Source organism: Micromonospora sp. NPDC048999 (assembly GCF_040649295.1).
Classification (GTDB): domain Bacteria; phylum Actinomycetota; class Actinomycetes; order Mycobacteriales; family Micromonosporaceae; genus Micromonospora.
This window is the reverse complement of sequence record NZ_JBEZFI010000001.1, coordinates 523,516-579,242: the sequence shown is the minus strand read 5'-3', so window position 1 is coordinate 579,242 and position 55,727 is coordinate 523,516. Positions and strand designations below refer to the sequence as shown.

Annotated in this window: 53 protein-coding genes, 3 tRNA genes and 1 pseudogene (2 of these 57 only partly in view); 27 read left to right on the top strand and 30 right to left on the bottom strand. The window is 71.8% G+C overall.

What is annotated here, in order from left to right; genetic code table 11:
• Positions 1–901, top strand: partial view of a class II fructose-bisphosphate aldolase gene (fbaA, locus tag AB0C02_RS02805; protein ID WP_357540406.1) — the 3' portion only. Its footprint begins 122 nt before the window's first position; 901 of the gene's 1,023 nt are visible here — the last part of the coding sequence; its start codon lies off the left edge, out of view; it ends in the stop codon at positions 899–901.
• Between the two features lie 43 nt (positions 902–944).
• Here the strand turns inward: fbaA and AB0C02_RS02800 are convergent, their stop codons facing one another.
• Positions 945–2,159, bottom strand: a complete 1,215-nt coding sequence (locus tag AB0C02_RS02800) for a hypothetical protein (RefSeq protein WP_357540404.1) — start codon at positions 2,157–2,159, stop codon at positions 945–947.
• A 259-nt stretch (positions 2,160–2,418) separates the two neighbouring features.
• Between AB0C02_RS02800 and AB0C02_RS02795 the strand changes: the two genes are divergently transcribed.
• On the top strand, positions 2,419–2,847 hold the full coding sequence (locus AB0C02_RS02795) for a DUF3151 domain-containing protein (RefSeq protein ID WP_357540402.1): 429 nt from the start codon (positions 2,419–2,421) through the stop codon (positions 2,845–2,847).
• A gap of 52 nt (positions 2,848–2,899) precedes the next feature.
• On the opposite strand, the gene AB0C02_RS02790 is transcribed toward AB0C02_RS02795, so the two are convergent.
• Both AB0C02_RS02790 and AB0C02_RS02785 read right to left on the bottom strand, forming a co-directional pair.
• Positions 2,900–4,834, bottom strand: coding sequence for a chromosome partitioning protein (locus tag AB0C02_RS02790; protein ID WP_357540400.1), 1,935 nt, complete (start codon positions 4,832–4,834; stop codon positions 2,900–2,902).
• Between the two features lie 72 nt (positions 4,835–4,906).
• Complete coding sequence (locus AB0C02_RS02785) at positions 4,907–5,905, bottom strand: diacylglycerol kinase family protein (RefSeq protein ID WP_357540398.1); 999 nt, start codon at positions 5,903–5,905, stop codon at positions 4,907–4,909.
• A 122-nt stretch (positions 5,906–6,027) separates the two neighbouring features.
• Here AB0C02_RS02785 and AB0C02_RS02780 point away from each other — a divergent pair, with 122 nt between their 5' ends.
• From AB0C02_RS02780 to AB0C02_RS02760, 5 genes are all read left to right on the top strand, one after another.
• Positions 6,028–7,317 (top strand): adenylosuccinate synthase, encoded by a 1,290-nt coding sequence (locus AB0C02_RS02780; protein WP_357540396.1) that lies wholly within the window; start codon positions 6,028–6,030, stop codon positions 7,315–7,317.
• A gap of 231 nt (positions 7,318–7,548) precedes the next feature.
• Positions 7,549–8,439: a type IV toxin-antitoxin system AbiEi family antitoxin domain-containing protein gene (locus AB0C02_RS02775; protein WP_357540394.1), complete on the top strand. Its 891-nt coding sequence runs from the start codon at positions 7,549–7,551 to the stop codon at positions 8,437–8,439.
• A gap of 111 nt (positions 8,440–8,550) precedes the next feature.
• The gene (gene purD / locus AB0C02_RS02770; protein ID WP_357540392.1) at positions 8,551–9,798 is read left to right on the top strand and encodes a phosphoribosylamine--glycine ligase; all 1,248 of its coding nucleotides are present in this window, start codon (positions 8,551–8,553) and stop codon (positions 9,796–9,798) included.
• Positions 9,799–9,857: 59 nt separating this feature from the next.
• Positions 9,858–10,361, top strand: coding sequence for a SigE family RNA polymerase sigma factor (locus AB0C02_RS02765; RefSeq protein WP_357540390.1), 504 nt, complete (start codon positions 9,858–9,860; stop codon positions 10,359–10,361).
• Complete coding sequence (locus tag AB0C02_RS02760; protein WP_357540388.1) at positions 10,354–11,205, top strand: hypothetical protein; 852 nt, start codon at positions 10,354–10,356, stop codon at positions 11,203–11,205. Before AB0C02_RS02765 ends, AB0C02_RS02760 begins: the two co-directional genes overlap by 8 nt.
• Before the next feature lie 70 nt (positions 11,206–11,275).
• On the opposite strand, the gene AB0C02_RS02755 is transcribed toward AB0C02_RS02760, so the two are convergent.
• From AB0C02_RS02755 to AB0C02_RS02745, 3 genes are read right to left on the bottom strand one after another with little or no spacing between them, the layout of a single operon-like run.
• Complete coding sequence (locus AB0C02_RS02755; protein ID WP_357540386.1) at positions 11,276–12,841, bottom strand: AMP-binding protein; 1,566 nt, start codon at positions 12,839–12,841, stop codon at positions 11,276–11,278.
• A 21-nt stretch (positions 12,842–12,862) separates the two neighbouring features.
• Entirely contained in the window at positions 12,863–14,077 is a 1,215-nt protein-coding gene (locus AB0C02_RS02750) for an acyl-CoA dehydrogenase family protein (protein ID WP_357540384.1), read from the bottom strand.
• Between the two features lies 1 nt (position 14,078).
• On the bottom strand, positions 14,079–14,531 hold the full coding sequence (locus AB0C02_RS02745) for an SCP2 sterol-binding domain-containing protein (RefSeq protein ID WP_357540382.1): 453 nt from the start codon (positions 14,529–14,531) through the stop codon (positions 14,079–14,081).
• Between the two features lie 75 nt (positions 14,532–14,606).
• On the opposite strand from AB0C02_RS02745, the gene AB0C02_RS02740 reads away from it, so the two are divergent.
• The gene (locus tag AB0C02_RS02740; protein ID WP_357540380.1) at positions 14,607–15,200 is read left to right on the top strand and encodes a TetR/AcrR family transcriptional regulator; all 594 of its coding nucleotides are present in this window, start codon (positions 14,607–14,609) and stop codon (positions 15,198–15,200) included.
• Between the two features lie 26 nt (positions 15,201–15,226).
• Here the strand turns inward: AB0C02_RS02740 and AB0C02_RS02735 are convergent, their stop codons facing one another.
• The 5 genes from AB0C02_RS02735 to AB0C02_RS02715 all read right to left on the bottom strand — a co-directional run bounded on the left by AB0C02_RS02735 (position 15,227) and on the right by AB0C02_RS02715 (position 20,529).
• A complete protein-coding gene (locus AB0C02_RS02735; RefSeq protein WP_357540378.1) occupies positions 15,227–16,477 on the bottom strand; it encodes an adenylosuccinate synthetase in 1,251 nt (416 codons plus the stop codon).
• Entirely contained in the window at positions 16,474–17,427 is a 954-nt protein-coding gene (locus AB0C02_RS02730) for a hypothetical protein (RefSeq protein WP_357540376.1), read from the bottom strand. Before AB0C02_RS02730 ends, AB0C02_RS02735 begins: the two co-directional genes overlap by 4 nt.
• Before the next feature lie 43 nt (positions 17,428–17,470).
• On the bottom strand, positions 17,471–18,223 hold the full coding sequence (locus AB0C02_RS02725) for an NUDIX domain-containing protein (protein ID WP_357540374.1): 753 nt from the start codon (positions 18,221–18,223) through the stop codon (positions 17,471–17,473).
• An 81-nt stretch (positions 18,224–18,304) separates the two neighbouring features.
• The gene (locus tag AB0C02_RS02720; protein ID WP_357540373.1) at positions 18,305–19,171 is read right to left on the bottom strand and encodes a MaoC/PaaZ C-terminal domain-containing protein; all 867 of its coding nucleotides are present in this window, start codon (positions 19,169–19,171) and stop codon (positions 18,305–18,307) included.
• Positions 19,171–20,529 carry a 3-oxoacyl-ACP reductase gene (locus AB0C02_RS02715; RefSeq protein WP_357540371.1) on the bottom strand — a complete coding sequence of 453 codons (1,359 nt, stop codon included), beginning with the start codon at positions 20,527–20,529 and terminating at the stop codon, positions 19,171–19,173. The genes AB0C02_RS02720 and AB0C02_RS02715 overlap by 1 nt, the downstream gene beginning before the upstream one ends.
• A gap of 54 nt (positions 20,530–20,583) precedes the next feature.
• On the opposite strand from AB0C02_RS02715, the gene AB0C02_RS02710 reads away from it, so the two are divergent.
• On the top strand, positions 20,584–21,876 hold the full coding sequence (locus AB0C02_RS02710) for an acetyl-CoA C-acetyltransferase (protein WP_357540369.1): 1,293 nt from the start codon (positions 20,584–20,586) through the stop codon (positions 21,874–21,876).
• Between the two features lie 65 nt (positions 21,877–21,941).
• Here AB0C02_RS02710 and AB0C02_RS02705 read toward each other — a convergent pair whose 3' ends face one another.
• The gene (locus AB0C02_RS02705; RefSeq protein WP_357540367.1) at positions 21,942–24,284 is read right to left on the bottom strand and encodes a right-handed parallel beta-helix repeat-containing protein; all 2,343 of its coding nucleotides are present in this window, start codon (positions 24,282–24,284) and stop codon (positions 21,942–21,944) included.
• A 275-nt stretch (positions 24,285–24,559) separates the two neighbouring features.
• On the opposite strand from AB0C02_RS02705, the pseudogene AB0C02_RS02700 reads away from it, so the two are divergent.
• Positions 24,560–24,742 (top strand): annotated as a pseudogene (locus AB0C02_RS02700) (GntR family transcriptional regulator); the annotation flags it as partial.
• 486 nt (positions 24,743–25,228) lie between these two features.
• Here the strand turns inward: AB0C02_RS02700 and AB0C02_RS02695 are convergent.
• Positions 25,229–25,969, bottom strand: coding sequence for a 3-oxoacyl-ACP reductase family protein (locus AB0C02_RS02695; protein ID WP_357540365.1), 741 nt, complete (start codon positions 25,967–25,969; stop codon positions 25,229–25,231).
• A 136-nt stretch (positions 25,970–26,105) separates the two neighbouring features.
• Here AB0C02_RS02695 and AB0C02_RS02690 point away from each other — a divergent pair, with 136 nt between their 5' ends.
• Both AB0C02_RS02690 and purB read left to right on the top strand, forming a co-directional pair.
• A complete protein-coding gene (locus tag AB0C02_RS02690; protein WP_357540363.1) occupies positions 26,106–26,720 on the top strand; it encodes a hypothetical protein in 615 nt (204 codons plus the stop codon).
• Between the two features lie 70 nt (positions 26,721–26,790).
• Positions 26,791–28,215, top strand: a complete 1,425-nt coding sequence (purB, locus tag AB0C02_RS02685) for an adenylosuccinate lyase (RefSeq protein ID WP_357540361.1) — start codon at positions 26,791–26,793, stop codon at positions 28,213–28,215.
• Positions 28,216–28,226: 11 nt separating this feature from the next.
• Here purB and AB0C02_RS02680 read toward each other — a convergent pair whose 3' ends face one another.
• Both AB0C02_RS02680 and AB0C02_RS02675 read right to left on the bottom strand, forming a co-directional pair.
• A complete protein-coding gene (locus AB0C02_RS02680; RefSeq protein ID WP_357540359.1) occupies positions 28,227–28,793 on the bottom strand; it encodes a YbjQ family protein in 567 nt (188 codons plus the stop codon).
• A gap of 24 nt (positions 28,794–28,817) precedes the next feature.
• A complete protein-coding gene (locus AB0C02_RS02675; RefSeq protein WP_357540357.1) occupies positions 28,818–29,498 on the bottom strand; it encodes a DUF1986 domain-containing protein in 681 nt (226 codons plus the stop codon).
• 258 nt (positions 29,499–29,756) lie between these two features.
• On the opposite strand from AB0C02_RS02675, the gene purS reads away from it, so the two are divergent.
• From purS to AB0C02_RS02655, 4 genes are all read left to right on the top strand, one after another.
• Positions 29,757–30,020 carry a phosphoribosylformylglycinamidine synthase subunit PurS gene (gene purS / locus AB0C02_RS02670; RefSeq protein ID WP_350932016.1) on the top strand — a complete coding sequence of 88 codons (264 nt, stop codon included), beginning with the start codon at positions 29,757–29,759 and terminating at the stop codon, positions 30,018–30,020.
• The gene (gene purQ, locus AB0C02_RS02665) at positions 30,017–30,700 is read left to right on the top strand and encodes a phosphoribosylformylglycinamidine synthase subunit PurQ (protein WP_357540355.1); all 684 of its coding nucleotides are present in this window, start codon (positions 30,017–30,019) and stop codon (positions 30,698–30,700) included. Before purS ends, purQ begins: the two co-directional genes overlap by 4 nt.
• Before the next feature lie 67 nt (positions 30,701–30,767).
• Positions 30,768–33,236, top strand: a complete 2,469-nt coding sequence (gene purL, locus AB0C02_RS02660; RefSeq protein WP_357540353.1) for a phosphoribosylformylglycinamidine synthase subunit PurL — start codon at positions 30,768–30,770, stop codon at positions 33,234–33,236.
• Positions 33,237–33,246: 10 nt separating this feature from the next.
• Positions 33,247–33,996, top strand: coding sequence for a 2-phosphosulfolactate phosphatase (locus AB0C02_RS02655; protein ID WP_357540351.1), 750 nt, complete (start codon positions 33,247–33,249; stop codon positions 33,994–33,996).
• A 194-nt stretch (positions 33,997–34,190) separates the two neighbouring features.
• Here the strand turns inward: AB0C02_RS02655 and AB0C02_RS02650 are convergent, their stop codons facing one another.
• The gene (locus AB0C02_RS02650) at positions 34,191–36,239 is read right to left on the bottom strand and encodes a carboxypeptidase-like regulatory domain-containing protein (protein ID WP_357540349.1); all 2,049 of its coding nucleotides are present in this window, start codon (positions 36,237–36,239) and stop codon (positions 34,191–34,193) included.
• A 164-nt stretch (positions 36,240–36,403) separates the two neighbouring features.
• On the opposite strand from AB0C02_RS02650, the gene AB0C02_RS02645 reads away from it, so the two are divergent.
• The 5 genes from AB0C02_RS02645 to amcA all read left to right on the top strand — a co-directional run bounded on the left by AB0C02_RS02645 (position 36,404) and on the right by amcA (position 41,087).
• On the top strand, positions 36,404–36,757 hold the full coding sequence (locus AB0C02_RS02645) for a sterol carrier family protein (protein ID WP_357540347.1): 354 nt from the start codon (positions 36,404–36,406) through the stop codon (positions 36,755–36,757).
• A gap of 163 nt (positions 36,758–36,920) precedes the next feature.
• Positions 36,921–38,441, top strand: a complete 1,521-nt coding sequence (purF, locus tag AB0C02_RS02640; protein ID WP_357540345.1) for an amidophosphoribosyltransferase — start codon at positions 36,921–36,923, stop codon at positions 38,439–38,441.
• Between the two features lie 60 nt (positions 38,442–38,501).
• Positions 38,502–39,656 (top strand): phosphoribosylformylglycinamidine cyclo-ligase, encoded by a 1,155-nt coding sequence (purM, locus tag AB0C02_RS02635; protein ID WP_357540343.1) that lies wholly within the window; start codon positions 38,502–38,504, stop codon positions 39,654–39,656.
• A 122-nt stretch (positions 39,657–39,778) separates the two neighbouring features.
• A complete protein-coding gene (amcB, locus tag AB0C02_RS02630; protein ID WP_357541002.1) occupies positions 39,779–40,882 on the top strand; it encodes a cyclophane-forming radical SAM peptide maturase AmcB in 1,104 nt (367 codons plus the stop codon).
• Positions 40,851–41,087, top strand: a complete 237-nt coding sequence (gene amcA / locus AB0C02_RS02625; protein WP_357540341.1) for a multiple cyclophane-containing RiPP AmcA — start codon at positions 40,851–40,853, stop codon at positions 41,085–41,087. Before amcB ends, amcA begins: the two co-directional genes overlap by 32 nt.
• Positions 41,088–41,234: 147 nt before the next feature.
• Here the strand turns inward: amcA and AB0C02_RS02620 are convergent, their stop codons facing one another.
• Both AB0C02_RS02620 and AB0C02_RS02615 read right to left on the bottom strand, forming a co-directional pair.
• A complete protein-coding gene (locus AB0C02_RS02620; RefSeq protein ID WP_357540339.1) occupies positions 41,235–41,450 on the bottom strand; it encodes a DUF3073 domain-containing protein in 216 nt (71 codons plus the stop codon).
• 302 nt (positions 41,451–41,752) lie between these two features.
• Positions 41,753–42,835: a Glu/Leu/Phe/Val dehydrogenase dimerization domain-containing protein gene (locus AB0C02_RS02615; protein WP_357540337.1), complete on the bottom strand. Its 1,083-nt coding sequence runs from the start codon at positions 42,833–42,835 to the stop codon at positions 41,753–41,755.
• 172 nt (positions 42,836–43,007) lie between these two features.
• Between AB0C02_RS02615 and AB0C02_RS02610 the strand changes: the two genes are divergently transcribed.
• Both AB0C02_RS02610 and AB0C02_RS02605 read left to right on the top strand, forming a co-directional pair.
• Positions 43,008–43,847: a hypothetical protein gene (locus tag AB0C02_RS02610; protein ID WP_357540335.1), complete on the top strand. Its 840-nt coding sequence runs from the start codon at positions 43,008–43,010 to the stop codon at positions 43,845–43,847.
• A gap of 254 nt (positions 43,848–44,101) precedes the next feature.
• Entirely contained in the window at positions 44,102–44,311 is a 210-nt protein-coding gene (locus AB0C02_RS02605; RefSeq protein WP_007073996.1) for a BldC family transcriptional regulator, read from the top strand.
• A gap of 89 nt (positions 44,312–44,400) precedes the next feature.
• Here AB0C02_RS02605 and AB0C02_RS02600 read toward each other — a convergent pair whose 3' ends face one another.
• The gene (locus AB0C02_RS02600; RefSeq protein ID WP_357540333.1) at positions 44,401–44,781 is read right to left on the bottom strand and encodes a PPOX class F420-dependent oxidoreductase; all 381 of its coding nucleotides are present in this window, start codon (positions 44,779–44,781) and stop codon (positions 44,401–44,403) included.
• Between the two features lie 55 nt (positions 44,782–44,836).
• Between AB0C02_RS02600 and AB0C02_RS02595 the strand changes: the two genes are divergently transcribed.
• The 3 genes from AB0C02_RS02595 to AB0C02_RS02585 all read left to right on the top strand — a co-directional run bounded on the left by AB0C02_RS02595 (position 44,837) and on the right by AB0C02_RS02585 (position 47,347).
• The gene (locus AB0C02_RS02595; protein WP_357540331.1) at positions 44,837–45,613 is read left to right on the top strand and encodes a methyltransferase domain-containing protein; all 777 of its coding nucleotides are present in this window, start codon (positions 44,837–44,839) and stop codon (positions 45,611–45,613) included.
• A 136-nt stretch (positions 45,614–45,749) separates the two neighbouring features.
• Complete coding sequence (locus AB0C02_RS02590; protein WP_357540329.1) at positions 45,750–46,607, top strand: 3-hydroxyacyl-CoA dehydrogenase family protein; 858 nt, start codon at positions 45,750–45,752, stop codon at positions 46,605–46,607.
• Entirely contained in the window at positions 46,604–47,347 is a 744-nt protein-coding gene (locus AB0C02_RS02585) for an enoyl-CoA hydratase/isomerase family protein (RefSeq protein WP_357540327.1), read from the top strand. The genes AB0C02_RS02590 and AB0C02_RS02585 overlap by 4 nt, the downstream gene beginning before the upstream one ends.
• A gap of 60 nt (positions 47,348–47,407) precedes the next feature.
• Here the strand turns inward: AB0C02_RS02585 and AB0C02_RS02580 are convergent, their stop codons facing one another.
• Positions 47,408–48,754 (bottom strand): ABC transporter substrate-binding protein, encoded by a 1,347-nt coding sequence (locus AB0C02_RS02580; protein ID WP_357540325.1) that lies wholly within the window; start codon positions 48,752–48,754, stop codon positions 47,408–47,410.
• 165 nt (positions 48,755–48,919) lie between these two features.
• Here AB0C02_RS02580 and AB0C02_RS02575 point away from each other — a divergent pair, with 165 nt between their 5' ends.
• On the top strand, positions 48,920–49,309 hold the full coding sequence (locus tag AB0C02_RS02575; RefSeq protein WP_357540323.1) for a hypothetical protein: 390 nt from the start codon (positions 48,920–48,922) through the stop codon (positions 49,307–49,309).
• A gap of 33 nt (positions 49,310–49,342) precedes the next feature.
• Here the strand turns inward: AB0C02_RS02575 and AB0C02_RS02570 are convergent, their stop codons facing one another.
• The 10 genes from AB0C02_RS02570 to crtI all read right to left on the bottom strand — a co-directional run.
• Positions 49,343–49,858: an SRPBCC family protein gene (locus tag AB0C02_RS02570; RefSeq protein ID WP_357540321.1), complete on the bottom strand. Its 516-nt coding sequence runs from the start codon at positions 49,856–49,858 to the stop codon at positions 49,343–49,345.
• 346 nt (positions 49,859–50,204) lie between these two features.
• Positions 50,205–50,807, bottom strand: coding sequence for a hypothetical protein (locus AB0C02_RS02565; protein ID WP_357540319.1), 603 nt, complete (start codon positions 50,805–50,807; stop codon positions 50,205–50,207).
• A gap of 320 nt (positions 50,808–51,127) precedes the next feature.
• On the bottom strand, positions 51,128–51,466 hold the full coding sequence (locus tag AB0C02_RS02560; protein ID WP_357540317.1) for a hypothetical protein: 339 nt from the start codon (positions 51,464–51,466) through the stop codon (positions 51,128–51,130).
• A 338-nt stretch (positions 51,467–51,804) separates the two neighbouring features.
• Positions 51,805–51,878: transfer RNA gene (locus tag AB0C02_RS02555), tRNA-Phe, on the bottom strand.
• 75 nt (positions 51,879–51,953) lie between these two features.
• Positions 51,954–52,027 (bottom strand) — tRNA-Asp (locus tag AB0C02_RS02550).
• Between the two features lie 33 nt (positions 52,028–52,060).
• A tRNA-Glu gene (locus AB0C02_RS02545) sits at positions 52,061–52,133 on the bottom strand.
• Positions 52,134–52,286: 153 nt separating this feature from the next.
• Positions 52,287–53,072, bottom strand: coding sequence for a polysaccharide deacetylase family protein (locus tag AB0C02_RS02540; protein WP_357540316.1), 786 nt, complete (start codon positions 53,070–53,072; stop codon positions 52,287–52,289).
• 73 nt (positions 53,073–53,145) lie between these two features.
• Positions 53,146–54,129: a MerR family transcriptional regulator gene (locus AB0C02_RS02535; protein ID WP_357540314.1), complete on the bottom strand. Its 984-nt coding sequence runs from the start codon at positions 54,127–54,129 to the stop codon at positions 53,146–53,148.
• On the bottom strand, positions 54,119–54,748 hold the full coding sequence (idi, locus tag AB0C02_RS02530; RefSeq protein WP_357540312.1) for an isopentenyl-diphosphate Delta-isomerase: 630 nt from the start codon (positions 54,746–54,748) through the stop codon (positions 54,119–54,121). Before idi ends, AB0C02_RS02535 begins: the two co-directional genes overlap by 11 nt.
• 40 nt (positions 54,749–54,788) lie before the next feature.
• A protein-coding gene (gene crtI / locus AB0C02_RS02525; RefSeq protein WP_357540310.1) for a phytoene desaturase family protein crosses the window boundary here: on the bottom strand, positions 54,789–55,727 show its 3' portion. It continues 543 nt past the right edge of the window; only the last 939 of its 1,482 coding nucleotides appear in the window; the start codon falls outside the window, past its right edge — the gene reads right to left on this strand; it ends in the stop codon at positions 54,789–54,791.

Here is a 55,727-nt window from a genome sequence, read left to right as displayed (position 1 = left end):
CGCCGACGCGGAGAGCGACGGCATCATCCAGGTCTCCACCGGTGGCGCCGAGTACCTCTCCGGCCCGTCCGTTAAGGACATGGTCACCGGTTCGGTCGCGTTCGCCCAGTACGCCCACGAGGTGGCGAAGAACTACCCGGTGAACATCGCCCTGCACACCGACCACTGCCCGAAGGAGAAGCTGGACAAGTTCGTCCGGCCGCTCATGGGCATCTCCCAGGAGCGGGTGAAGCGCGGCGAGGAGCCGCTGTTCCAGTCGCACATGTGGGACGGCTCGGCCGTGCCGGTGGCGGAGAACCTGGAGATCGCCGAGCAGCTCCTCACCGAGGCCGCCAAGGGCAAGATCGTCCTTGAGATCGAGGTCGGCGTGGTTGGCGGCGAGGAGGACGGCGTCGAGAACGCCATCAACGAGAAGCTCTACACCACCGTCGAGGACGGCCTGGCCATGGTCGAGGCGCTCGGCCTCGGTGAGAAGGGCCGCTACATGGCGGCGCTGACCTTCGGCAACGTGCACGGCGTCTACAAGCCGGGCAACGTCAAGCTCCGCCCGGAGGTGCTCCACGACATCCAGGTGGCGGTCGGCGCCAAGTACGGCAAGGAGAAGCCGCTCAGCCTGGTCTTCCACGGCGGTTCCGGCTCGCTGCTGTCCGAGATCCGCGAGGCGCTGGACTACGGCGTGGTGAAGATGAACATCGACACCGACACCCAGTACTGCTTCAGCCGGCCGGTGGCGGACCACATGTTCCGCAACTACGACGGTGTGCTCAAGGTCGACGGCGAGGTCGGCAACAAGAAGATGTACGACCCCCGCGTCTGGGGCAAGGCCGCCGAGGCCGGCATGGCCGCCCGGGTCGTCGAGGCCTGCGAGGCCCTGCGCTCCACCGGCACCAAGATGAAGTAACCAGCTCCTGAAAGGAGGGGCCCTTGGCGAAGGGCCCCTCCTTTCACATGGCGGTGAGCAGCCGGACCGCCTCGCGCACGTCGTCGGTCAGGTGCACCGTGGCCGACAGGTCGCCGAACGGGGACGCGGCCAGCAGCGGGCGCAGCAGCGACTCGACCGGCAGCTCGGTGGTCCAGTAGGCCCGGTCCAGGAAGACGTACGCCCCGCTCGCGCCGTCGGTGCCGTAGTAGGTCTTGGTAGCCGCCTGGAACACCTCCTGCACCGTCCCGGCCCGGCCGGGCGCGAAGACGATCCCGCCCCGGGCCAGCCGCAGGATGGTGTCCTCCCGGATCGCGTTCGAGAAGTACTTGGCGATCCGCCCGGCGAACAGGTTCGCCGGCTCGTGTCCGTACAGCCAGGTGGGGATGGCCAGCCCGCCCGACCGGGCCCACTCCGTGCCGGCCGCCGCCGGGCGCGGCGCGGGCAGCCCCGGCCCGGCCGAATACCGTTCGCGGATCCGCAGCGCCACCTCCGTGTAGCGGTCGTGGTCGGTGAAGTCGGGCGCGGTCGCGAGCAGGTCGATCGCCGCAGTCAGCTCCTCCGCCGGCCAGGCCGCGAGGAACGCGCCCAGGTTGGCCGCCTCCATCACACCGGGGCCGCCGCCGGTCACCACCAGCCGGTCGGCCCGCGCCAGCTCCCAGCCGAGCACCGCCGCCATCCGGTACGCGGCGCTGCCGCGCGGCACCGCGTGCCCGCCCATCACGCCCACCACGGACTGCGGGCCGTGCACCGCCAGCCAGGTCCGGGTGGCATCGCCCAGCGCGTTGTCCACCCCGTGATCGTGCAGCCGCTGGCCGAGCGCCTCCCGGACGTCCGGCAACGCGCCGCCGTGCGCCCGGAAGTGCGCGTACACCCGGGTGTCGTACATCGCCGCGAAGCCGCCGTCGGCGAAGCCCGTAGCCAGGTCGTCGGCGGTGTAGAGGTGGGCCGGCTGGGTCGAATAGGGCAGCCCGGAGAAGGGCGGGACCACGTTCGCGCCGCGCCGGACCAGGTCCGCGCCGACTTCCCGATCGGCGAACCGGCAGCCGACGAAGAGGGTGCCGTGCACCTCGACATCCCGCAGGTCGGGGACCGGATCGAGGTCGAGGCGCAGCCCTTGGACGATCAGGCCGGCGAGGGTTCCCCCGGCCATCCGTCGATCGAAATCGGCCCGGCTCTGGACTTCGTCGGTGCTGGTGTCGCGCGGCTCGATGACGTCCGCGGGAGGTGGCGTCGGCACGCGCCCATGCTGCCCGAGTCAGGCAAGCCGGCAAACCTCCGGCACGGACAGGAGCCCGGCGGCCAGGCCACCGGGCTCCTGCGTAACCGGGTCCTGGGGAGGCTCCGGACCTGTAGTTGTAGTGGAAAACATCGCGGCGCGGCATGGGCCGCCGGTACGTGCGCCGACACCGCAGGCGTGACGAAAGCCTCAGCCGTTTAGCCGACCAGCTCGCCGGACCCCCTCGCGCGGGCGGCCACGAAGCGGGTTGAATGGGGCGATGCAGAACCTCTTGCCTGAGCCACCGGCCACCCTCCTGCCCGTGCACGAGGAGGCCGACGCCGCGCTGGCCGCCGCCGCAGAGCAGGACACCGACGAGGCGTACGCCGAGGCGGCGGCCGGCTTCCCGAGCCACAGCGCGGCCTGGGCTGCGCTCGGCGCCCGGGCGCTCGCCGAGGGCCAGGTCGTTTCGGCGTACGCCTACGCGCGTACCGGCTACCACCGGGGCCTGGACCAGCTGCGCCGCAGCGGCTGGAAGGGACACGGCCCGGTGCCCTGGTCGCACAAGCCCAACCGGGGCTTCCTCCGCTGCCTCTACGTGCTCTCCCGCGCCGCTGGCGAGATCGGCGAGGCGGACGAGGCGGCCCGCTGCGCCCAGTTCCTCCGCGACTGCGACCCGGCCGCCGCGGACGCCCTGGCCAGCCACTGATTCGCACCGACGGCCGGTCCGACCACCCGGGCCGGGTCGGCCGTCGCCTGAGCTACAGACCCTCGGCGACGGCAGCGGCGATCTTCAGCCAGGCGTCCCGGGTCGCCGCGGAGAGCTGGCCGTAGCGGAGCGGCTCGCCGGTGTCGATGAGTCGCTCGTACGGGGCCAGCAGCACCGCCCGGGTACGGGCCGCGAAGTGCGCCTGGATCGCCGGCAGGTCGATCTCCTTGCGCGACGGTGGCATCGACACCACCGTCACCGCCTGCCGGACCAGCCGCTGCCGGCCGCTCTGCTCCAGGTGGTCGAGCATCCGGGCGGCCGTCTCCGCCGAGTCGTTCCGGGCCGACATGGTGACCACGAGCTGGTCGGTGGCGTCCATCGCGGCCTGCCAGTTCTGGGCTCGGACGTTGTTCCCGGTGTCCACGAAAATCAGCTTGTAGAACCGGCTGACCACCTCGCGGATCTCGGCGAACGCGGCGGCGGTGAGCATCTCCCCACCGGTCGCCGACTCGTCCGAGGCGAGCACGTCGAACATCCCCTCGCCCTGTGAGCGGACGTACTGCGACAGGTCGCCGACCCGGCCGTGCGGGCCCTGGAACTGCCCCAGGTCGCGCAGCATGTCCCGGACCGTACGGGAGTGGAAGTCCTGCTGGGCCCGCATGCCCAGGGTGCCCTGGGTCTCGTTGTTGTCCCAGGCCAGCACGTACCCGCCGCGCTTCTGGCCGAAGGTCATCGCGAGCAGCAGGATGGCGACGGTCTTGCCGGCGCCGCCCTTCGGGTTGACCACGGTCACCTGCCGCAGCCCGCCGAAGTTGCGCCGGACCATCTCTATGTCCCGCTTCACCTCCTGCTCGTGCCGCCCGGGTGGGAGCCGGACCAGGCCGATCCGGTTCATCACCGCCCGGACCCCCATGGTGGCCACCGGATCGGCCGGCCTGGCCTGGCGGCGGCGGGCGAAGTCCTCGGCGGTCGGCGCGGCCCCGTGCTCCGGTGTCCAGACCGGCCCCGGGTACGCGGCGGGGGCCGGCTGCTGCGGCACCGGCGGGCCGGGTTGCTGCGGCGCGGGGCCACCCTGCTGCGGCCAGGCCGGTGGATACCAGCCCGGCGGCGGAACCGGCCCACCCACCTGCGGTGGATACGCCTGCGCCACCGGATACCCCGGTTGTCCGTACCCGACCGGTCCCGGTGGGCGCGCCGTGCCGTCACCGTACGACGGTGGCGGCAGCGGTACGCCCGGCGCGGGCGGGAACGGCCCGAGCCTCGGTGCCGGGCGCTCCGGCGATCCGCCACCGCCCGCTGTCCCGCCGGTCACCGACTCGGTCGAAGCCGCCCCGGCGGCGGGCTGCGCGGCCGGCTCGGCGGCGCTCGGCGGAGGCACCGGCCCGGCGGCGGGTTCGCTCGCCGAGCTGGTGAACCGCTGCGGCGGCTGGGCCCACGGCGACTCGGTCCGGCCGCCGGCGGTGACCGCAGCCTCACCACCCCGGTCGGAACCGTCCGCCGGCCTGCCGGCCGCACCACCGGTGGCCGTCTGCCCGAGCTTCGGTGGGATGATCTCCGCTTCCTCGGCAGCCGGCGGGACGGTACCTGCCTCGCCTCCTGGCCTCGCCGGGCCGCTCGGGGACGAGTGCGGGGCGGGGCCGTCAGGGCCGGGTGCCGGGTTGTCGAGAGTGAACGGCAGATCCAGGTTGACCGGAGGTGGTGCGGTGCGAGGCGCGGGTATCTCGTTGCCGGCGTCCGGCGGCAGCCGGTCCGGTGCGGGTCCGGCTGCCGGGTCTACCGGCGGCGGCGCCGGTGGACAGGCGGTCGTCGGGGGCGTGGTCGTCGCGGCGGGGGCGGGCCAGACCGGCGCGGCGGGCTGGGGCGCCGCCCAGGGCGGTCCGGCAGCGGCCGGGTCGGTCGGATCCGGCGGCCAGGGCGGTTCGATGTCCCGCTCGGGCACCTGCGGCTGGCCCGGCACGTGGGCCCGGTCGGCGTTCTCGTGCACCACGGTTCCTCCCCACTCCTCCCGCCGAGGATAGGCGGTCCGGTTTGCCGGGCGACCCGATCGGATCGAAGGAGGTCAGGCCGTCCAGACCGCCCAGGCGCCCGGCTCGGTCCACCAGGACCGCTTTCGGTTCAGCTCACCCTCGACGCCGTCGTCGAGGAAGGGCACCTTCTCGTCGCGCGGCACCACCGCCACCGCACGTCCCCGGGCCCGACGGACCTCGAGGCGTACCCGCCTGCGGCCCAGTACGGACCGGGTGACCACGGGCACGGCCACCGCCACTTCGACCTCGCCGTCGGTCGGGTCCGGGTCGGCCAGCAGCGTCACGTCGTCCAGGCGCGCGTACCCGCCGGCGTTGCCGATCACGCAGGCCATGATCGGGTCCTCGCCGTGGGAGAGGATCCTGCCGTCGACCTCGACCCGGGCTCGCCAGTGCAGCGGGCGGCCCGCGTCGTCGGCCGCGCCGAGCAGCGCGCCGTCCAGGGTCACCGAGCTGCCGTCGTTGCGCAGCAGGTCGAGCCGTCGGACCGTGCCGTCGAGCACGGCGTCGGCCACCGCCGTCGGGTCGCGGGGCAGCCCGAGCTGCGCGGCCAGATCCCGCGCCGTCCCGTTCCGAGCCGGGTCGAGCGGGAGTACGCCGATCGGCGGCAGGTCGGGGACGGTCCGGTTGTCGGGCAGGTCGGCTGGGCGGCGGCTGGGCGGCGGAGCGTACCGCCGAACCAGCCGGCGCAGCACGGCGCGCAACTGGCCGTCGGTGGCCGTGGCGACCACCAGCCGGGTCTTGCTGTCCGGATCCGGCCAGGTGAGGCCGTCGGGGCGCGTCGGCCCGTCTAGGCGGGCCAGCACCTCGTCGATCTCGGCGTCCGAGTGGGCGGTCACCGTCTCCACCCGGGCGTCGCGAGCGGTCAGAGCGTCCGCGCAGGCCAGCACCGGTACGCGCGGCGTCTCACAGCGCTCCGCGGGCTGAGCCGCGGCGGCCTCGTCGGTGCCACCGCAGCAGGCTCCACCGCTGCCACAGCCCCCACCGGGCGCGTCCCGCCCCGAGCCGAGGGTGAGCAGCACCACGTCGTACACGAAGGAGCCTCCTGCTTCTCGACGAACCCCTGCCGGTCCCGCCGTCGCTACTTGTTAGCCTGACACCCCGGGCTCGCTGACCGGTCGCCACCTGGCACCCGAGCCTCTTGGAGGCGGAGAAGATGCCAGCGATCGTGCTCCTCGGCGCCCAGTGGGGCGACGAGGGCAAGGGCAAGGTTACCGACCTGCTGGGCGAGCGGGTCGACTACGTCGTGCGCTATTCCGGCGGCAACAACGCCGGGCATACGGTGATCACGCCGGACGGCCAGAAGTACGCGCTGCACCTCATGCCGTCCGGTGCGCTGTCGCCGAGCGCGATGATCGTCATCGGCAACGGCGTGGTGGTCGACCCGAAGGTGCTGCTGGCGGAGATCGACGGGCTCGCCGAGCGGGGCGTGGACGTCTCCCGGCTGCGGATCTCCGGTGACGCGCACCTGATCATGCCGCACCACCGGGCGCTGGACCGGGTGGTCGAGCGCTACCTCGGCTCGTCCCGGATCGGCACCACCGGCCGGGGCATCGGCCCCGCGTACGGGGACAAGGTCGCCCGGATGGGGATCCGGCTCCAGGACCTGCTCGACCCCGGCATCCTGCGCAAGAAGCTGGAGCTGGCGCTCCGCGAGAAGAACCAGGTGCTGTTCAAGGTCTACAACCGCAAGGCGATCGACGTCGACGCGACGATCGAGGAATACCTGGGCTACGCCGAGCGGCTCAGGCCGTACATCGCGGAGACCCGGGCGATGCTCTGGGACGCCCTGGACCGCGGCGAGACCGTGCTGCTGGAGGGTGCCCAGGCCACCATGCTCGACATGGACCACGGCACGTACCCGTTCGTCACCTCGTCGAACCCGACTGCGGGTGGGGCGTGCGTGGGCACGGGCATCCCGCCGACCGCGATCACCAAGGTCATCGCGGTGAGCAAGGCGTATACCACCCGGGTGGGTTCGGGTCCGTTCCCCACTGAGCTGTTCGACGAGAACGGCCAGCACCTGCGCAAGATCGGCCACGAGTACGGCACGACCACCGGTCGGGAGCGCCGCTGCGGCTGGTTCGACGCGGTCGTCGCCCGGTACGCGTGCCGCCTCAACGGCGTCACCGACCTGGTCATCACCAAGCTGGACGTGCTCACCGGCCTGCCGAAGGTGCCGATCTGCGTCGGGTACGAGATCAACGGCGAGCGCTTCGACGACATGCCGATGACGCAGACCGACTTCCACCACGCGAAGCCGATCTATGAAGAGCTGGACGGCTGGTGGGAGGACATCACCGAGGCCAGGACGGAGGAAGAGCTCCCCGAGAACGCAAGGCGCTACATCGCGAGAATCGAGGAACTCACCCGCACCCGCGTCAGCGTCGTAGGCGTAGGCCCCGGCCGCGAAGAAAACGTCCTCCGCCACCCCCTCCTCCCCTAACCCCCCGGGACCTGTTCGCCTGGGACCTGTTCGCCTGGGACCTGTTCGCCTGGGACCTGTTCGCCTGGGACCTGTTCGTTGATCATGAGGTTGACGGCACATTCTGAGATCCATATTGCCGCTAACCTCATGATCGGCAGGGGTGCCCCGCGGGTTATCCACAGGGTTGTACACAGGGGGTGCGCGGGGTGGGGGCGGCCGGCAGTCTCGTGGGCTGTGGATCGCCGTCAGATGCTCATGGCCGTCGCCGCTTGTCAGGGCGGGATGGTGACTCGGAAGCAGGCGCTCGACGCGGGCTTCGGTCGCCACGAGATCGACAACCAGATCGCGGTCGGGCGGTGGCGCCGACTGGCCCGGGAGGTGTATCTCGTTGCCGCCTTGGACGAGGAGGCGGTGCGCCGGAGCCGGATCCGGGCCGCGGTGTTGTCGCTGGGGCCGGCGGCTCATGCGGTCCTGGGGACGGCTGCTGAGCTTCACGGGATAGCGGGCCTACGAAGGCTTGACGAGATTCATGTCTGCTTGCCGGGGCGGGCCGCCAGGCATGCTCGCATCCGAGACCCGGCCATCGTCCTGCATCAGCTTGAGCATCCGCCCGAAGTGGTGACGGCGGTCGACGGCATCGCCGTCACGACTCCGTTGCTGACCGTGGCCGAGCTCGTTCTCAGGCAACCCCGGTATCCCTCCGTTTCGGTGCTCGATTCGGCCTTGAATCGAGGGTTGATCAGTGACGACGACCTCGCTGCCATTCCTTCGATGATCAGGGGGCGCCGAGGCGCGGTCGCCGCCCGCGGTTATCTGGCCGAGGCCAACGGGCTGGCGCAGTCGCCATTGGAAACGCGGACCCGCCTGCGGTGCGTCGACGGACGGGTGCCACCCGACTGCCTCCAGTTGGAGATCAGGGATGACGATGGTTACCTGCTCGGCATCGGGGACATGGGCTGGCGGGCGTCGCGCGTGATAGCCGAGGCCGACGGCCGGGATGTCCATGCGACTCCAACGCCCTCTTCGCCGACCGACACCGACAGAACCGCCTGGTCAACGCCGGCTGGACCGTCCTCCGCTTCACCTGGTCCGACACCCTCCGCCCCGACTACATCCCCAGTGTCGTCCGTCGCGCCCTGACGACTCGTCAACGAGGCTGATCATGAGGTTGGCGGCGGAGTTGATCTCGCCACGTGCCGCTAGCGTCATGATCAACGGGGCGGGGTGGTGGGGGCAGTAGGATGCGGGGCTGTGCGGGTTCTTCTTGTGGGGGGTGGGGGGCGGGAGCATGCGCTCGCGCTCGGGTTGGTTGGCGATCCGGCCGTTGAGGCGGTGGTTGCGGCGCCGGGGAATCCGGGGATCGCGGGCGTGGCGGAACTGCGTGCGGTTGACGCCGCCGATCCGGCGGCCGTCGCTGCGCTCGCGGTCGAGGTTGGCGCCGACCTGGTGGTGATCGGGCCGGAGGCGCCGCTCGTCAACGGGGTCGCCGACGCGGTACGCGCCAAGGGCATCCCCGTGTTCGGCCCGTCGGCGGAGGCCGCCCGGCTGGAGGGCTCCAAGACGTTCGCCAAGGACGTGATGACCGCCGCCGGCGTGCCCACCGCCCGGGCGTACACCTGCACCGACGCGGAGAGCGTCGGCCGGGCGCTGGACGAGTTCGGGCCGCCGTACGTGGTGAAGAACGACGGGCTGGCCGCCGGCAAGGGCGTCGTGGTCACCAGCGACCGGACGGTCGCCGAGGAGCACGCGCAGGAGTGCGGCCAGGTGGTGATCGAGGAGTACCTGGCCGGGCCCGAGGTCTCCCTGTTCGTGGTCACCGACGGCGAGGCGGCAGTGCCGCTGCTGCCGGCACAGGACTTCAAGCGGGTCGGCGACGGCGACACCGGGCCGAACACCGGCGGCATGGGGGCGTACGCGCCGCTGCCCTGGGCGCCGGCCGGCCTGGTCGACGAGGTGATGCGCGACGTCGTGCACCCGACCCTGGCCGAGCTGCGCCACCGGGGCACGCCCTTCGCCGGCCTGCTCTACGTGGGCCTGGCGATCACCGCCGCCGGCCCCCGCGTGATCGAGTTCAACGCCCGCTTCGGCGATCCGGAGACCCAGGTCGTACTCGCTCTGCTGGAGACGCCCCTCGCCGGGCTGCTGCACGCCGCCGCCACCGGCACCCTCGCCGAGCACCCGCCGCTGCGCTGGCGGGACGGCGCCGCGGTCACCGTCGTGGTGGCGGCCCAGGGATACCCGGCGGCGCCGCGTACCGGCGACGTGATCACCGGTGCGGACCGTGCCGGGGTCATCCACGCCGGCACCCGCCGGGACGCCGACGGCACCCTGCGCTCCGCCGGGGGCCGGGTCCTGTGTGGTACGGCCACCGGCCCCAGTCTGGCCGCCGCGCGGGAGGCCGCCTACGACCTGGTACGCGGCATCGAGCTGGCCGGCTCGCACCACCGCACCGACATCGCCGCCGCCGCGGTGGACGGCCGGATCAGCATTCCCGACTGACCGGGCAACCCCGGCCACCGTCGCCTCCGTTTGAGCGGTGAGGCGAGGAGGTGACCGGGGTGCCGGTTGATGTCGAGGGTTACCGCGAGTACGTCACGGCGCGGCTGGAATCGTTGCGGCGGACCGCGTACCTGCTCTGTGGGGACTGGCACACCGCCGACGACCTGGTGTCGACGGCGCTGGTCAAACTGCTCCGGCACTGGCGGCGGGTGTCCACCATGGACAGCCCGGACGCGTACGTGCGGCGCACCCTGCTCCGGGTCTGGTTGGACGAGCGGCGGCGGCCGTGGCGGCGGGAGTCCGCTTGGGCGGAGGTGCCCGACCGGGCCGTCCGCCCTGCCGCTGACGCCAGCGTCGACCGGGTCACCCTCCTCGCCCTTCTGGCCGAGCTGCCGCCTCGGCGGCGGGCCGTCCTGGTGCTGCGCTACTTCTGCGACCTGTCGGTCGAAGAGACGGCCCGGGAACTCGGCTGCAGTCCAGGGACCGTGAAGAGCCAGGCCGCGCGCGCGATCGAGATGCTGCGGGGCCGCCTGGCCAGCGAGGAGGTGCGTACCGATGGATGACATCGCGGGCGAGCTGCGGGCGGCGGCGGGCAGTTCGCCCCCCACTCGGATCGACGTGGATCGGCTGATCGCCACCGACCGGCGGCATCGGCGGATGCGGGCTTGGACGCTGAGCGGCACGGGCGCGGCGGTCGCCGTCGCGGCGTTGCTGCTGGCACCGGCGGTGCTGCACGGCCCGGCGGCTCAGCCGGACCGGTTCGGCCTGGCGCCGGCCGCACCACAGACGCCGACGTCGGGCGGGACGGAAGAGCCGCCTTGTGCCCCGGTGACTCCCCGGCCCAGCGGGGATCCGGTGCCGCAGCAGACGTACCCGACGGTGCGCACGCGTCCTACGGAGGCGCCGGCCGCGGCGGTGGGCCGGTTGACGAGCGTGCTGCGCGGGGCGTTGCGGGACGTGGTGCCACCCGACGTCACCGTTCGGGCGGAGCTGCCCGGCTGCACCGACCCGCAGTTCCAGTACCAGCCGAGCTACCGCACGTACGTCGCGAGCGGCCGCCTGGCGCGCGGTGCGGAAGAGGGCTTCCTCGTGGTGGACCTGCGCCCGACCGCAGCGGACGAGGCTGCGGACTGCTTCAACCTGACCGGCGATTCGGAGCACTGTACGGAGACCGAGCTGGCCGGCGGCGACGTGCTCCTGACCAGCGCGGTGCCGTACGGGGTCGACGGGGTCACCCAGCTTTCGGCGGTCCTGGTACGGACGGACGGCAGCACGGTCAGGGCGATCACCGCCAACGTGGGCATCGGGCCGGACGGTGCCTCCCGGCGCAGCGCGGAGCGGCCGCTGCTCACCGCCGCGCAGCTGGAGGCGCTGGCCCGGACGGCCGGGCTGACCCTCTACCCCTGAGCGGTCGAGCGGTTCATGAGGGGGTGCGGCCGATGATCCGGTGGAGGATGTCGGCCGCCGCCCGCTCGATTCAGGCGTAGTAGCGGCGCAGTTCGCGGCCGAGCACTTTGCCGGTGGCGTTGCGGGGCAGGTACTTGACGAAGACCACGTCCCGGGGCACCGAGAAGCGGGCCAGGTAGTGCCGGACGTACTCGCGGATCGCCTCCGGGTCGAGGGCCTCGCCGGGTTGCAGGGCCAGGAACACGGCGAGCCGCTGGCCGTACTCCGGGTCGGGCACGCCGATCACCGCGACCTCGCGCACCTGGGGCAGCCGGGCGATCAGGTCCTCCACCTCGGCGGGGAAGACGTTCTCGCCACCGGAGACGATCATGTCGTCGGCCCGTCCGTCGACGTAGAGCAGGCCTTCGGCGTCGATCCGGCCCAGGTCACCGGTGTCCAGCAGGCCGTCGCGGCGCTCCCGGCCGGCCCCGGTGGTGTATCCGTCGAAGAGCATCTCGTTGCCCACGAAGATCCGCCCGACCTGGCCGCCGGGGACCGGCGTGCCGCGCTGGTCCAGGATCGCCAGCCGGGTGCCGGGCGGCGGCCGGCCGGCGGTTCCGGGCGCCCGGCGCAGGTCGGCCGGGTCGGCGATGGACGCCCAGGAGACCTCGGTCGAGCCGTAGAGGTTGTAGAGGACGTCGCCGTAGCGGTCCATGAACGCGGTGGACAGCCCGCCGGGCAGCGCGGAGCCGCTGACCGCGACCACCTTCAGCGGTGGCCGGGGGTCCGGCGGCGGCAGCTCCATCAGCCGTTGCAGCATCACCGGTACGGCGAAGAGCGCGTCGCAGGGCTGCCCGGCCAGGGCGGCCAGCGTGGCGGCCGGGTCGAACCGGCGGTGCAGCACGACGGTGGAACGCAGCGCGAAGGCCACCTGGAGGGCCGTGTACCCCCAGGTGTGGAAGAGGGGCGCGGCGATCATCAGGGTGTCCCGGGCGTGCAGCGGGATCCGGTCGATGATGGAGGCCAGCGGGCCGAAGCCGTTCGGCGCGGGCCGGCGGGCGCCCTTGGGTGCCCCGGTGGTGCCGGAGGTGAGGACGATCGTCCGGCCGTCCCGCTCCGGCGGCCGGAGCTGGGTTCCGGGCAGGGCACCGGCGATCAGCTCCTCCCGGCCGCGCTCGTCGACCCGGTGCACGTCGGCGGGGAGGCCGAGGACCTGCTCGGTGAACTCGGCGTCGTGCACCAGCACCCGCAGCGCCTGCTCCTCGGTCACGGTGGCGAGCTGCGTCGCGGAGAGCCCGGTGTTGACCAGTACGGCGTCCGCGCCGAGCAGCAGCGCCGCGACGATCGCCTCGATCAGCCCGTGGTGGTTGCGGCACAGCAGGCCGAGCCGGTCGCCGGCCCGGACGCCGAGGCCGGCCCGCATCGACCGGGCCAACCGCTCCGCCCGGACCAGCAGTTCCTGGTACGTCAGCGTGGCGCCGTGCTCGTCGACCACAGCGACCCGCCCCGGGTCGCGCGCGGCGGCCTGGCGCAGCTCGCCGGCGAGGCCGAAGCCCCACCTGCGCAGCGCGCCGAGCTGGGCGGCGACCCGGACCGGGTGACCCGGGTTGAGCAGTCCGCGTCGGGTCAGCGTGGTGACGATGAACGGCAGGTCCAAGCCGCAGCCCTCCTCGGTGGGTCAGCGGATCTGCATCCCGGAGATGGCTCGGGAGATGACCAGTCGCTGGATCTCGGAGGTGCCTTCGAAGATGGTGTAGATCTTGGCGTCCCGGTACCAGCGCTCCACCGGGTGGTCACGCAGGAAGCCGGCGCCGCCGAGCAACTGGACCGCCTTCCCGGTGACCGAGACGGCCACCTCGCCGGCCTTGAGCTTGGACATCGAGCCCTCGCCCGCAGTGAACGGCCGGTTGTTGCGACCCATCCAGGAGGCCCGCCAGACCAGCAGCCGGGCCGCGTCGATCTCCATCTTCATGTCGGCGAGCGCGAACGCGACCGCCTGATTCTCGATGATCGGACGGCCGAACTGGACTCGCTGTCCGGCGTAGTCCAGGGCGTACTCGTACGCGGCGCGGGCCACGCCGAGCGCCTGCGCGCCGACGGTCGGGCGGGTCAGCTCGAAGGTGCGCATCGCCGCCTGCCCGGAGGAGCGTTGCCCGGAGCGGGCCCGGTCGAGCCGGGCCAGCAGGGCTTCCCGCTCGCCGAGCAGGCAGCGCCCCGGCACCCGTACGTCGTCGAGGAAGACGTCGGCGGTGTGCGACGCGCGCAGGCCGAGCTTGCGCAGCTTGCGGGTGGCGGTCAGCCCCGGCGTGCCCGGCGGTACGACGAACGCCGCCTGGCCCCGCGAGCCCAACTCCGGCTCGACCGAGGCGGTGACCACGTGCACCCCGGCGATCCCGCCGTTGGTGGCGTACGCCTTCTGCCCGTTCAACACCCACTCGTCGGTGGCCTCGTCGTAGACCGCGCGGGTGCGCATGGCCCCGACGTCCGAGCCGGCCTCCGGCTCGGTGCTGCAGAAGGCGGCGACCGCCGGCTGGTCGATGTCGCCGAAGCACTGCGGCACCCACTCGACGAGCTGGTCGGGGGTGCCGGCGCCGTAGATGGCGGCGACGGCCAGCGAGGTGCCGAAGATGCTCAGCCCGATGCCGGCGTCGCCCCAGAACAGCTCCTCGCTGGCGATCGGCAGGGAGAGGCCGGTGGGGTCGGCCCAGCAGGTGGCGAGGAACTCGAAACCGTACAGCCCGACCTTCGCCGCCTCCTGGATGATCGGCCAGGGGGTCTCCTCGCGGGCGTCCCACTCGGCTGCGGCCGGGCGCACGACGTCGGTGGCGAAGCCGTGCACCCAGTCGCGGAGGTCCCGCTGCTCCTCGTTCAGGTCGAGCGAGAACTCGGCCATCTCACGCCTTGGGGAGGTCGAACAGGTTGGCGATGTTGGCGGCGAGGCCCAGGTCGCCCTTGGCCTTGAGCTTGCCGGTCATGAACATCATGACCGGGTTGGCGCTACCGGAGACGATCTTCAGGAAGTCGACCGGGCCCATGGTCAGGCTGAGCTTCGGGTCCCGCGCCGGGGTGTTCGTGACGGCGCAGGTGCCGTCCTCGATGACGATCTCGTAGGTGTCGGTGCCGCCGTCGGCGCGGCCGGCGATGTTCCAGTGGATGACGGCGTTGGTGGAGCCGGCGCGGTCGGCCCGGAACAGCGACGGCATGCGGTCGAAGACCGCGCTGAGGATCTTGCCGCGCAGGTCACCGGACATGACCTCGGCGATCTTGCCGTCGGGGGTGGACTTGACCAGCTGCGCGAACTCCTTCGGGCTGAGGTTCGCGAAGTTGGCCGGGTCGAAGTCCGTCATGGGGATGCACCTCTCGCGGCGAGCCGACATGGTTACTCGGGCGTAACCTTACGTCGGGGTAGGTATGCTCGCAAGGTGTCCGGCATGCCCCCCTTCAAGCGCCTGCCCCGGGCCGTACGCGAGCAGCAGATGCTCGACGCGGCGGTCAAAGTGTTCTCACGCAGGGGTTTTCACGCCGCCAGCATGGACGAGATCGCCGACGACGCCGGCATCTCCAAGCCGATGGTCTACGCGTATCTCGGCACGAAGGAAGAACTCTTCGTCGCCTGCCTGCACCGCGAAGGCGCCCGGATGATGGCGGCCATCGTCGACGCGGCGGCACCCGGCCTGCCCGCCGACGAGCGGCTCTGGCACGGGCTGCGCGCCTTCTTCAACTTCGTCGGCGCGCACCGGGACGGCTGGGCGGTGCTCTACCGGCAGGCCCGCGGCACCGAGCCGTTCGCCGCCGAACTGGCCGCCATGCGCAGCCGGCTGGTCGACCTGGTCGCCGGGATGCTCGACCACGCGTTCCGGGCCAGGGGCCGCGAGGTGAGCGCCACCGATCTGGAAGTCGTCGCGTACGCCCTGGTCGGCGCGAGCGAGTCGCTGGCCGACTGGCTGGCCGACCACCCCGAGGCGGACCCCGAGCAGACCGCCACCCGCGTGCTGAACGTCTGTAAGGAGGTGTAACGCCTCCGGTACCGAAGGGAACCCTTCTAACGAGCAGTCGGCAGGAGCGGGCGGCGGTTGATGAGCTTGTCGTCCGAGGTCGGGCCGTGCGAGGTCAACTCCACCGGAACACCCAGCGCCCGCTCCACCGCTGCCGGCCAGTCGGCGGGCGGACCGTCGTACACCGGGCGGGCCCGCAGCAGGCGGGCGGTGAGCGCGGCCTGGCGGTCCAGGTCGCCGGTGGGCCCCGGGACCAGCCGGTCGAACGTGTCGTAGCGGTGGCAGATCCGCAGCCGCGGGCCGGCCAGGTCGAGGTGGGTCAGGGCCAGCGCGTCCACCCCGCCGACCACGTCGAGGGCATAGCGGTGGGCGACCGCGTCGAAGTGGCCGAACCGGAACCGGCCCTGCCAGGGATTGGTCGGATTGTGCGGATCGGTGAACGGCAGCGCCGGGTCCTCGGTGACCAGTGGCCCGGGCCCGTGCCGGGTGGTGACCGTCCGCAGCACCCCGAGCCGCTGCGCCGTGCCCGCCAGGCCCGCCTCGGTGAGCAGCGCCTCGGCGTTGGCGAAGGTGGTCGTGCTCCACGTCGTGTACGGGTGGAAGCCGTGCCACTCGTCCAGCAGCACTCCCTGTGCTCCCTCGAAGACGCAGCTCTCCGCCCGCAGCACCCCGGCCAGGTACGACCGGCCCACGATCGCCACCCGGCCGGCGAACCCGGCGTACGCGGGCAGGCAGTCGGAGACCGGCGGGGCGTCCAGCGGACCCAGCTCGGCGGTGAGCCGGTCCCGCAGCGCGGCGAGCCGGCGGCGTAGCACCGCCGGGTGGCGGCAGTCCGCCACCCGGGGCGCCTCGTCGGGGTGGGTGAGGCCGTACGCGACCGCCTCACCCACCCCCAACCCGCAGGAGCCGTGCCGGTCGGCTCCCCGGGCGATCTCCCGGGCCCGGTTCGCGGCCCGGTGGTACGGGGTGGTCAGCAGCGCCTCGCCGTCCACGGTCAGCCGGTCGAGCGCGTCGGGCACCCCCACCGCCGTGAGGTGGTCGGCCTCGGCGGCCAGCGCCAGCGGGTCCACCACCACGTGCCGCGACAGGTGCGTACGGACCCCGGGGCGGAACGTCCCGGCGCCGAACTGCGCGAACGTGTGGTGTCGCCCGTCGCGCAGCACGACGTTGTGCGCCGCCTGCGCGCCCCCGTTGAAGCGGACCACCGTGTGCACCGGCCGGCTCGCGCAGAGCCAGTCGACGACGGTGCCCTTGCCGGCGTCGCCGTAGCCGAGGTCGACCACCATCACGTGCCTCACCGCCGGGTGCCCCCGCTGCCGTCGGAGGGGGCGGACGGCAGCGCCGTCACCGCGCGCCGGCCGCCGAGCGGGGCCAGCGCCCGGGAGACGGTACGGGCGGCCGTCGAGCCGGCCCGGTCCAGGTCATGCAGCCCCTCGTCCAGGTCGATGGCCTGCTCGCCGAGGCCGACGGTGAGCGCGATCGTCTCGCAGACCGCGTCCAGGTCGTCCAGCTCGACGGCGTGCTGCCCGAGCAGCGAGCGCCAGAAGTCGAGCACCTTTCGGCTGCCGGCGTGCGCGCTGCCGGCCGGGAGCAGGTAGTAGGTGTCCCAGCGGCGGGTCACCTCGTCGACGATCTGCCGTACGGGCATGTTCTCGTGCAGGTCGTCGCCGATCAGCCGGCGCACCTCGCGGACCTTCACCCGCGGGTACGCCAGTTCGTCGCCGATGATGAACAGATAGCCGCGCCGCCTGCGCTTCTCCCAGTGGTCGGTGACCGTGTGCCGGGCCATGAAGTAGAGCGCCAGCTCGTACGACTCGGTGAGCTGACCGCCACCGCCGCCCTCCAGCACGATCCGGCCGAGGTCGTCGTCCATCCGGTTGTCCGACTCGAACTGCCCGATCTGCAACGGCACCCGGTCGCAGGTGGCGTCGCCGATCGCGCCGAACATGATCTGCGGGTCGCGGGCGTAGCCCTGGCGTAGCAGCAGGCCGAGCAGCTGTGGCAGCTTGGCCTGCAGCACCCGGGGAACGTGCCCCATCGAGCCGGTCACGTCGAACAGCACCGCGATGGGCGTCGACTGCGGGTGCTCGGCGGAGTCGCGGCTCTCCCGGACCGCGTCGCGCGGGTCGAGCGCGGGGTGCACGGTCCGCGCCCCGCTGTCGCTGTAGGAGAAGGCGCTCTTTCCGGTGGCCCGCCGGTAACGGTCGGCGGCGTCGTACACGTCGGTGGACCAGTATCCGCTGCCCATGGCAGCCTCCTACGGGTTAGGGTGACGGGTGGACGGGCGGTCCTCACCGGACCGTCTCCTCAAGGGCGGGACGCAGCAGCGCCGGGTGCAGCAGCCGGGCGTCGCCGGCCCGGTAGAGCTTGGCCCGGGGGCCGCCCCGGGCGCCGCCGCGCTCGGTGCTCGCGCCGGTGCTCTCCACGAGGCCGGGCACCGAGAGCACCTTGCGGTGGAAGTTGCCGGCGTGCAGCGGGTGGCCCCAGACCGTCTCGTAGACGGCCCGTAGCTCGGTGATGGTGAACTCCGGTTCGAGGAAGCGGGTGGCCAGCGGGGTGTATTCCAGCTTGGACCGGGCCCGCTCCAGGCCGTCGTCGATGATCCGGGCGTGGTCGAAGGCGAGCTGTCGACTGGTCAGCGCGGTCACCGGCAGCCAGACCGCGTCGTCGGCGTCGGTGCCGGCGGCCGGGTCGGGCAGGTCGGGGGCGAACGCCAGGTGGGCGATCGAGACCACCCGCATCCGGGGGTCGCGGCCGGGAGCGCCGTAGCTGCCGAGCTGCTCCAGGTGGACCCGGCGCAGTCGTTCGCCGCCGAGCCCGGTCTCCTCGGCCAGCTCCCGGCGGGCGCCGGTGGCCAGGTCCTCGTCGGGGTGGACGAAGCCGCCGGGCAACGCCCAGTGCCCCTCGTACGGTGGGGCGCCCCGGCGGATCAGCAGCAGGTGCAGGGTGCCCTCGCGGATGGTCAGCGCCACCACGTCGACGGTGACCGCGACCGCCGGGTAGTCCCGGGGGTCGTAGGCGGCGAGGAAGTCCTGCTCGTTCACGGCGTCTGCCTCACTCTGAGAGCAACTCAATGTGAGAACAACTTAGCGCGCCGAAGCGGAAACGCCAACCCCCCTCTTTTCTCAGTGGACGGTGCCCGCCAGTTGCGGCTTGCCGGTGTGGGCGTCGTGCAGGGCGAAGTCCCAGCCCGCTCCGGTCGCGCTGGCGCTGAAGGCCACCGTGGATGGCAACAGCACCGGCTGCCTGAACGACACCTCCACCGTGTACGCCTCCGGCAGCCGGCTCTCCAGCGCGGCCAGGCAGCGCGCCTTGCTCCACATGCCGTGCGCGATCGGGCGGGGGAATCCGAACAGCCGTGCCCCGAGCGCCGAGGTGTGGATCGGGTTGTGGTCCCCGGAGACCCGGGCGTAGTCGGTCCCCACCCGGGGGGTCACCCGCCACTGCGCCGACGCCGCCGGCGCAGTCGGGTGGTCACCCCGCTCGCGCCGCGCACCGCCGCCGGCCTCCCGCTCCTTTCCCAGGTACGTCGAGACGCCGCGCCACACCTCCTCGCCGCCGATCGAGCCGATCAGCACCACGTCGAGCTGCCGACCCCGCTCGTGCGGGCGCAGGTGCTCCGCGTACGCGTGGAAGTCCAGTGTCTCGCCGACCTCGACCGGCCGGTGCAGGGTGATCCAGTTCGCCACGTGCACCACCCCGGTCAACGGGATGGGAAACTCCGCCGTGGTCATCAGCCGCAGCGCCAGCGGAAAGCCCAGCACGTGCAGGTACGTCGCCGGCAGCCGGTCGGCGAGCCGGAACCCGCAGACCCGGTCGTAGTCGGCCAGTCGCGCCCGGTCCACGGTCACCCCGCTGACGGTCAACTCCACCTCGGGCAGGCCCGGCCCACGCCGCCCGCCCAGTCCGGGCAGCGCGCCGAGCAGCGCGCGCCGGTAGAGCGCGCCGGCCGCCGGCATCCGGTGCAGTTGCCGCTGCTCACGCCCCGTCATCACGCACCCAGCAGGCTCTGGCCGCAGACCCGGACGAGGTTGCCGGTGACCGCACCGGTCGCCGGCCAGCCCAGCCAGCCGATCGTCTCGGCCACGTCGACCGGCAGACCGCCCTGGGACATGCTGTTCATCCGCCGGCCCGCCTCGCGCAGCACGAGCGGCATCCGGGCGGTCATCCGGGTCTCGATGAACCCGGGCGCGACCGCGTTGAGGCTGATGCCGCGTTCACGCAGCACCGGAGCGAGCGAGTCGACCAGGCCGATCACCCCGGCCTTGCTGGTCGCGTAGTTGGTCTGCCCCCGGTTGCCGGCGATGCCCGCGATCGAGGAGACCGAGACGATCCGCCCGCCGGCCGGGATCAGGTCGCGCTCCAGCAGCACGTCGTTGATCCGCTCCTGACTGGACAGGTTCACGTCGATGACCGAGTCCCACCGGTCGGCGTCCATCCGCCCGAGGGTCTTGTCCCGGGTGATGCCGGCGTTGTGCACCACCACGTCGACCCGGCCGTGCCAGGCGGCCAGGTGCTCGGCCAGCCGGGTCGGGGCGTCCGGCGCGGTCAGGTCGAGCTGCACCGCGCTGCCGCCGATCTCGTTGACGACCGCGGCCAGCGCGTCGCCGGCGGCGGGGACGTCCAGCGCCACGACCCGGGCGCCGTCCCGCGCGAGCACCCGGGCGAGCGCCGCACCGATGCCCCGCGCCGCCCCGGTGACCAGGACGACCTGCCCGTCCAGCGGCCGGTCCCAGTCGGCCGGTGCCGTGGCGGTGCCGGCGCCCACCCGGATCACCTGCCCCGACACGTACGCGGACCGGCCGGACAGCAGGAAGCGCAGGGTCGACTCCAGGCTGACCGAAGTGCCGGCGTCCCCGCCAGGCGTGACGTACACCAGTTGGGCGGTGACGCCCCGACCGAACTCCTTGCCGATGCTGCGGGTCAGCCCCTCCAGGGCGCGCTGCGCGGTCGCCTCACGCGGCGAGCCGCACTCGGCCGGCGGGGTGCCGAGCACGACCACCCGGCCGCTGGGCAGCAGGGCGCGGGCCTGCGGGTGGAAGAAGTCGTAGAGCTGACGCAGCCCGGTGGAGTCGGTGATGCCGGTGGCGTCGAATAACAGGGCGGCGAAGCGCGAGGTGGCGTCGGGGGTGGCGGCCGGATCGGCCAGCTCGACCCCGGCGGCGGCCAGGATCTTGCCGACCGGCTCGGCGAGCCGGCCACCGGTGGCGGAGCCGAGCAGGACCGGCCCGGGAACGAGCGGGTCGCCCGGTGTGTGCCGGCGCAGTCGAGGCGGATCGGGCAGCCCGAGGCGCTTGACCAGCGCGCGACCGGCCCCCGTCTGGACGAAGCTCGCGTACCTGTCGGTCATAGGCGTAGCCTACTGGCGAGTAGGGTTCGGGCAACAGCTTCGAGGAGGCCGATCGTGCAGAGTGTCCGGCGGGTCGCGGTCATCGGCGGCAATCGCATCCCCTTCGCCCGGTCCAACTCGCGCTACGCCCAGGCATCCAACGCCGACCTGCTCGGCGCGGCCCTGGACGGCCTGGTCGCCCGGTTCGGCCTGGCCGGGCAGCGGGTCGGCGAGGTGGTCGCCGGGGCGGTGCTCAAGCACTCCCGGGACTACAACCTCACCCGCGAGGTGGTGCTCGGCTCGAAGCTCGACCCGCACACCCCGGCGTACGACATCCAGCAGGCCTGCGGCACCGGGTTGGAAGCCGTCATCCTCGTCGCCAACAAGATCGCGCTCGGGCAGCTCGAGGTCGGCATCGCCGGCGGCGTCGACACCACCTCGGACGCGCCGCTGGCCCTCAACGAGGACCTGCGCCGCACGCTGCTCCAGCTCAACTCCGCCCGAACCCTCGGTGAGCGGCTGAAGGCCGCCGCGAAGTTCCGCCCGCACCAGCCGTTCAAGCCGGAGATCCCACGCAACGCGGAGCCGCGTACCGGGCTGTCCATGGGGGAGCACGCCGCGCGGACGGCGCTGCGCTGGAACATCGACCGGCCGGCCCAGGACGAGCTGGCGCTCCGCTCGCACCAGCGGCTCGCCGCCGCGTACGACAGGGGGTTCTTCGACGACCTGCTGACCCCCTACCTCGGGTTGACCCGCGACCAGAACCTCCGCCCGGACACCAGCCCGGAGAAGCTCGGCTCGCTGAAGCCGGCCTTCGGCACGAAGGGGCCGGACGCCGAGCGGGCCACCCTGACCGCGGGCAACTCGTCCCCGCTCACCGACGGCGCGTCGACGGTCCTGCTGGCCAGCGAGGAGTGGGCACGGGAGCACCGGTTGCCGGTGCTGGCCTGGTTCACCTGGTGCGAGACGGCCGCGGTCGACTTCGTGCACGGCGACGAGGGGCTACTGATGGCCCCCGCGTACGCGGTGCCCCGGATGCTGGCCCGGGCCGGCCGCACCCTCCAGGACTTCGACTTCTACGAGATCCACGAGGCGTTCGCCGCGCAGGTGCTGGCCACCCTGGCCGCGTGGGAGTCGCCGGAGTTCGGCAAGGAGCGGCTGGGCCTGGACGCGCCGCTCGGGACGATCGACCGGGACCGGCTCAACGTCAACGGCTCGTCGCTGGCCGCCGGGCACCCGTTCGCGGCCACCGGCGGCCGGATCGTGGCCACCCTGGCCAAGCTGCTCGCCGAGAACGGCAGCGGGCGCGGCCTGATCTCCATCTGCGCGGCCGGCGGTCAGGGCGTGACGGCGATCCTGGAGCGCTGACCGTTCCCGAAATCGGCGACGCCCGTCCGGGTACCCCGGACGGGCGTCGGTCGTCGTGCGGCGGATCAGCTGCCGAGCTTGAACTTCTCCCACGTGCCGACCTTGGTGCGGTTGGCGATCAGCGATTTCTTGCCGGCCTTCTGGACGGTGACGTAGCGGTTGTTGACGACCGCCTTCAGGCTGACCGTGCCGTCGCTGTTGCGGACCAGTTTGAACTTCTCCCAACCACCGACGCTGAGCCGGTTGGCGATCAGCGATTTCTTGCCGGCCTTTTCCGCGCTGACGAAGCGGTTGTTAGCTCGGGCGAACAGGGCGACCTGCCCGTTGCCGAGGTCGACCAGGTCGAACCGCTCCCACGCGCCGACCTTGGTGCGGCTGGCGATCAGCGATTTCTTGCCGGCCTTCTCGGCGGAGACGAAGCGGTTGTTAGCGCGCGCCTTCAATGAGCGGCCGGCGTCGGCGACGGTGACCCGGTAGAACTTCTCCCGCGTGCCGATCGTGGTGGCGTTGGCGACAAGCGCGGCACTGGCCGACGGTGCGCCAACGTAGCGACCGGTGTCGACCGACTTGAGGCTGATGGTGCCGTCGGCATTACGGGTCAGGGTGAATCGTTGAGCGGCCGTCACGACTATGCCCTGCAGCGTCAGATCTGGACGGGGGTATTCGGCGGTGACGTACTTGTTGCTCTTTCGGGAGTAGAGCGCGACCTGACCGCTGCCGGCATCCACGAGGTCGAACTGGCTGCTCGCGTCCAACGTGGCGTGGTCTGCCCGCATCAGCGACGTCGCGGCCGTCGGGCTCACGTAGCGGAGGGTGGTGCGGCTGAGCAGCCCTAGCGTGCCGATGTGCGGCAGCAGGCTCAACTCCTGGGCGGTGAGGTGGCTCTGGCCGTCGGTGTCGGTGACCTGGACCTGGACAAAGTCGAAGCGGGGGGTGCTCAGTTTTTTGAACCGGTGCGTGAGGACCGGGGTTTTCTGGGTGACGGTCGTGCCGTCGCTGAAGCCGAAGCGGTAGGAGGCGATCGGGAAGTGACCCGCTTTGGAACTGGAGGCGTCGACGGTCACCGAGCTGGCTGCGGGATTCAGGGCGACCGTGAACCGAGCCTCCGGCCCTTGGACGATTTCCATCGCGCCACGGTCGGCGTAGGTGATCGGGCCAGCGCCGGTGTTCGGCACCCACGGGTCGTCGAAGCGGGCCCTGCCCACCCGGTCCGTGGCCTGGAAACCGGGGGCGGCCGAGTTCGCCGAGTCGATGCTGTCCCTCAGGTTCCCGGTCTCCCGATCGTGGCTGGCCTGACCGGACGCGGCGCGGAACGCCGCCAGACTCATCTGGGTGCCATTCCACGCGTAGATCCTCGACGACGGTGCGACGGAATGGTCGGCGTTGTTGTAGTCGACCACGATGTCTCGGGTGGCCGCGTCGTACACGCCGATCTCTACCCCGAAGGGTGCGGACGGTTCGCAGCCGACCTGCCCGAAGTAGCTGTTCTTGATCAGCAGGTTGTTCTGCACCGAGACCCTGCTGGAGGATCCGTCGACCCGGATGCCGTCGCGGCAGCGGTCCTGGACCGTGTTGTTGGTGATCGCGGTGCCGCTGGCGCCGTGGTTGTGGATGCCATAGCCAGCCCCACCGGCTACCTCGTTGTTCACGACCAGCGTCCCGGTCGCCCCGGCCTCGACGACGATGGCCGCGTCGGTGGAGCCCCAGATGCGGCTGTTGAGGATGCTGTTGCCGGGGCCCTCGACCCGGATGCCGACGCTGTGCTTGACCTTCGCAAGGCCGTACGAGTCGCCGGGGATCGCGAGGTACAGGTCGTTCAGGCTGACCCCGGTGGTGGTGGCGTCCAGGGTGACGACCGCGGCCGGCGATTGCCCGCCGGAGTCCCCGGCCGGGTTGCCCGAGCAGCAGACGCTCGCGTAGAGGCCTCTGATCGACGATCGTGTGACACCGGCGAGGCGGACGGCGGGTACGGTGGAGCCGTCGGCCACGCTGAAGCTGCTGTTTTCGATCTCGATGCCGGAGGCGTTGCGCAGATCGAGGGCGGGGAGGTCGGCCGGATAGGCGACGCTGAGCCCCTGGATCTTGATGTCGTGCTGGCCGTCGATGGTGATCGCGGCCTTGGGGCCATAGAGAGCGGCCTGGCGGTTCGACTCCCAGCTGCGGAAGACGATCGGCTGGTCCGGCGTGCCGGAGGTGGTGATCGTGAGGTGCTCGTTGTACTCCCCCCGACCGATATCCACGGTCTGGCCGGCGGTGACGATCGCAGCGGCTGGCTTGATGCTGCAGAACGGCCGGTCCAGAGTGCCCGGCCCGGTGTTCGAACAGCCGGTGACGAGTTGGCGGACGTAGAGCACGGTCGGCTCGGCGGCCTGCGCCGGCGCGGTGGACAGCAGAAGGCCGCTCGTCATTGCGACAGCGGTGATACTGGCGATGATCGATCGATGCATGTGAACCCTTTTGGGGGAGGAAGGCCCGAAGCGGGTCGAGAAGACAGGATCTCTCGCCGGTAAAGCTCCCGCTGCCCCAGTCGTCATAACGGGCGCTAGGTGCCTCCACCACGGATAACCCCTTCAGGTGCGAAACGGGGCAATCCCCCACATTCACATAGTGATCCTCCGCATGATGAGGGCGATGATCGTCCCTTTTCGGGAGGTTCATAGTGAAAAATCGTCGCTGGCTGCTCGACCGGGTGTCAACCCGGATGCCCATGTCCGACGGGGTCGAGATGCTGCACCTGCCGCCGTGCGTCTCGGTGCTTCGCCAGTTCCGGGTGATTCACACCGACGGTGGGCGACCGGTTGAGGTGTCCATACTCGTCAAGGGCGGCCATTTGCACGAGCTGCGCTACGAAGAGCAGCTCTCTTAGTTTCCACGCCAGCCCGCCTCGGGCGGCAGGTGACTCAGTGTTACTTGTCCGCCTGGCTGGTCGAGGTGACTTTCCACCTTTGCTCTGCAGCCATGGGCGCAACAGCTACTTATCGTCACAGGCGCGGCTCGGGTGCCGCGCGACAGGCCAACAGTAATTGCAGCTCAGCAGAGTGTTGCGTCCATGGCTGCAGAGCAAAGGAAGATTCGAGCGGCCTGTGGCTCGGCCTGTCGGCCACGCAGCGTAGCGTTCGATCCTCAAACACGGAACGTCACCATCAGTGGCGTGAGCGCCCTACGAAGGAGCCGGAGAACGCTTCATCAGCCGCGACCCGTCGCCTGTCACATGAGCGAGCCGCAGGCACTACGACGGGGCCGCCGCCGGTGCCGGACGGCGAGCGCGTGAGTCGTTTGCGTATCAGGTTGATAGGCGCCGACAAGCACACAGCCGACCGCCCGACCAGCGGCGGAGCCGGCCCGCCATCAGTCAGGCGGTGGAGCCGCCGTCGATGGCGATCGACGCACCGGTGATGTGCCGGCCGCCCTCGCCCACCAGGTGGCTGACGGTGGCCGCCACGTCGGCGGGCGTCCCGTAGCGGCCGAGAGCGATGTGTGAGCGCTGCATGTCGGCGCTGGCGCTGTCCGATGGGTTCATGTCCGTGTCGGTCGATCCGGGCAGGATCAGGTTGACGGTGATCCCGCGCGGGCCGAGTTCGCGGGCGAGGGCCCGGGTCAGGCCGTTGACCGCGCTTTTGGTCATGGCGTAGACACTGACTCCCGGGTCCGGGACGCGGCTGGCGAAGCTGCTGCCGATGTTGACGATCCGCCCGCCGTCGCCCATGTGGCGTACCGCCGCCTGGGTTGCCAGGAACGCCCCGCGCACGTGCACGGCGATGGCCAGGTCGAGGTGGTCGAGGCTGACCGTGTCGATCGGCCCGGCCGAAAAGACGCCGGCGTTGTTGACCAGGATGTCGAGCCGCCCCAGTTCGGCGACGGTCTGCTCGACCGCGTCGACCACCGCCGTGCCGTCGGCGCTGTCGGCCCGGATCGCCAGGCCGGTGCGGCCGTACGACTCGATGTCGGTGACCACGGCCTTCGCGCTGTCGTCCGCAGAGCGGTAGGTGAACGCGACGTGGGCTCCGTCTTCGGCCAGCCGGCGCGCGACGGCCGCGCCGATACCGCGGCTCCCGCCGGTGACGAGGGCAACCTTGCCGGTAAGTCTGGACACGCTTCCCCAATCCTGTTTGTCGACTCAGGATGGTGATCACCTTATCCGGCGCTCGGCACGGCGCTTGCTGACCGTCTTTACCGTGAACGCCAGCCCGCCTGGATGTCACCGGCGGCGGCACTCACGAGGAGCGGTCATGCCCGGTCAAGCTGTGCTCCGTACCACCGTCGTCGCCCTGGCCGCCGCGCTGGCGGTCGCCGGTTGCGGGCCCAGCAGCACGAAGAGCGCCGACGCCACGGCCTCGCCCACCGGCGACGCGATGCCAGTCGAATCCGCCGCGCCCGCCACCGACGGGGCGACGCCGCCCGCTGACGGCGGCCAGACCCAGACCGGCAGCGGCTCGACGGGCGGCGGCTCGACGGGCGGCGGCACCGGCAGCAACGGCGGGCAGTCCGGCAGCAAGCCGAAGACGACCGCCCCGAAGGCGGCCGGCCCCACCATCGCCTATTTCCGGGTCGCCCAGAAGCCGTCCTGCCCGTCCGGCACCAGCAAGAACCCGATCGAGGGCACACCGGCCGTCATCGAGTGGAAAGCCAGCAACGTCGACTCGGTCGCCCTCTCCGTCGACGGCCCGGACCTGTACGAGGGCAACCTCCAGCCCACCGGCAGCAGGGAGCTGAACTTCCCCTGCTCCGGGGCCGAGGGTGACACCCAGCGGCACACCTACCTGCTGACGGTCACCAACGCCCAGGGCAAGCAGACGAAGACCCTCGTGGTGACCGCGACCGTGCACGAGATCACCCAGGTGTGAGACGGGCCCGGCCTGCGCGGAGGCCCATGCCGGTGCGGCGGCGACCGGCGGGTACGGGAGAATCAGGGTCGTGACGACGATCCCGAACGTGCTCGCCCACCGGTACGCCTCGCCCGAACTGGTCGCCCTCTGGTCGCCCGAGGAAAAGGTACGGATGGAGCGGCGGCTCTGGCTCGCCGTACTCAAGGCCCAGCGGGACCTCGGCGTGCCGGTGCCGGACGGGGTGGTCGAGGCGTACGAGCGGGTGGTCGACGACGTCGACCTGGCCTCGATCGCGGCGCGCGAGCGGGTCACCCGGCACGACGTGAAGGCCCGGATCGAGGAGTTCAGCGCCCTCGCCGGGCACGAGCACGTGCACAAGGGGATGACCTCCCGGGACCTCACCGAGAACGTCGAGCAGCTCCAGATCCGCGCCTCGCTGGAGCTGATCCGGGATCGGGTGGTCGCCACCCTGGTCCGGCTCGCCTGGCACGCCCACGAGTATTCCGGCCTGGTGATGACCGGCCGGTCGCACAACGTCGCCGCGCAGGCGACCACCCTGGGCAAGCGCTTCGCCTCGGCCGCCGAGGAGCTGTTGATCGCGTACGAGCGGCTGGAAGATTTGATCAACTGGTTCCCGCTGCGCGGCATCAAGGGTCCGGTGGGCACCGCCGCCGACCAGCTCGACCTTTTCGACGGCGACGCCGACAAGGTGGCCGAGCTGGAGCGCCGGGTCGCCGGGCACCTCGGGTTCAGCCGGGTGCTGGACAGCGTCGGGCAGGTCTATCCCCGCTCGATCGACCTGGCGGTCATCGCCGCGCTGGCTCAGGTGGCCGCCGCGCCGTCGTCGCTGGCCACCACGATCCGGCTGATGGTCGGCCAGGAACTGGTCACCGAGGGCTTCAAGCCCGGTCAGGTGGGCTCCAGCGCGATGCCGCACAAGATGAACACCCGCTCGTCGGAGCGGGTGAACGGCTTCGCCGTGATCATCCGGGGCTACCTGTCGATGGTCGGCGAGCTGGCCGGCGACCAGTGGAACGAGGGGGACGTCTCCTGCTCGGTGGTTCGCCGGGTAGCCCTGCCGGACGCGTTCTTCGCCGCCGACGGGCTGTTCCAGACCTTCCTCACCGTGCTGGACGAGTTCGGCCCGTACCCGGCGGTGATCAACCGGGAGCTGGAGCGTTTCCTGCCCTTCCTGGCCACCACCAAGATCCTGGTCGCGGCCGTGCGCCGGGGCGTCGGTCGGGAGGTCGGGCACGAGGTGATCAAGGAGCATGCGGTCGCGGTCGCGCTGGCCATGCGGGAGAAGGGCGCGGCCGAGAACGATCTCTTCGACCGCCTCGCCGCGGACGGCCGCCTCAACCTGACCCGCGCCGAGATCGACGCCCTGGTCGCCGACCGAAACGCCTTCGTCGGCGCCGCGGGGGCCCAGGTCGCCCGAATCACCGCCCGCATCGCCAAAATCGCCGAATCCCACCCCCAGGCCGCCGCCTACTCCCCACCCCCCATCCTCTGACCCTCGCGCGGTTAGGACTTGCGGGTGGGGGTTTCGGCGGCGGAGGAGAGGTTGGGGGCGCTGGGCGGTTCGGCGATGCCGCCGGGCGCGGACGCGATCTCCGGATCCTGGGCGGTGTCGGCCGCGACGATGGGCTGGTCGGGGGGCATGACCTCCGGCATCTTGGCAACGACGATCACCGCGGTGCCGTACGCGCAGATCTCCATCCACATCTCGCCGCAGTCCCGGCTGTCGAAGCGCATGCCGATCACCGCGTTGGCGCCGAGCCGGCGGGCCTCCTCGCCCAGCCGCGCCACGGAGTCTGTACGCCAGCGGGTGAGGTTGTCCGGTGCCGACGGGTCGTACGCGCCACCGCGGAGGTTCTTGACCCCCTCGCGGTACGGGTTGCGCGTCCTCGCCATCGAGGAGACCACTTCGCCGAGGATCTGGCGGATCTCGTAGCCGGGCAGTTGATCCGTCGTCACTACCAGCACGGTTCCGATGCTGTCAGTCGGGCCGTGACCCGAACGTCTGCCGTGGTCACCTGATCGGATGCTGCGAAACGAGTCGGCGCGGACGGTCGGCGCGCCGCCGACCATCCGCGCCGCGACCGGCGCTAACCGTCAGACACCGGCCGTCGAGGTGATCCAGGACCGGTTGTACGCGACACTGGCGTAGTTCTGGATGCTCACGCCGTCGGCGGTCGAGGCGACGCCGACCTGGAGGCCGTTGTAGAACTGCGGGCCGCCCGAGTCGCCCTTCCAGGCGTTGCCGTTGATCCGGCTGCTGCGGATGGCCTGGCCGCCGTACGCGTCGGTGGCGCTGGTGCTGGTCACCTGGACGGTGGCGGTCTTGAGCTGGCTGGACGGGTTGCACCCGCTGTTGCAGGTCATGCCCCAGCCGTAGATCGAGTTGGTGGAGCCGACCGGCGGGTTGCTGCTGGCCAGCGAGACGGCGGAGGTGCCGACCGGGCTGGAGAGTCGCATCAGCGCGAGGTCGTTGCGGGTGTAGGTGGCGCTGACGCCGCTGGTGGAGCCACCCGAGGCGTAGTAGACGCTGCCGACCCGGACGGACATGGTGCCGCTGATGCAGTGCCGGGCGGTGAGCACCCACGACGAGGCGATCACGCTGCCGGAGCAGGTGAACGAGCCGTTGCTGAAGACCGCGGCGGCCCAGGGCGCCGACGAGACGGTGCCGCCGCCGATGATGTACGGGCTGACGGGGGCGGCGACGGCGCCGCTGGCGGCGCCCAGCACGCCCACGAGGGCGGTGCCGAGCACGGCGACCAGGGATCGGATACGCATCGGGAACACTCCTTGCCTCACGGACCCGGGATCGCCGGGTCGGTCGAGCCGGTGGGGTGCGGTTCACCCCGTCGGCCTAGCATCGAGCCTTGTCGATGTAGGGTAGGGGTCGTCGGCGGTCCTGGCAAGGATTCGGTCGCCGGTCACCGCCCGAACCGTTCCCGGCCGGTGCGGGCGAGGCGAAATCTGCCAGGTACGCTGGCTGGGCTCGCCCGTTGTGGGTCGGCACCCAACTGCGTACACAGTCAGGAGTGCCTAGTGCCTCGCGTCGTCGTCGACGTCATGCTCAAGCCCGAGATCCTGGATCCTCAGGGCCAGGCCGTCGCAAACGCGCTGCCCCGGCTCGGCGTCAGCGACGTCGCCTCGGTCCGGATCGGCAGGCGGATCGAGATCGAGTTCACCGGTGAACCGGATCTGGACCGGGCCCGGGAAATCGCCGACAAGCTGCTCGCCAACCCGGTCATCGAGGACTTCACCGTCCGTCTGGTCGAGGCCGACGAGACCGTGGACGCGCACCCGTGACCGCCCGGGTCGGTGTGGTGACCTTCCCCGGCTCGCTCGACGACGGGGACGCGGCCCGGGCCGTCCGGGTCGCCGGTGCCGAGCCGGTCCGGTTGTGGCACGGCGACCCGGAGCTGCACGGGGTGGACGCCGTAGTCCTGCCCGGCGGCTTCTCCTACGGTGACTACCTGCGCTGCGGGGCCATCGCCCGGTTCGCTCCGGTGATGGAGACGATCGTGGACGCCGCCCGGGGCGGTCTGCCGGTGCTCGGCATCTGCAACGGCTTCCAGATCCTCTGCGAGGCCCACCTGCTGCCCGGGGCACTCACCCGCAACCAGCACCTGCACTTCCGTAACCGGGACCAGGTCCTGCGCATCGAGTCCGTGGCCACCGCCTGGACCAACGCGTTCCAGCCGGGCCAGGAGGTGCTGATCCCGGTCAAGAACGGCGAGGGCTGCTACGCCGCCGACCCGGCAACGCTGGACCGGCTGGAGGCCGAGGGTCGGGTCGTGGCCCGCTACCTCGGCGGCAACCCCAACGGTTCGCAGCGCGACATCGCCGCGATCACCAACGAGGCCGGCAACGTGGTCGGCATCATGCCGCATCCCGAGCACGCGGTGGAGGCGCTCACCGGTCCCTCCCTGGACGGTCTCGGCTTCTTCACCTCGGTGCTCAAGCACCTGGTGGGGGCCCCGGCGTGATCGTGCGCGACGGGATCATCGGTCGGCTCACCCGCCGCTGGGGCGGCGAGCGCAGCGAGGAGAGGTCATGACCACCCATCCGGACCCGGCCCTGCGGGAGACGCCGGGCACCTTCCCGGCCGATCCGGCGCAGCCGCCCGTGGCCGCCGTGCTGCCGCAGGCCGGCCCGGCCGAGGACTGGGACCTGGGCGTGGACACCGTGCCCCGGGCCACCGGCACGCCGGAGGAACTCCAGCCGTACGCGGAGCTGGGCCTTCGCGACGACGAGTACGACCGGATCCGACACATTCTCGGCCGCCGGCCCACCCAGGCCGAGCTGGCCATGTACTCGATCATGTGGAGCGAGCACTGCTCCTACAAGTCGAGCAAGGTGCACCTGCGCCAGTTCGGCGAGAAGGCCCCGCCGAGCGACCGGCTGCTGGCCGGCATCGGTGAGAACGCCGGCGTGGTCCAGGTCTCCGACGAGCTGGCGGTGACCTTCAAGGTCGAGTCGCACAACCACCCGAGCTTCGTCGAGCCGTACCAGGGCGCGGCGACCGGCGTCGGCGGCATCGTGCGGGACATCCTCGCCATGGGCGCGCGTCCGGTCGCGGTGATGGACCCGCTGCGCTTCGGCGCGGCCGACCACCCCGACACCGCCCGGGTGCTGCCCGGCGTGGTCGCCGGCGTCGGCGGCTACGGCAACTGCCTCGGCCTGCCGAACATCGGCGGCGAGGTGGTCTTCGACCCCTGCTACCAGGGCAACCCCCTGGTCAACGCGCTCTGCCTCGGCGTGCTGCCGGTCGACCGGCTGCAGAAGAAGGAGGCCGCCGGCCCCGGCAACGTCGTTGTGCTGATGGGCGCCAAGACCGGCCGGGACGGCATCGGCGGCGTGTCGGTGCTGGCCAGCGCCACCTTCGACGACGAGAGCCAGCAGCGCCGTCCTTCCGTGCAGGTCGGCGACCCGTTCACGGAGAAGCTGCTCATCGAGGCGTGTCTGGAGCTGTACGACGCCGAACTCGTCGTCGGCATCCAGGACCTCGGCGGCGCCGGCCTGACCTGCGCACTCACCGAGACCGCGGCGGCGGCCGGCACCGGCATGCGGGTGTGGCTGGAGCGGGTGCCGCTGCGCGAGCCCTCGATGGAGCCGCAGGAGATCCTGGCCAGCGAGTCCCAGGAGCGGATGCTGCTGGTCGTCGCCCCGGACAAGCTCGAGGCGGTGCTCAAGATCGCCGACAAGTGGGGCGTGCTCGCCACCGCGATCGGCGAGGTCACCGCGCCCGAGCCGGACGGCCGGCCGGGCCGCCTGCTGGTCACCTGGCGGGACCACGTGGTGGTCGACGTGCCGCCGGGCTCGCTGGTCGACGACGGCCCGGTCTACGCCCGTCCGATGCGGGAGCCGGCCGACCTGATCCTGCTCCAGGCCGACCGGGCCGAGACGCTGCCCCGGCCGAGCACCCCGGAGGCGCTCCGGGAGACCGTGCTGCGCATGATCGCGTCGCCGAACCTGGCCGACAAGACCTGGGTCACCGAGCAGTACGACCGGTACGTGCTGGGCAACACCGTGCTCGCCCAGCCGGAAGACTCCGGCGTGATCCGGATCGACGAGCGGACCGGCCTCGGCGTTGCCCTCTCCGTGGACGGCAACGGCCGGTACGCGCGCCTCGACCCGTACCACGGGACGAAGCTCGCCCTGGCCGAGGCGTACCGGAACGTGGCGGTGACCGGCGCGAAGCCGATCGCCGTGACCAACTGCCTCAACTTCGGCTCGCCGGAGGACCCGGGCGTGATGTGGCAGTTCGCCGAGGCGGTCCGCGGCCTCGCGGACGGCTGCCTGGAACTGGGCATCCCGGTGACCGGTGGCAACGTCAGCTTCTACAACCAGACAAATGCGGCGGCCATCCACCCGACCCCGGTGGTCGGCGTGCTGGGCGTGCTGGACAACGTCGCCGAACGGGTGCCGATGGGCTTCGTGCCGCGTCCGGCCGGCGACCACGACCAGCTCTTCCTGCTCGGCGAGACGCGCGTCGAGCTCTCCGGCTCGGAGTGGGCCTGGGTGACCCACGAGCACCTGGGTGGCATCCCGCCGCAGGTGGACCTGGCCCGCGAGCGGCAGCTCGCCGAGCTGCTGGCGGCCGCTGCCCGGGTGGGGCACCTCACCTCCGCGCACGACCTCTCCGACGGCGGCCTCGCCCAGGGCCTGGTCGAGTCCTGTCTGCGGCGTGGCGTCGGTGCCCGGGTGTCGGTGCCGGAGCAGTTCGGCGGCGGGTCGATGCCGTTCGTCTTCCTGTTCAGCGAGTCCGCCGGCCGTGTGCTGGTGTCGGTGCCGCGCGGGCACGACAAGGCGTTCACCGCCCTCTGCGCCGAGCACGGGGTGCCGTGGGAGGCCATCGGGGTCACCGACCCGACCGGTGCCGCCCTGGAGGTGCACGGCCAGTTCCGGATCGGCCTCGATGAGCTGCATGCCGCGCACACCGCGACCCTGCCGCGCCTCTTCGGCGGCCCGGAGGCGGCCGACGGTGGCCCGGACGAGGCTGCCGCACCGGATCAGCATTGAGGCACGGTCCTTGGCCGTCTTCTCCCAACTCGGTTCCGGCGCCCGGTTCGACTGGGGGCTGACCGGGGCGGCGGAACTCGGCCGGGTCTGTGCCGCCCTGGTGGTGGTGGACGTGCTCTCGTTCACCACCGCCGTCGAGGTGGCGGTCGGCCGGGGCATGCGGGTGCACCCGTTCCCGTGGGGGGAGCAGGCGGCCGACTACGCCCGCCGGGTGGGTGCCGTGGCCGCGGTCGGCCGCCGACAGATGACGCCGGAACACCCGTGGTCGCTGTCGCCGGCGGCGTTGCGGACCGCGCCGGTCGTCACCGACCTGGTGCTGCCATCGCCGAACGGCTCGGCGATCAGCGCCGCCGCGAGCGCCACCGGCATACCGGTGGTCGCGGCGTGCCTGCGTAACGCTCGCGCCGTCGGGCGTTGGCTGCGCGCCGAGGGGTACGGCTCCACCGACGCCCCGGTGGGGGTGGTGGCTGCCGGGGAGCGCTGGCCGGACGGCTCGCTACGCCCCTGCGTGGAGGACCAACTCGGGGCGGCCGGTGTGCTGGACGCCCTGTCCGGTGTGCCGGGTGGGCTCTCGGTGGAGGCGGCGGTGGCGCTGGCCGCGCTGGCCAGCATTCCCGACGTGCCGGCGGCGATCCGAGGCTGTGTCTCCGGCCGGGAACTCGTCGAGGGCGGCTTCGCCGACGACGTGGAGGTCGCCGTGCAGATGGACGTCTCCGACGTGGTGCCGGTGCTGCGCCAGGGCTACTTCACCGCCGGCTGACCCAGCGCGGACGCGCCAGGCCAGGGCTACTTCACCCCCGGCTCAGCCGGCGCGTCCGCCCCAGTCATCGCGGTTTGTCGGCGTACGTCCGGCGGGTGCCCGCCGACGTCGAGTCGATCATGCGAAGTGGCCGCCCGGAGAAGCCGGGCGGCCACTGTCGATGGCGGGGGCGAACCCTGCGTGGGTCTGCCCGGTCAGTCGTCCAGCCAGTCGAGGCGGCGGCTGCGGTCCTGCGGGGCGTCCGGGCGTGCCCGGCCGGCCTGGGCCGGGTCACCGTAGTAGCCGCCCTGGTCGTAGCCCTGGTTGTCGTAGCTGCCGCTGCGCTGCTGCGGCGGCTGCTGCTCCTGGCTGTAGCCGCCCTGCTGCGGCGGCTGCTCCTGACCGTAGCCGCCCTGCTGGCCGTAGCCACCCTGCTGTGGCGGCTGCTCTTGGCCGTAGCCGCCCTGCTGCGGCTGGCCGTAGCCATCGCCGCCGCCGTAGCCGCCGCGCTGGTCGTAACCGGCGTAGCCCTGCTGCTGGCTGCCGTCGTAGCCCTGCTGACCGCCGTCGTAGCCCTGCTGCTGGCCGCCGTAGCCGCTGTCGTAGCCGCCCGTGGAGGCGCCGTAGCCGCCGCTCGAGCCGTAGGCGTTGCCGGACTCCGCGCCGCGGCCGTACTGGCCCTGGCCCGGCTGTTCGTAGCCCCGGACGTCGTCCGGCTGGTAGGTGCTGGTCGGGTACGGGTCGGCCGGCGGCGCGTACTGGGTGTTGTCACCGGTGTAGCGGCCGGTCGGCTCGTCGTAGCGGTCGTTGCCGTAGCCGCCGCCCTGGGCGGGCGGGTAGCCGCCGGCACCGGCGCCGTAGTCCCGACCGTCGTAGCCGCCGTCGGCGTATGAGCCACTGCCGTAGCCGCCGCCCGACGAGGGGGTGGCGCCGTAGCCGCCGCCGGACGAGGGCGCGGGGGCGCCGCCGTAGCCGCCGCCGGAGGAGGGGGTGTTGCCGTAGCCAGCGCTGCCGTAGCCGCCCTGGCCGGGAGCCTCGTCGCCGTAGCCGTAGCCGCCCTGCGCGTTGCCGTACGTCGGACCGGGCGGCGCGCCGTACGGGTCCGGCGGGACGTCGTCCACGACCGGCCGGTGCATCATGGTCGGCGCGTCGCTGAGCGAGTTGCCGCCGACCATCGTTGCCGCAGGCCCCCCGGCACCCACCACCCGGGTCTGGTCGTCGGCGCCCCGGTAGGCGCCCCGGGCTGCCGGCACGGCGGCCGCCCCGCCCGGACCACCGGGGCCGGTCGGTTCGTCGTCCTCGTCGGCGTTGTCGCCCTCGTTCTTGCGCCGCATGTAGAGCAGCACGATGGTGCCCACACCCACGGCGACGAAGAGACCGCCGAGCAGGATCAGCAGCCAGTTGCTGAAGCCGCCCGATTCCTGGTTGGCGGCCGACTGCTGGGCGGGAGCCGCCACCGCGTCGGCCGGCGTCTCGTCGTCGGTGGTGGCTTCCTCGGTGGCTTCCTCGGTCGGGTCTGCCTCCTCGGTGGCCGACGGCGTGGCGCTGGGGGTGACCTCGACCTCGATCGGGACGCTGATCCGCTTGCCCGTCACGCTCTCGCCGGCTGCGGCGGTGAACGACGCGGTGCCCACCTTGCCGCCGTCCTTGCTGGCAGCGAGGTCGATCCGACCGGGCGCGATCGGGTTCGCCGTCGATCCGGTGAAACGGAAGTTGCCGCTGTTGTCGGCGTTGGTCGAAACCTGCTTGCCCTGACTGTCCCGGAGCATGACCATGGCACCCGGGATCGGCTCGCCGTTGGCCGCGATGACCACCTTGCCGGAGATCGACTTGACCGTCTGCGCCTGGGTCGGCTCGGGTGCCGCCTTGGCCTTGACCGTCAGAGAGAAACCGTCGCTCTTGCCACCAACACTGACGGTGACTTGCTGGCCATCGACGCCAGGGGCGTTGTCGGAGGCCTGAAGTCGGACCTCCACCGGCGTTGCATTCGGGTAGTCGAGATCGACCTTTCCGCAGCCCGCGACGCAACGGACGCCCTGCGGTAGGCCTGCCAGGCGGACGTTGGCTGACGTCTCCAGCGGGCCCTCAGGCGTGACGGAAACGTTCACGGACGTTTCATTGCCCGCCTGCACAGTGGCGGACTTCGGGGACACGCTGACATCTGCCGCCAGCGCGGGTGTGGCGGGGACGGTGAGCAGCGCGCCGAAGACTGCTGCTACGACCACACCCGCCCGCTGCTTCCAGGCACGTCGGTGTGTTGACACGTCCACCGCCTTCCGGGTCCGACCTCTCCGCCGGCCGGTGCCCGGGCCGGGGAACGATCACTCACGGTACGAATACGCCGTCGGCAACTATGCCTTGTCTGACCGGAACATCTCTACCCAGGGCCGGCGTCGGCCGGATCGCCGCCGAGTCGTATCGTCCATATGTGTCCTCTCCGCACTCTAAGTCCGCTGCGGTAGCGACGGCGTTGACGGCGCTGGATGAGGGGCGTACACCCGAACGGCCGGTGTTCCGGGAAGCGGTCCGTACGCTCTTGGCCGTCCTCGCGGAGCGTGCCCCCGGCCGTTCGGTGGAGGTTCGGGTACCACCATACGGTGCCGTGCAGTGCGTAACCGGGCCGCGACACACCCGTGGCACGCCACCGAACGTGGTGGAGATGGACCCGGCCACCTGGCTGGCGCTCGCCACCGGGCGCTTGGGTTGGGCGGAGGCGGTCACCGAGGGTCGCGTACGGGTGAGCGGGGCCCGCGCCGACCTCTCCGCGCATCTTCCGCTCTAGCTGGTCGAACGCCGCAGGGGTAATTCACGCAGAGCAGGCATGCCGTGACTGTCGGTATCGACCCGAGGTCGCGTACACTGGCGGGCGACGACGGTCCCGGCTGTATACGTGCGGAGCTGCCCCCGACTCCGCCAGTCCGGTCCAGACCAGCGAGGAGCGGCAGGTGCCCCGAGGCGATGGCCGACTGAGCCACGACCTTGACCCCCAGCGACCCGGCCCACAGGACGCGTGCGGCGTCTTCGGCGTCTGGGCGCCCGGCGAGGAGGTCGCCAACCTGACCTACTTCGGGCTCTACGCCCTCCAGCACCGCGGCCAGGAGGCGGCGGGCATCGCGGTGAGCGACGGCTCGGGGGTGGTGGTCTTCAAGGATCTTGGCCTGGTCGCCCAGGTCTTCGACGAGCCGACGCTGGCCAGCCTGCGCGGCCACGTCGCGATCGGCCATGCCCGCTACTCCACCACGGGCGGCTCGACCTGGGAGAACGCCCAGCCGACCATCCGGGCGACCAGCGCCGGCACCACGATCGCGCTGGCCCACAACGGCAACCTGGTCAACACCGCCGAGCTCCAGCGCGAGGCGGCCGAGCGGGGGTTGGACTCCGACGGCTCGACCAACGACACCTCCCTGGTCACGATGCTGCTGGCCAGCCGGCCCGACCTCTCGGTCGAGGCGGCCGCGCTGGAGGTGCTGCCCCGGCTGCGTGGCGCGTTCAGCTTCGTCTTCATGGACGAGTCGACCCTCTACGCGGCCCGTGACCCGCACGGCGTACGCCCGCTGGTGCTCGGCCGGCTGGAGCGTGGCTGGGTGGTGGCCAGCGAGACCGCCGCGCTGGACATCGTCGGGGCGAGCGTGGTCCGCGAGATCGAGCCGGGCGAGCTGATCGCCATCGACGAGGACGGGCTGCGCTCCACCCGGTTCGCCGCCCCGGAGCCGAAGGGCTGCCTCTTCGAGTACGTGTACATCGCCCGCCCGGACGCCACCATCGCCGGGCGCAACGTGCACTCCGCCCGGGTGCAGATCGGCCGGCAGCTCGCCAAGGAGCACCCGGTCGAGGCCGACCTGGTGATCCCGGTGCCGGAGTCGGGCACCCCGGCCGCGATCGGATACGCCGAGGAGTCCGGCATCACCTACGGCCAGGGCCTGATGAAGAACCCGTACGTCGGGCGCACCTTCATCCAGCCGTCCCAGACGCTGCGCCAGCTCGGTATCCGGCTGAAGCTGAACCCGCTGCGGGAGAACGTCCGGGGCAAGCGCCTGGTTGTGGTGGACGACTCGATCGTTCGCGGCAACACCCAGCGGGCCATCGTGCGGATGCTGCGCGAGGCGGGTGCCCTGGAGGTCCATGTCCGGATCTCCTCCCCGCCGGTCAGCTGGCCCTGCTTCTACGGGATCGACTTCGCCACCCGGGCGGAGCTGCTGGCCAGCGGGCTCGACAACGACGGCATCCGACGGTCGATCGGGGCCGACACGCTGGGTTACGCCTCACTGTCCGGGCTGATCGCCGCGACCGAGCAGCCGAAGACCCGGCTCTGTCGGGCGTGTTTCGATGGGGAATACCCGATCGAGCTGCCGGCCGGACACCTGATCGGCAAGCACGTACTCGAAGGCGTGGGTCGCCGGGTCGCCACTGAGGCGTCCGAGGCCACCGCTGGCTCCACCACCGCGCTCGCCACCCATCGCCCGTAGCACCACCGACGTGGGTCCGGCCGATCCGGCGGCCCCGCGAGAACCACAAAGGGGAGAACCGTGACGCACGTGTCCGAGCGCAGCGGCGCAGGAACCAGCCCGACGGGCGCCGGCGGCGACCGCCAGCCCTGGACGGCTGGCACCAGCCGTACGGGGCGCAAACGTTCGATCTCCTACGCCGACGCCGGGGTGTCGATCGAGGCGGGCGACCGCGCGGTCGAGCTGCTGAAGTCCAAGGTCAAGCAGACCCGGCGCCCGGAAGTCATGGGTGACCTGGGCGGCTTCGCCGGCCTGTTCCGGCTGGACACCCAGAAATACAAGAACCCGATCCTCGCCTCCTCCACCGACGGCGTGGGCACCAAGCTGGTGATCGCCCAGCAGCTCGACATCCACGACACGGTCGGCATCGACCTGGTCGCGATGGTGGTCGACGACCTGGTCGCCTGCGGCGCCGAGCCGCTCTTCCTGCTCGACTACATCGCCACCGGCGAGGTCGTGCCGGACAAGGTCGCCGAGATCGGCGCGGGCATCGCCGACGGCTGCCGGTACGCGGGCTGCGCGCTGCTCGGTGGCGAGACCGCGGAGCACCCGGGGGTGCTGCGCCCGGACGAGTACGACATCTCCGCCACCGGTGTCGGCGTGGTGGAGGAGAGTGAGATCCTCAGCCCCGAGCGGGTCGAGGTGGGCGACGTCGTGATCGCCATGCGCTCCTCCGGCCTGCACTCCAACGGCTACTCGCTGGTCCGGCACGTGCTGCTCGGCGCCGGCCGGATGCGGCTGGACGTGGTGATCGAGGACTTCGGCCGGCAGCGGACCCTCGGCGAGGAGCTGCTCACCCCGACCAAGATCTACGCGCAGGACTGCCTCAAGCTGATCGCCGAGACCGAGGTGCGGGCGTTCGCCCACGTCACCGGCGGCGGCATCCCGGGCAACCTGGTCCGGGTCCTGCCGGAGCACGTTGACGCGGTGGTCAACCGCTCCACCTGGAAGCCGCAGCCGATCTTCGACCTGATCCAGTCCAAGGGCCGGATCGAGGACCCGGAGATGGAGGCGACGTTCAACATGGGCGTCGGCATGTTCGCGATCGTCTCCGCCGAGGACGCCGACCGCGCGTTGGCGACCCTGACCGGCCGGGGCGTGGACGCCTGGCAGGCCGGCGAGATCATCGAGGGCTCCGGCAACGTGCAGATGATCGGTCACCACACCCGGGGTTGATCCAGCGCTGGTGATCATCCAGTCACCTGATCGGGGGTTCACCCGAGTGGGTACCGCCGCCTAGCCTGAAGGGCACTTCGGCTGACGGGGGAGGGGTGATGGCCGTTCACACGCGCACCGGGATGCGGGGCATCGCCGCCGTTCCCTCGTACGTGGTGATGCAGCCGACCACCCTCTGCAATCTCGACTGTGCCTACTGCTACCTGCCGATGCGGGCGGCGGACCGGCGGATGCCGGTCGCGGTCGCCGAGGCGGTGGCGGCGTCGGTGAACCCGTGGGCGGCGGCGGGGCGGTTCTCGGTCGTCTGGCACGGCGGGGAGCCCCTCGCGGCCGGCCGGGAGCACCTGGCGGCCCTGCTCGCCCCGTTCGCGCCCGAGGTGGAGCACCACGTCCAGACCAACGCCACGCTGATCGACGACGCCTGGTGCGCGTTCTTCGCCGAGCACGCCGTGCGGGTCAGCGTGAGCGTGGACGGGCCGCGCGAGCGCAACGCGGAGCGGGTCACCCGGGGCGGCCGGCCGGCGTACGACCGGATCATGGCGGGGGTGGGGGCGCTGCGCCGGCACGGGTTGCCCTTCTCGGCCCTCGCCGTGGTGTCCCGGCCCGGTCCCGGCCTCGCCACCGAGCTGTACGACTACTTCCTCGACCTCGGCTGCGACGTGCTGGGCGTCAACATCGAGGAGACCGAGGGGGTCAACACCCGGAGCAACGCCCGGGACGCCGCCGCGGTGACCGCGTTCTGGGGGGAACTGGTCGGCGCGTGGCGCCGGGATCCCCGGATCCACCTGCGCGAGGTGGAGTGGTCGCTGCGCTACGCCGGTGCCGTCCTGGCCGGCACCGCGGACGACCTGCTGCCCCGCCAGCTCGATCCGATCCCCACCGTCGCCCAGGACGGCTCGGTGGTGGTGCTCTCCCCGGAGCTGGCCGGCTTCACCGATCCTTCGTACGGCGACTTCGCCAGCGGCAACGTGCTGACCACCCCGCTGGCCGAAATCCTGGCCGGGGCGGGGCGGACCCCCTGGGTGGCGGAGTTCGTCGCCGGCGTCGAGGCGTGCCGGTCGTCCTGCCCGTACTTCGGCTTCTGCGGCGGCGGCCACGCCGCCAACCGCTACTTCGAGCAGGGCCGGTTCGACGGTACGGAGACCGAGCACTGCCGAAACAGCAAGATCCGCCTATTGGAGGGAGTGTTGGAGCATGCCCGAGGACACCAGTCATCGGCAGCCTGAGCGCGTCAGGGAAACCGATCCGGACCCGGTCGTCGAGCGCGTGCGGGAGGCCGCCGCAGGGCTGACCACACTGCTCCACGAGGCCGAGGCCGCGCGGCTGCTGCGGGCGGAGGTGTCGGGCGGCGACGGCACCGGCGCGGTGTGCGCCTGGAACCACTTCGAGAACATCCCGACGTTCTACAACTGGAACAATCGGCCCCGTTGACGGTGCGATTCCGCGATCAAGGACCTGCCGCCGCACGGGGATGTCCCATCAGTGCGACAGGTCCTTGATCGTCGGTCGTACGCCGGCTTTCGCAGAGCACATGCGTGAGCACGCGGGGCTTACCGCGTGCTCAGATGTGACCGGAGGTCAGCGGGCCGGACGGGCCCAGGTGTCCGGGTCCTCGTCCGCGTGGTCCTCGTCATCGTCGTCGACATACTCTTTGTAGTCGTCGTCGAAGTCGCGGTTCGACTTGCCGCTGCCGCCGAGTTCTCGCTGCAAGGCGGCGAGGTCGGTGTTCGGGGAGTGATACTTCAACTCCCGGGCCACCTTTGTCTGCTTGGCCTTAGCACGGCCGCGCCCCATGGCTCGACCCCCTCGCACAGAATGCGGGGCAGCCCGAAGGCGGGCCCCGATGACGTCAGGCATCTCTCGTGGCTCTTACGGTACATGGGGATGCCACCGTTCGGCACCTCGGGTTACCGTCTGCCGGCCCTGCGCGTCGCAGTTGTCCGGTCGTCACAAAGTGTACTCGGTAAGGAGCGGGTGCCGGGGATGGCCGTGACAGCGGGCAAAACGGCCCGAACTACCCCAATTTCGAGCGTAACGCCGGCCGAACCGCCGCGCCGCGTCGGGGGCGGAGCCGAGCCCCGCCCCCGACGTGACGTTCACCGCAGTCGGATCGTACGGAGCCGGCCGACCTCGGCCATCCGCCGCTCGGCGAGCCGGTCCGCGGCCACCGCGGGCGGCACGCCCTCCTCGTCGGCGAGCCGCAGGATCTCCCGGGTGGTGTCGTAGATGCGGGTGGCCCGCAGCTTGGCCCGCTCGAAGTTGAAGCCCTCGATCTCGTCGGCGACCTGGATCACACCGCCGGCGTTCACCACGTAGTCGGGAGTGTAGAGGATGCCCCGGTCGGCGAGGACCTTCTCGATGCCGGGGTGGGCGAGCTGGTTGTTCGCCGCGCCGGTGACGACCTTGGCCTGCAGCACCGCCACGGTGTCGTCGTTCAGGGCGCCGCCCAGCGCGCACGGGGCGTACACGTCGATGTCGGAGGCGACCAGCGCCGCCGTGTCGTCGACCAGCTCGACCTGCGGGTGGGTCGCGCGCACCCACTCCAGGGCCTTCGGGTTGACATCGGTCGCCACGACCTCCGCCCCGTCCCCCACCAGGTGGCCGGTTAGGTACTTGCCGACCTTGCCCAGGCCGGCCACGCCGACCCGCCGGCCGGCCAGCGTCGGGGCGCCCCAGACGTGCTCGGCGGCGGCCCGCATGCCCTGGAACACGCCCCAGGCGGTCAGGACCGAGGAGTCGCCGGCGCCGCCGTGCTCCACGCTGCGGCCGGTGACGTACCGCGTCTCCCGGGCGATCACGTCCATGTCGGCCACGTAGGTGCCGACGTCGCAGGCGGTGTAGTAACGCCCACCCAGGGTCTCCACGAAGCGGCCGTACGCGCGCAGCAGCGGCTCGCTCTTGATCCGCTCCGGGTCGCCCCAGATGACCGCCTTGCCGCCACCGAGGTCGAGACCGGCCAGGGCGTTCTTGTACGCCATGCCGCGGGAGAGGTCGAGCACGTCGGCGAGGGCCGCTTCCTCGCTGGCGTACGGGTAGAACCGGGTGCCGCCGAGCGCGGGGCCCAGCGCGGTGGAGTAGATCCCGATGATCGCCTTGAGGCCGGACTGCTTGTCCTGGCAGAACACGACCTGCTCGTGTCCGGTGGATCCCGGGTCGTCGGTGGTGGCGAATACGCCCATGGCTGACTCCTGTGTCGGTGTGCGCCCTTGTGAGGCGCGGACCTGTGGCATGCCGGCGGGATGGTGCCGGTGCCGCTGAGCCTAATATCGGCCGAGGCCGTACTGTCGCGCACGCCAGGTCGCCCACGTCACGCGGCAACGTACGGGTCCCGACTCGTGGGAGGATCGCGCCGTGCCGTCGCTCTTCGCTTCTTACCTGCGGGTGTACGAGCCGCTGACCGCCTTCGATCGGGATCGCCAGTCGTTCTGGCGCCGCTACGTCAACGAGGGCCGGGCCGTCGCACCACTGGAGGGGCCGGCCCGGCAGCGGACCGCGGTGATCGAGGCGCTCGGCGCGGGCTGGACCCGGCTGCCGGAGCTGCCGGACGAGGCGTACGTGCTGGAGACCGACGACTCACTGCTGGTCTGCCCGTGGAACCTGCGGATCCGGGTGGCCGAGGCGGCCCTGAGCGCCCGGGACGGGGTGCCCTCGGTGCTGGCCGACGCGTTCGTCCCGCCGCGCCTGGCCGGCCAGGCCAAGGCGGTGGTGGAGGACTGGCGCAGCGGGGCGCGGGTGCTGGAGCACGGCGTGCCGCGGGTGCACGAGCAGATCGCCACCTGGGGAGTGCCGCTGCGCTGGTTCGTGCTCTTCGACGCGCAGGAGCGGCACCTGGTGACCGAGCCGGACCGGCGGGCGCTGCGCTACCGGACCGAGATCTCGAAGGCGCGCCGGCGGTCGTCCCGGGCGCTGTCCGTGCTGCGGAAGTCGATCGGGGAGGCCCCGATCACCGAGGCGGTCGAGGAGGCCGCCCGGTGGCTGGAGGAGTTTCACCCGCGCTCGGTCGTGGAGCTGGACTACGGCGGCCTGGTGCAGCTGCTGCCGGACGAGACCCTGGCGGCCGACGACTCGGCCGAGCTGGTCGCGACCGGGCTGGCGGGGCTCTCCCGCGGTGAGGCCGAGGAGGCCTCGACGGCGTACGACAAGCTGGTCGCCCGGTGGCGGGCGGTGCAGCTGTTGGAGCGCTGCAACTAGTCCGGATTATCCGGTTAATACCCCACCGATGCGAGAGTGTCTCGTAGTTGACGCATCACGAACCGTGATCATGAGTCCGAATAAGGTAGTTTCTGAGGCATAAAAGTCGTAAAAATCGGGCATGGTTCATCCGTCCGTCTAGGGACCTTCAGCCGTTCGGCCCATGTCGGACATCGGGGACTAGCCGGACCATGGGAGACGCGTCGGCCGGCGGGACCCCGGCCGATGTCTATAAATGTGGAGGAGTGACCCCGATGGCATCGCGAACGCATGAACCAGAGCCGCTGCTGACACCGGCCGAGGTGGCGTCGATGTTCCGTGTCGACCCGAAGACGGTGACCCGGTGGGCCAAGGCCGGCAAGCTTAGCGCTATCCGGACCCTGGGCGGCCACCGCCGTTACCGCGAGTCGGAGGTCCGGGCCCTGCTGCAGGGACAGATCCCTCAGCAGCGCCAGGGGGACTGACGACCCGGACGTTTTCTCAGGCGTTCCGATCAGGGGCGGCCGGACGTACGCGCAAGCGTTGTCCGCCGCCCTTAGTCGTATTCAGGGTCTCAGCCGTCCAGCACGATCCGCAGCCCCACCGTGCCGGTCTCCCCCCGGCGCAGTCGGCTGCCCAGCAGGCTCAGCCGGCCGATCAAGCGGTACTTCTGCTTGAGCAGCCCCCGGATCCGCCGGGTCCCGACCAGGTCACAGATCGTCGCGTGCCCCGGCACCGCCTCGCCGTGCGGCCGCCCGCGTACGTCACAGGGGGCCACCGTCACCCGGCCGTCCCGTCGGATTCGCTTGACCTTGCCGGTGTCCGCCGCGGTCCACACCGCCAGGGCATCGCCGTCCCGCACCGCCCAGACCGGCGTCGGCACCGCCCGCCCGTCCGCACGGAACGTCGTCAGCAGGACGTACTTTTCCTCCGCCAGGCGGTCCAGGTCGGTCACGCCGCCAAGGATAAGGTCGCGACAGCTCCCGCAAGGCCCGGTTAGCGTGATCGGCGTGACCGGGGAACCCACGATCGGCGACGTGTTCGGCGAGATGATCCGCGACGCGTACGCCGTCGCCACCGGGATCGGACCCCGGCCGCTGGCCGGTGGCCGGCTGCCCCGGCCGGTCATCGAGATCATTGAGCGGGACGACGGCCTGATCAACGGCGCGCCCGCCGCGCACTACCTCGACCCGCCCGAGGCGTGGCAGCCGTACGACCACCGGGCCGTGGACCGGGTACGCGGGCGCACGCTGGACATCGGCGTCGGCGGCGGCAGGATCGCGCTGCACCTCCAGCAGCGCGAGGTGCCGGTCACCGGATTGGACACCTCAATCGGTGCGCTGCGGGTCTGCCGGCACCGGGGCGTACGCGACCTGGTGCACGGCACCGTCGACCAGCACGTCGCCGACGGCTGGCGGTACGACACCTTCCTGTTGCTCGGCAACAACCTCGGGCTGATCGAGGGGCGGGACCGGGCACCCGGCTTCCTGGCTGCCCTCGCCGCGCTGGCCCGGCCCGGCGCGCAGGTGATCGCGCAGGGCACCGACCCGTACGGCACCACCGATCCGGTGCAGACGGGGTACCACGAGCGCAACCGGCAGCGCGGGCGGCTCGGCGGCCAGCTCCGCCTGCGGCTGCGCTACCGGTTGCTCGGCACCGAATGGTTCGACTACCTGGTCTGCTCGGCCGACGAACTGGCCGGGCTGCTCCACGGCTCTCCGTGGCGACTGGCCGACGTGGACGACCGGGACCACCCGTACTACCTGGCCACGCTGAAGCTGGCCTGAGCGCGGGCCCAGGGGCTGGCCCGCCCCCACGCATCCGTCCGGGTCGGGCCCTGCATAGGGTCGCACCCAGAAACGAGCGGAGCGGGCGGCCGGGCGGCGGGACCCCGTGCGCCACCGCACGCGGCAAGGGGACGGCATGAGTGGTCGTTTTGTGGTCGTCGGGGCCGGCACCATGGGCCTCGGCATCGCGTACGTGGCGGCCGGCGCCGGCTACGCGGTCGAGCTGGTCGAGGTGGACCCGGCGCGCGGCGACGCCGCCGTACGGCGCCTCGGCGAGCTGTGGGAGCGCGGGGTGCAGCGCGGCAAGCTGACCGCCGAGGAGGCGGCGGCGAACCGGGAGCGGGTCACCCTGCGGGGCGGGCTCGGCGAGGTCGCCGAGGGGCCGGACGTGATCGTGGAGGCGGTTCCCGAGCGGCTCGACCTCAAGCGGTCGGTGCTCCAGGCGGCCGAGGCGCGGCGCCCCGCCCTGCTTGGCAGCAACACCTCCAGCATCCCGATCGCCGAGCTGGCCGAGGGGCTGGACCGGCCCGCCGACTTCGTCGGGCTGCACTTCTTCAACCCGGTCTGGGCGATGGCGCTGCTGGAGATCGTGGTCGGCCGGGCCACCGCGCCGGGCACCACCGAGGCGGCCGTCGCGCTCGCCGGCCGGCTGGGCAAGGACCCCGTCGTCGTACGCGACATGCCCGGCTTCGCCACCTCCCGGCTCGGGGTGACCCTCGGGCTGGAGGCGATCCGGATGGTCGCCGACGAAGTGGCCAGCCCCGCTGACATCGACAAGGCCATGGTGCTCGGCTACCGGCACCCGATCGGCCCGCTGGAGCTGACCGACCTGGTCGGGCTGGACGTCCGGCTCGACATCGCCCGCACTCTCCAGGCCGCGTACGGGGACCGGTTCGCGCCGCCGCAGCTGCTGGTGGAGATGGTGGCCGCCGGGAAGCTGGGCAAGAAGTCCGGCCAGGGCTTCTACACGTGGGAAGGCGGGGTGAAGCAGTGACCGGTTTGCGGATCGAGGAACTGCCGGACCGGCTGGTCGTCACGCTGGACCGGCCGGAGAAGCGCAACGCCATCGACGCCGACCTGATCGCGGAGCTGCACGCCGTCTGCGCCGAGTTGGAGGCGCGGCCCCGGCTGCTGCTGCTCACCGGAGGGACGGAGGGCATCTTCGCCGGCGGGGCGGACATCGGCCAGCTCCGCGAGCGCGGCCGGCTGGACGCCCTGGCCGCCATCAACCAGGCCGCCTTCGCCCGGATCCGGGCACTGCCGATGCCGACCGTGGCCGCCGTGGACGGCCCGGCGCTGGGCGGCGGCGCCGAGCTGGCGTACGCCTGTGACCTGCGGGTGTGCACCGCGCGTGCGATGTTCGGCCAGCCCGAGGTGCGGTTGGGCATCCTGGCTGGCGCGGGCGCGACCTACCGGTTGCCGGCGCTGGTCGGCGAGGCGCGGGCCAAGGAGTTGCTCTTCACCGGCCGCCGGGTGGACGCCGAGGAGGCGTTGCGGATCGGTCTGGTCAACCGGGTGGTGGCGGAGCCGGCGGAGCTGCTGTCGACCGCGCACGGTCTGCTCGACGAGATCGCCAAGGGTTCGGCGCTGGCGGTGCGGCTGACCAAGCTGGCCGTGGACGCCCCGCCCGCCGCCCACCCGCAGCTCGACCTGCTCAGCCAGGCGGTGCTCTTCGAGGACGAGGAGAAGCGCCGGCGGATGACCGAGTTCCTGGAGCGGCGCCAGGCTCGCTGAGCCGCTGCCCCGGACACACCGACGGCCGCACCGGCGAACCGGTGCGGCCGTCGGTGTCGGTCAGTGCCGGAGCTGCACTCCAGCGTCGTCCAACGCGGTGATCACGGCTGCGGACTCGCCGAACCCGATGATGAGTACGGCATCCGCGCCGAAGTCCTTGATCTCCTTGGCGGCGTTGCTGAAGTCCACCGGTGGGGCGTCGGCGTCGGCCGGTGGCACGTAGGTCAGCAGCTTCACCCGGTCGCCGCCGAAGCCAACCCGATCCAGCTCGGCGCGGACCTTCTCCTGGAGGCCCTCGCCGTAGGAGTCCTTGCGGGCCACGATGACGATCCTGTGCGGCCCGTCGCGCAGGATCACGTCGGCCAGCGCTCGGCCCTGGAGGGTGTCCGGGGGCGCGGTGCGGAAGTAGAGGCCCTGGTCGTCCGCCGTGGTGAGCCCGGCGTCCGTGTTGGACGGGGAGAAGAGCACCCGGCCGGCGGCGACCACGTCCGGCAGCACCGCGCGGGTGATGCCCGAGGCGCCCGCGCCGATGATGACGTGCACGCCGTTTCGCACGTGCGAGGCGACGGTGGCCTGGGCGACCTTCGGGTTGGTGCCGTCGTCGCCCTCGATCCAGACGACCGGCTCGCCGAGCACCCCGCCGCCCGCGTTGATCTCCTGGATCGCGAGCGCCGCGGCCGCCGCCATCTGCGGGTACGCCATCGCCAGGTCACCGGTCTTCGGCAGCAGCCCGCCGATGACCAGGGGGGCATCCTTGGCCTTCTCACCGGCACGTTGCTTCTTTGCCCGGGGCGGCGTCTTGGTGCTCGCCGCGGACTCGTCACCGGCGCCGACGAACTCGGTCTTGCCGTCGTTGAGCTTCTCGTGATCGAAGTGCAGGGTGGCGTAGCTGGCCGTGGAGGGCTCTCCGGCGTCGGTGAACCCGGACCGGGTCAGCGACACGCCCCGGTATTCGATGTCCAGACCCTGCCGGGCCAGCTCCAGGCAGGTCGCCGGATCCTCGCAGCGTTCACCGTCGTTGGTCACCCCGACGATCTGCTTGGCGATGGCGGCCGGCTCGGTGGTGCCGGCGAGCTGGGCGGCCAGGGCGCTGATCACCACCGCGTCGTACGACTCGGCGGCGTAGGTATAGTCCGCCAACTTCGGATCCACGCTGTGGAGCCGTTCCTTGAAGCTTGCCGACAACGGCATCATCGGGGTCGTGCCCGCCATGCCGTTGATCAGGTTGGCGCGGTCCTTCAGTTCTCCGGCGTAGGAGTTCATCATGTTGGCGTCAGTGCCGTAGAGGCGCACCAGGGTGTCGGTGGCAGCCTCCTCGGGCTGGTCGCTCCCGCAGGCGCTGGTGGCGAGCAGGAGCGCCGCGCCGGCCGCGAAGATGGCCGCGCGGGACGCGCGTGATACGAGCATGATCGTCCTTCCTGGAACGAAGGTCCGCTGCGCACATTAGCGTGCCGGGGCGGGTTGCGGGGCCTTCGAAGGCGTTCCGTCCGGAGCTCGACTGCGGATCTCACGCACTGTGACGGGCGGTCTGGTTCGGGTCACCGCTTGACCCCTCGTCCTACTGTTCAGCAGGTGACCGACGAAGCACAGCAGACGCTCAACGATGCGACCGCCGTGCTCCGCTCGGCCCTGGCCGGCGACGGGGATGCGGTGGCGGGCACCTTCGACGCCGTGGTGGACCGTTCCGGCCTGGCCGGGGCGTACGGGGTGGCGTGGTTCCTGGCCGCCGCCATGGTCGGCGACGACGCTCCGCTCGGCGCCTGCGCGTTGGACTTCCCGGGCATCGACCAAGCCGACTACGACACCCGGTGGGTGGCCCGTTTCGTCAGCGCGTACGCCAATGACGACATTGACACCGGCGAGGCGCTCTTCGGGGCCGCGGCGGCCGACGGGCTGCTGCCGACGTGTCTGCTCACCCTCGCCGGATCGACGGTGGCGACGCTGCGCAGCCGGGAGCGCTGACCGCCCGGCACGCGCAGCACCTGGTGCCGCCGCTCAGCGACCGCTGCGGGCGACCGTGGCGAGGTAGCGGCAGAGGAGTTCGTGCCAGCCTGCGGTGAGCGCCTCGCGGTAGCCCTCAGCGGCCGCACCGTGTCGGTCGAAGTAGCGGTGCTCGACCTCGACCCGGGTCCGTTCCGGCCCTTCCGGCAGGAAGAGCACCTCCACCTCGCTGGCCCGCGCCGGATCCGGCACCGGCACCCGGTCCGGTCCGAGTTGCCAGCTGAAGACGAGCCGGCGCGGCGGGTCCCAGATCAGCACCCGGCCCCAGTCGCCGCGGAAGCCGTACGGGCCGATCTCATAGAGCATGCCGCCGGCCCGAGGCTCGATCCCCAACTCGGCCAGCGCCTCCGGCCCGGACCAGGTGTATTCGCGTACCCACCAGTCGGCCAGCGACCCGGTGAAGACCGCGTACGCCCGCTCGGCGGAGGCTGGGGCGAAAAGGAGGCTACGTAGGGAGAAGCGGTCGAATTCCTGGCGGACCTCATCCGGATCGGCCATCTCCTGTCCCATAGGCCCGGACCATACCGGCTACTGCCCCCCTGCGCAGCTTGGCGAAGGTCCGCTTCCCGACCCTGGGACAGGGATCTCCCGACAGTCCCAATCAAGGCGGCCCGCAAGCGGGCCGCGCCGGCCCGGCCCCGGCCTGCTGGCGACCTCCGGCCGGCATCGGCCGGGCCGGCCGGCCACGCTGGCGGACTGCAAGAGCTTGAAGACCTCGGGGCGCTGCCCCGAACCCCGACCCTCCTCAGAGATGCCGCCGCGGATCACCTCGCCGGGCACCACAAGGGCTACCAGCCTCCCCGTCCGGGGAGGCTGGAAGGTCTACGACTGCCCGACGAGGAGATCCGCTTCAGCGTTAGTTGCCGCGATTATCCTTCTCACGGACGTGCGCGCACTCCGGCTCAGCCCGAGAGTGCCAGATGCTCCCCTTCGGGGCGACGGGGTAGCTGACCTCTCTGATCTGTCCATCGCCGGTCTCGACCGAGAATCGCATCGACAACGGATCATTCCCGAACACGGTCACGCATTCGAGGCTCACCTTGACATCGATCAAGTCGGTATCGCCGGGTAGCAGGCGAAACTCGCCGGTCCAACTGGGCAGGTCATCCGGTCCTTGCCCAGTCGCCGCACGAACCGTAATCGGCGCAGGGCCAGCGTTGGTCACTGCCAGTTGCCCGGTCATCTGGACATGGTCCGGGACCTCCATGCTCCATCCCCAGGTATTGATGGATGCGGGGAGGGCCACGAGTGCGACCGGAGCGTTTCGCTCCCGCTCTTCCCGCGAGTCCCGCAGCTCGCTGACACCAAGACCACCAAGCACACCGCCGACCACAAAGGCAGCGACGAGCCGGGCACTCATCCTCCAGCCGGCCAGGAAGCGGTCAGGAGCGACGCTGCCCACCGCCGCCGACTGGTTGTTGTGCTCATCCAGGTCAATGACTTCACGCTCCGCCGACATGGCGTCAGCCTAGGTCGCTCCCTGGCCGCACTTAGCCGGTCGTACAGCCATCCGTACAGCCAAGCCCGCCCGCTGGAACCGACGCTGCCCGACAAGGACGGACGGGCTGACCAGGAGCGAAGCCACCCGACCAGCCACCCGCGATCTTCTTCTAATCCCGAGGCCGTCACGGGCCATCCGTGGGCCAGTAACCGGGGCGCGTAGCGGGCACGAGCGGGCACGAGAAGCAGCCGGGTGAACCGCTGGCCGCAGGCGTTTCGGACGTCGCGGTCGGTTGATCACGCTCTTCCAAACTGACGGTGCGGTGAGGGTGGCCGGTACTAGAGAGTGTGCAGGTCATCGATGGTTAGCTTGATCGCCCCGGCCTCTTCCCAGACCGTCACCTGCAAGGTCATGTCGCTTCGCCCTTCCTGCTGAGACCACAGGTCGACATCGACCTTCCAAACGTCGTGGCCAGCAAGGAAGTAGGCGTCGGCGTGGTGCCACGCCTCGGGCGGCATTGGGATGAACGTCGCGGGGTACTCGCGGGCCCAGACGCCCAGGTCGTGGCCCGACCGCGAGTAGTCCCGCGCTAGGCCGTCGAAATCGCCAGCGGCAATCCGTTCGACCACCTGCTCGATGATGGGCCTGAACCGGGCTGGAAGATCCGCAGCAGCCACCGGTCGAGTATGAGAAGCGGGGACGACGGCTGTACAGCCATCCGTACAGCCAAGCCGGCCGACAGACGGGAGCGAGAAGCGGCGGCAGCCGACAGACCGAGCAGGTCAGCCGCAGCAGCCGACGCCCGCATGATCTTTGCAAGGCAGGGGTCGGCGACGCTCTCCCGGTCGACCGGCATGACGGGGCGGTGCAATCCCCGTGCAACAAGGAGCGGCCACCAGAGGGATTCCGGGGTCAACGAGGGGCAGACCGGACAGGCGGGACCCCGGGGCGAAAAGCAGAACGCCGACCGGCGTTTCCGCTGGTCGGCGTTCCTGTAGCCCGGCGAAAGGCTATGTGGCCAGGGGCGGGGTCGAACCGCCGACCTTCCGATTTTCAGTCGGACGCTCGTACCAACTGAGCTACCTGGCCGTGGTGCTCGGCTCATGCTATCGCACGGGCCGATACGCAGAACGCCGCGCATGATGAGCGCGGCGTCAGCGCTTGCGGTCCTGACGGGACTTGAACCCGCGACCTCCGCCTTGACAGGGCGGCGAGCACTCCAACTGCTCCACAGGACCTAGCTGATGTTGCATTCGGCCTGAGCCGAACCGTGCCCCCAACGGGATTCGAACCCGTGCTACCGCCTTGAAAGGGCGGCGTCCTGGGCCGCTAGACGATGAGGGCGGCCCCGCCATCATTGCACATCGCAAGTTCTGGCGGACTTGCTCCCATCCGGCCCCGCCGGAGGCATGAGAAGCATATGCCATGCCCCGGCGGTCGACCAAACCGGTGTCCCCCCGGCCGAGCCCGGGGGCGAAATCGCAGGTCAGAGCGGGGTCACTGGAGCTGGGAGATCCCGTACCGCCGCTTCAGGTCGGGAATCACCTTCCGGCAGGCGGCCATGGTGTGGCTCCGGTCGCCGCCACCGTCGTGCATCAGCACGATCGAGCCGGGCCGGGCCGCCGCCTTCACCCGCTTGATGATCGTCTTGCTGGTGGGGTGGTTCCAGTCCTGCGGGTCGACGCTCCAGTGCAGCGCGCGCATGCCGAGCTTGCGGGCCACCGCCACCTCCTCGGCCGTCCACCGTCCACCGGGCTGGCGGAACCAGGTGATCTCGGCGTCCGGCACGGCGGCGCGAATGACCCGGTTTGTTCGCGCCAGGTCGGCCTTGATCTCCGCGTCCGAGCGCCGGCCGAGGTCCAGATCGTGTCGCCAGCTGTGGTTGCAGAGCTGGTGGCCCTCTCGGACGATCCGCTTCACCAACTCCGGATAGCGCCGGGCCTGCGTGCCGATCAGGCAGAACGTCGCGGTGACGTGGGCTGCCCGGAGCTGGTCGAGGATCTTGGGCGTCCACCGCGGATCCGGTCCGTCGTCGAAGGTCAGCGCCACCGCCTGGTCGCCGCTGCTGCGGTGCAGCCCGGCGGGCAGGTTCTTCGGTAGCGGGCGCAGCTTCGGTGGGGTGGTGCGGGCTGGCCGCGCGGTGGGCGTCGGTTTCGGCGTCGGGGTGGGTGAGGCGGTGACCGGTGGGCCACCCGCCTGGTGCGGGGTCTTGCCGGGGTCACCGCAGCCAGTGAGGAATATCACCAGGCTGAGGGTGAGCGCCAGCGCGGCGGGTGAGCGCATCGTCGCTCCCGAGAGGGGTCGGGGTATGCGGACTTTGACCGTATCCGACGCCGTGCGGAAGCGGGAGAGGCGGTCAGGCCGTCGTCGACCGGTCCTGCGAATCGCGTACGGCCATCACCAGCGAGACCGCCTCGGCCAGGTCCACCGGCCGGACCACGCCGGCCGGCAGCGTCTCGGCCCGCCAACCCGGCCCGGCGGCGAGCACCAGCAGCGGCCGGCGGGGCGCGGCGAGCAGCGCGGACAGTTGGTGCGGACCGGCGGTTGCCGGGGCGTGCGACCAGAGCACGACGGCCGCCGGCCCGGTCCGGGTGACCGCCTCGATCAGCGCCGGCACGGGCACTCGGGCGCCCAGCATGCGATAGCTCACCCCCGCCTCGGCGAGGGCGGCGGCCAGTGCCTCCAGCGGCAGCGTGTGCTGCTCCTCGTCGGCGCAGGAGAGCAGGATCCGGGCCGGCCCGGCGGCCGGGTGCGTCCGGGTCGCCGCGGCGAACGCCTCGGACACGCACCGGGACATCACGTGTTCCACGTCGATCAGCTTGGCGGTGGCGGCGTGCCGTTCGCCGATGCCGGCGAGCACCGGCCGGAGCAGCCCATCCCAGGTCGCCACCACACCGTCCGCGGCGAGGGCGTGCGCGATCGTCTCGCCGATGGCCGTCGAGTCCAGTCGCATCGCGGCGCGGGCCAGCCCGCGGGCGGCCGGTCCGGCCCGGCCGACCGGGATGGTCGCGCCGCCACCGCCGGCTCGGCCGACCGGGATGGTCGTGCCGTCGCCGGCCCGGGTGACGCTCGGCCGGGCCGGCCGCCCGAGACGTGCTGCCGGGGCCAGCACCGGCGCCTGCCGGGCCCAGCGGGCCGCCTCGGCCGGGTTCACCCCCTCTGCGGTGAGCCGCCGCATGATTTCCAGCCGCGCGAGGTCGGCCGGGGTGTAGCGCCGGTGGTGCCCCGGTACGTGCTCGCTGGGACCGAGGCCGTAGCGCTGGTGCCAGGTGCGCAGTGTGGTGACCGCCACACCCAGCCGGCGCGCGACGGCACCCGCGCTCAGCCCCTCATCGGCCACCCGACCGCTCCGGTGCCTGGTCGGCCGGCGCTCCGGACGGGGACGCGCCGGCCGGAACGGCGGCGGGACCATCGGCGGCGGGACCTGCCGGCCGCAGCAGCCGGTCTACCACCCCGCCCAGCCACGGCGCGTACGCGCTCGGGTTGGCCGCCAGGTCCGCCACCAGCTCGTGCGGGTCGACCCAGCGCAGGGTGGCCACCTCGGCCGGGTCGGGTCGGGTCGGCAGGTCGGCCGGCACGTCGGCGCGCAGCACGTGGTCGTACTCGAACTCGACGCGGCCGGTGGCCGGATCGTCGGCGTGGTAGGCGTACACCCCGACCTCGGTGAGGTCGACGGGGCCGACGCCGAGCTCCTCGGCCAACCGCTGGTTGGCGGCCTCGGCGGGCCGCTGACCCGGCAGCGGGTGGCCGCAGCAGGAGTTGGCCCAGCGAAGCGGGAAGCGGGTCTTGACGGCGGCCCGTTGCTGGAGCAGGATCCGCCCCTCCGGGTCAACCAGCAGCACCGAGAACGCGCGGTGCAGCCGTCCCGGCGGCTGGTGGGCGGCGGCGACGGTGTCCTCGCCGAGCGCGCGCCCGTCGTCGTCGACCAGTTCGACCAGGTGTCCTTCGCGGGAAGTCACGGCACCGGCCCTTTCTTCGGAATCGTGTTGTTCCAAGCGTTCACCGGGTGGCTCCGGTGATCCGCGAGGCGGCGAGCTTGCCGCTGATCAGCACCATCGGCACGCCCACCCCGGGCTGCGTGCCGGAACCGACGAAGACCACGTTGCCGAGCGTCCGGTGCAGATTCGACGGCCGGAACGGCCCGGTCTGAAGGAAGCTGTGCGCGGCGGCGAACGGGGTGCCGGCGGCCATGCCCTGCTCCGCCCACTCGGCCGGGGTGATCGTGCGCAACACCTCGACCCCGGCGCCGAAGCCGACGTAGCCCCGCTCCTCCAGGGTCCCGATCAGCTGGTCGGTGTAGCGGCGGGCCAGGCCGCCCGACCAGTGCAGCGGCGCCCGGTCGAGGTTCGGCACCGGGGCGAGCACGTAGTAGGTGTGTCGCCCGGCCGGGGCGACCGACGGGTCGGTCCGGCTCGGGTTCGTCACCAGCAGCGACGGGTCGGACATCAGCTCGCCTCGCCGGATCACCTCGTCGAACGTGCCCCGCCAGGACCGCCCGAAGTGGATGTTGTGGTGGGCGATCTTCGTATAGCTCTGCGTCGACCCGACGTGCAGCACCACGCAGGAGGGCGAGTAGCGCAGCCGGCGCTGTCGGTCGGCGGGCAGCAGGTCCCGGTAGGCCACCGGCAGGTCCGGGTTGAGCACCACGACGTCCGCGGGGACGAACTCGCCGTCGGCGGTCAGCACGCCGGTGGCCCGGCCGTTGGCGGTCTCCACCCGGGTGACCGTGGTGCCGTACCGGATCTGCACGCCGTGTTTCTCGGCCGCGCCGGCCAGGCCGCGGGAGACCGCGTGGACGCCGCCGCGTGGAAAGCAGACCCCGGCCACCGAGTCGAGGTACGCGATGACCGCGTAGATGGCCAGCGCGTCGTGCGGGGCGAGGCCGGCGTACATGGCCTGGAAGGAGAAGATCCGCTGGGTACGCGGATCCCGGAAGAA

Excerpts from the sequence above, each read along its gene's own strand:
- AB0C02_RS02795 (WP_357540402.1), top strand. The coding sequence starts at position 2,419 with ATGCAGAACCTCTTGCCTGAGCCACCGGCCACCCTCCTGCCCGTGCAC.
- AB0C02_RS02780 (WP_357540396.1), top strand. The coding sequence starts at position 6,028 with ATGCCAGCGATCGTGCTCCTCGGCGCCCAGTGGGGCGACGAGGGCAAG.
- AB0C02_RS02775 (WP_357540394.1), top strand. The coding sequence starts at position 7,549 with ATGCTCATGGCCGTCGCCGCTTGTCAGGGCGGGATGGTGACTCGGAAG.
- AB0C02_RS02760 (WP_357540388.1), top strand. The coding sequence starts at position 10,354 with ATGGATGACATCGCGGGCGAGCTGCGGGCGGCGGCGGGCAGTTCGCCC.
- AB0C02_RS02750 (WP_357540384.1), bottom strand. The coding sequence starts at position 14,077 with ATGGCCGAGTTCTCGCTCGACCTGAACGAGGAGCAGCGGGACCTCCGC.
- AB0C02_RS02745 (WP_357540382.1), bottom strand. The coding sequence starts at position 14,531 with ATGACGGACTTCGACCCGGCCAACTTCGCGAACCTCAGCCCGAAGGAG.
- AB0C02_RS02730 (WP_357540376.1), bottom strand. The coding sequence starts at position 17,427 with ATGGGCAGCGGATACTGGTCCACCGACGTGTACGACGCCGCCGACCGT.
- AB0C02_RS02720 (WP_357540373.1), bottom strand. The coding sequence starts at position 19,171 with ATGACGGGGCGTGAGCAGCGGCAACTGCACCGGATGCCGGCGGCCGGC.
- AB0C02_RS02715 (WP_357540371.1), bottom strand. The coding sequence starts at position 20,529 with ATGACCGACAGGTACGCGAGCTTCGTCCAGACGGGGGCCGGTCGCGCG.
- AB0C02_RS02705 (WP_357540367.1), bottom strand. The coding sequence starts at position 24,284 with ATGACGAGCGGCCTTCTGCTGTCCACCGCGCCGGCGCAGGCCGCCGAG.
- AB0C02_RS02690 (WP_357540363.1), top strand. The coding sequence starts at position 26,106 with ATGCCCGGTCAAGCTGTGCTCCGTACCACCGTCGTCGCCCTGGCCGCC.
- AB0C02_RS02680 (WP_357540359.1), bottom strand. The coding sequence starts at position 28,793 with ATGGTCGGCGGCGCGCCGACCGTCCGCGCCGACTCGTTTCGCAGCATC.
- AB0C02_RS02675 (WP_357540357.1), bottom strand. The coding sequence starts at position 29,498 with ATGCGTATCCGATCCCTGGTCGCCGTGCTCGGCACCGCCCTCGTGGGC.
- purL (WP_357540353.1), top strand. The coding sequence starts at position 30,768 with ATGACCACCCATCCGGACCCGGCCCTGCGGGAGACGCCGGGCACCTTC.
- amcB (WP_357541002.1), top strand. The coding sequence starts at position 39,779 with ATGCGGGGCATCGCCGCCGTTCCCTCGTACGTGGTGATGCAGCCGACC.
- amcA (WP_357540341.1), top strand. The coding sequence starts at position 40,851 with ATGCCCGAGGACACCAGTCATCGGCAGCCTGAGCGCGTCAGGGAAACC.
- AB0C02_RS02620 (WP_357540339.1), bottom strand. The coding sequence starts at position 41,450 with ATGGGGCGCGGCCGTGCTAAGGCCAAGCAGACAAAGGTGGCCCGGGAG.
- AB0C02_RS02615 (WP_357540337.1), bottom strand. The coding sequence starts at position 42,835 with ATGGGCGTATTCGCCACCACCGACGACCCGGGATCCACCGGACACGAG.
- AB0C02_RS02605 (WP_007073996.1), top strand. The coding sequence starts at position 44,102 with ATGGCATCGCGAACGCATGAACCAGAGCCGCTGCTGACACCGGCCGAG.
- AB0C02_RS02590 (WP_357540329.1), top strand. The coding sequence starts at position 45,750 with ATGAGTGGTCGTTTTGTGGTCGTCGGGGCCGGCACCATGGGCCTCGGC.
- AB0C02_RS02580 (WP_357540325.1), bottom strand. The coding sequence starts at position 48,754 with ATGCTCGTATCACGCGCGTCCCGCGCGGCCATCTTCGCGGCCGGCGCG.
- AB0C02_RS02570 (WP_357540321.1), bottom strand. The coding sequence starts at position 49,858 with ATGGGACAGGAGATGGCCGATCCGGATGAGGTCCGCCAGGAATTCGAC.
- AB0C02_RS02565 (WP_357540319.1), bottom strand. The coding sequence starts at position 50,807 with ATGTCGGCGGAGCGTGAAGTCATTGACCTGGATGAGCACAACAACCAG.
- AB0C02_RS02540 (WP_357540316.1), bottom strand. The coding sequence starts at position 53,072 with ATGCGCTCACCCGCCGCGCTGGCGCTCACCCTCAGCCTGGTGATATTC.